Below are 54,661 nucleotides of genomic sequence, written 5' to 3' on the forward strand. Positions count from 1 at the left end.
ACGCCGAGGCGGCCGTCGCCGACCTGCCGGTCGCTGCGGAGGTAGTGCAAGTCGGATCGACGGCCCGCGGAACGTGGACCGCCGGCGACCGAGACGTGGACGTGTTCGTCTGTTTTCCACCGTCACTCGACCGCGAAGCGCTGGAGGAATACGGGCTGACGGTCGGGCACGAAGTCCTCCCCGATGGGCGCGAGGAGTACGCCGAACACCCCTACGTCGTCGGCGAGCGCGAGGGGTACGCCGTGGATCTGGTGCCCTGCTACGCGGTCGAGGACGCCACCGAGATCCAGTCCGCGGTCGACCGGACGCCGTTTCACACCAGATATCTGCAGGAGCGACTGGACGACGACGGCGCGGGCGAGGTGCGGGTGGCAAAGCAGTTCCTGAAGGGCATCGGTGTCTACGGGAGCGACCTCCGAACACGCGGGTTCTCGGGCTATCTGACGGAGCTGCTGGTACTCGAGTACGGCGGCTTCCGGGCGTTCGTCGAGGCAGTCGCGGACTGGTACCCGCCGGTTCGGCTGGACCCCGAGGACCACGGGAGCGAGACGTTCGACGACCCGCTGGTCGTCATCGACCCGACGGACCCGGAGCGCAACGTCGCGGCGGTGCTGTCCGCCACGAACGTCGCCAGGCTCCAGCACTACGCCCGGGACCTGCTCGCCGAACCACGGGCCTCGCTGTTCACCGAGGACGACCCTGAGCCGTTCGCAGCACCAGACATCGAAGCCGCTGTGTCACAGCGGGAAACGACGCCGATGGCGCTCCGCTTCGTCGCCCCGGACGTGGTCGACGACCAGCTCTGGCCCCAGCTCCGGAAATCCCTCGATGGGCTCTGCAGCGAACTCGACCGACTGGGGTTCGAGGTCCTGCGGTCGGCCGCGTTCGTCGAGGACGGCAGCGGAGACGACGGGGGCCGAGCCGTCGACAGTGCGAGAGCTACCGCCGGCGGCGACAGCGGATCACCAGCACAGCGGGACGCCGTCCTGCTGCTCGAATTTGCCGTCGCCGAGCGGCCGGCCGTCGAGCGCCACGAAGGGCCGCCGGTCCACGTCCGCGAGCACGCGAGCGGGTTCTTCGAGAAGTACGACGACGACCCCGAGGTGGCCGGCCCCTTCATCGACGGCGACCGCTACGTCGTCGAGCGGCCACGCGCGATCACCACAGCTACCGGGTTCCTGTCGAGCGATGCTGTCTTCGACGTGGGGCTGGGGCCACGGATCGAGTCGGCACTGGAGGACGGCTACGAGGTACTGGTCGGCACAGAGATTACAGCGCTTGCCGACGGTTTCGGCGTCGATCTGGCGGACTACTTCGAGCCGAAGCCCTGATCGGCGAGGTCATCGAGAACGTCGCGAGCGTCGTCGCTGACGTCGTCGTCCGGTTCCATCGGCTGGTAGCCGTCAAAGACTTCGTGAACGGTCGTAACCGAGTCTGAGAGGGTATCAAGTCCGTACCCGCCCTCGAGGATGATTCCAAGCGCCGCGTCACAGGCGTCTGTGAGCGAGCGCATGCGGTCCGTCATTGCGCCGTACCCTTCCGTCGAGACGCGCATCCGTGAAATCGGGTCGTGTTCGTGCGCGTCGAAGCCGGCGCTGATGAGCAACAGGTCGGGGTCGTAGTCCTCGATGGCCGGCGCGATGCACTCGTCGATCGCGGCGAGGTAGTCGGCGGTGTCAGCGCCGGGCTTGTACTTGACGTTGAGGTTCGTGCCGTCGGCGTTCCCCGTGCCGGTCTCCTCAATGTCGCCAGTGCCGGGGTAGAGGCCGTCCTCGTGTATCGAGGCGTAGAACACGTCGGAACGGTCGTAGAAGATGTCCTGTGTACCGTTCCCGTGGTGGACGTCCCAGTCGAAGATGGCGACGCGCTCGGCATCGGCTTCGAGGGCCGCCTGTGCCGCGACGGCCGCGTTGTTGATGAAACAGAAGCCCATGGCGTCGTCGCCCACAGCGTGATGGCCGGGCGGTCGGCCCAGAGAGAACGGTGTGTCGCGGCCGGCGTTGCCGTCAAGCGCGGCTTCCGCCGCCCAGACAGCGAGGCCGGCCGAGGCCAGCGCGGCGTCCCACGTCTCCTCGACCGCGACGGTGTCGGCGTCCCAGTTCCCGCCGCCGTCGTCACAGAACTCGCGGAACTCCTCGATGTAGTCGGTGTCGTGGACCTCGCGCACGAGGTCGATGTCGGCGTCGTCGGCGGTGACGTACTCGACACCGTGGTTCTCCTTGAGCGCGCGCCGTATCGCTCGAAGTCTGTCGGGACTCTCCGGATGTCGCGGCCCGGTGTCGTGGTCCAGACAGACCTCGCGGTAGCCGAAGTTCATTCAGTAGTACTGTTCGAGTTCGAAGTACGTTTCGACGTCAGCTGCCTTGATCGTCCGACGGTCAGCGTGACGAGCCAACGTGGCGGCCGCGGCGGCCGTGTCGTCGGCGTACGTTTCGAGGAGCGACGCGAGGGCGACGCGGGCGTCCATTGCGACGCGGTAGTCGTCGTCGATGTCGAGCCGTGCGATGCGGTCGACCGGCGCGACGGGGAGTTCGAGGCCGTCCTTCTCCGGGACCTGCTCGATGCCGAAATCGGCCGGCATCAGCGTCTTTCGGCCGTCCGTGGTGGCCTCGGTAGCTGCTGTGACGGCAAGCGAAGCGCCGTGGTCCTGTATTCGACGAGCCAGTTCCTCCGCAGCGTCGGCACTCACCCGGAGCCCGTCCGCGTTCCGCCGAATGACCGCATCCACCGGTGCGAACGGTAGCTCGACACTCATACCCAAACCCGGGAGTGTTGCGGTCTTAAGAGTTTCCGTAGCGTCGCTCGGCGACTCAGAACACGTCCTCAGCGTGAAGCCGGTCGTCGTGGAGTTCGCCACGGACCGTTATCTCCTGCCCTAACTGCACGCGCTCGCCGGTTTCGACGCTCATCGTCTGCTCGCCGTCGTCCAGCACCACGGGGTCGCCGGTCTGGACGACGGTGCCGGTGAACTCCACCTGCTGGCCGGCGCTCTGTGCGCCACCGTCCGGCGACGTGTCGCCGGTACCAGCACTGACTGCGGCCGCCCCGTCGCCGCTGTTGTCGGTATCAGCGTCGTCCGCACCGTCACCGAAGGAGGACAGGCCGGCGTGTTCGGCGTCGGTCGTCTCGGCGCTGGCTCCCCCACCTGCGCCACCAGTCGCCAGATCCGCGCCGTCGTCGAGCACGACGACCGTAGAGTTCCAGCTCGCCGAGGCCTCCTTGTCGTCCTGCCAGCCGTCCTGGATTTCGACATCCGCCGCGAGCACTTCGTCGCCCGGCGCGATGTCCTTGTCCGCCTTGTCGCCCCACAGCGCCACGCGGATGTCGCCCGTCGCGTCCTGGATGCGGACATTTCGGACCTGTCCCTCGCTGCCGTCGTCGCGGTCGAACGTCCGCTTGGGGTCGGCCGAGCGCACGACGCCAGCAATATCGGCTGTCTCTTCGAGTTCGACCTCCGCGATTGGGTCAGCGTCGGGCTCAAAGGCCACGTCGTCATCCACTTCGTCGACGGCCCCTTGGTCGCCGACGTGGAGTTCCAGCGAGCCGTCCCGCTCCCGGACGTAGCCATCGATTATCTCCACGGCCGCCCCCGCATCGAGTTCCTCGGCGCGGTCGGCTCGGTCGTCCCACAGCGTCACCCGGATACGCCCCGTCTCATCGCCGAGCGTGAGGTTCGAGACACGGCCCTCGCTGCCGTCATCCCGGTCGAACGTCCGGATGGTGTCGGTATCAAGCACGAGCCCGCGCAGCGTCACGTCGGACTGGCCCATCGTCAGCGCGTCGATGGACGAGCCAGCGCCCGGCTCCACGTCGATTGTGGCGTCGTCGTCCGGCTCCGCCTTGTCGACGGACACCTCCAGCCCATTGTAGCCGTCCTTCGGCCGACCCTTCACCCGGAGTACGTCGCCGACCTCCAGTTGCCCCTCGTCGATGTCGACGGCCTGGCCGTCCCAGAAGGCGAGCCTGAGGCTGCCGCTCTCGTCGGCCGCCTCGACGTTGATGACCCGGCCGTCCTCGTCCTCGTCGTCGCGTTCGAAGGTCTTCAGGTCGCCGATGGCCATCACCTTGGCGAGGAACTTCACCTCGTCCATCCCGGGTTCGATATCGGCGATGGCGTTGACCTCGTTCTCGTTGAGCTCGTGGGCCAACAGCATCGCGGCCGTCTCCTCGTCGGCGAGCCCGCCCATCTGCTCGACCTTCTCCTCGACGGCCTCGCGGAACTCCTCCTCGGGGACGTCCGTCTCTAGGTCCTCGTAAATGTCCTCTATCGCACCCATCTATCTATGGGACGCTGGGCTGGGGCGCGCTTAAGCGTTGTCGTTGGGCGAGCGAGCGGCCGTTGTCGGTCGATTTCGGTGGTCTCCCGTCCATTACTCGATGGTGGTCATGCGATGGGGTATAAACCCTCGTCCGCTGGCCCGACAGCGGGCACTGTTATGCCACCACGTTGAGAGAGTCGTGGGCAGCCGTTAGCGTGTCGCTGTTGTTACGGGGCTCTGGCCGTCGCCGGTGTCGTGAGACACAGACACCGTGCCGGGGAGCCCGTTCTCAAACGTCGCCGTCGCCCGGTAGTCGATCTCCATAATGGCTTGCGTACACACATCGCCAGCGTCCGGTTTATCCTTCGTCCCAACACTGATGCGAAGTTCATCGGCACTCGAATCGTACGTGACGTCTGTTAGGTCGGCCGTTTTGCACCCATCAGATCCCCAGATAGTGCCTTCGACGACGACTTGATCGCCGTCGAAAGCCACCGTTGCCGAACTTGTCTGTGACCCGGACTGTCGCTGGGTGACGCTGAATGTTGTCTCGTTCACACTCGGGGTTTCACTCGCGCCCTCTGTGGATGTTTCCCCGCTACCGGGCGCCCCACCAAAGCAGCCAGCGAGCGCTATCGAGCAACCGAGACCACCGTATCGTAGGAGTTGTCGCCGCTTCATATTCGCCCGAATGTAGGCCAGTTGAAAGATACTCCCGGTCGCTCAAATCAGCGTTGTAGCGAAGTGTGCCTACCCGTCGCGTGACGGCACGCGAACCGTCACCCTTTTTAGGTGCACCACCCTCTCTGGAAATGAGTCCGGATAGGGTAGTGGACTATCCTCTTGGCTTGCGGAGCCAGGGACCGGAGTTCAAATCTCCGTCCGGACGTTCATTCCATTCACGACCGGACGTGCTCCACGCTCGCGTGGAACTCCGTCCGGACGTTTCTACCGACGCAAACCGCCGAGCGACGGTAATAGGGTCTCGCTGTCGAAACTTTGCACAGATGGCGATGTGGTTTTCCGACCGCGAATACAACCCACCGTGTGCGCGACCATCTCCGTGCCGGCATCGCAGTGTACAACGAAGGTCGCTACCACGCCGCACACGACGCGTGGGAGGCGTACTGGCTGGACCTCGACGAAGGTGACGACGAGCGGTTTCTGCACGGTCTCATCCAGTTCACCGCGGTCGTCCACCACGCTAGCGAGGAGAACTGGTCGGGCGCGCAGGGACTGGCCGAGAGCGCGGTGGAGTACCTCGACGGCCTGCCCGACCCGTACCGCGGGGTGGCACTAGACAGGGTCTGGTCGTTCCTCGCGGCGACGGCGGCGGACCCACACCACGCAGCGGCGGACCCGCCAGTGGTGACCCACGACGCGAAGCGATTGGCTACGACACGCTTGATTTCGACGCTACCGCCATCGCTGCCGAAGTGCTGGCGGAGGCTGGCCGGTACGACGAGGAAGTCATCGACGACGCTGTTGACCGCGCGCGAGATGAACTCGACGGCGACGGCGGCTCGCAGTTCGTCGGAATGGTGTTCTCGTTCGTGCGCGAGCGCGACCAGCGCCCCGTCGTCTACCAGCGGCTCCGGGACCACGTCGAACTGGAACAGCAGAAAGACGACGACGTGCGGGGGCTGTTCGAGTAGCTCTGGCCGTTTGGCTGACTGGTTACCCATTTAATCAACACAACGTATTTTCCGGAAATCCGCACCGACTATGCCCGTGGCGGCCCAACCGACAGACGACCGAATGAGCGACTCGATTGAACGTCCGAGTCCCACAGACGCGGAGAGAGAGGCTGCCCCGGAGAGTGCTGTTCTCGACCGAATCAGGGGCTGTGTCGAGGACGTGAGTCTGGCGTTCGACCGGTGGGACGACGCTCACGTACGGGGGCCGGGGCTGTACGTCGTCATCGAGCGCGACCCGACGACGGCGTTTTCCGACCCGATGGGGTCGAACCGGTGGCCGGTCGAGGACTGCCCGAGCGTGTTCGACCAGTCCGGGGCGCTGTTCGAGGCGGCCCAGTCGGTTGCGGTTGCGTGTGACGGCGCAGTTGTCGTCCGCAGTGACGGCACAGTCAGACCATCGATGGTTCGGCTCACGCAGTTGACTGAAGCGGAGGCGGAAACTGTCGACCAGCTCCCGTATGCTGACTGGATGGGGACACGACACATGAGTGCGCTGGAGACCTCCACTCGGGACGCCGTGTTTGCAGTGGTGACGCTGAGCGAGGAGAACGGGCGGGTCACTGTCTTTCGAGACGGGACCTACGAGGACCGGCAGCGCGGCGTGCTCGGCGAGAAGTGGTAGCGGTCCGTGGTGTGCCCGCCACGGCTCCGGTTCGGCGACCTGAGCTTCGATACGGGCGTTTTTGCTGGGTTCGTGTCCCAACCCACGCACTTATGTCAACACTCCGAATAGATTGAGACATGAAGTCCCGCCTTATCCGTGCGTGGAGTCGTGCCAAGAACGCTGCCGCTTTCGCTGCCGTCGGTGCTGGAATCGGTGGGCTGTTCAGTAAAAGTGCGGCGAGTAGTGGTGCCGCGCTCGGTGCACTCGTCGGAGCCACGATCGGCGAGAAGCGAGCGAGCGTCGGCCCCATCTCGGAGAAGATAACAGACGAAGCGAGTGGGGTCGTTTCTTCGGACGAATAGAACCGGACTGGTGTCCGACAGAGCGACTGGACGATTCGAACCAGCCTGTTGCTCGGAGACGCTACCGTATTGGCGCAGACGGCAAAAGCTCACTGACGCCGGTAACGGCGCTACGGCTCCGGTTCGGCGACGCGTTCTTCGCCGTCGAAGTGCGCGGAGTTGTCCTGTGGGTCGTAGCCGAGTGCCTCTTTCGCGCGCTCGATGGAGTAGTACTTGCGGTCGTTATCGGAGATCCCGTAGACGATTTCGTACTCGTAGTCGGCCTGGAGCGCGCAGTCGTGGATGTGAGCACAGTCTCGGTAGGAGAGCCACATCGCCTGCCCGCGCTCGTAGTCTATCGGCGGGTGGCCCCGCGTGAGGTTGCCGATACGGATGTTGCAGACGGAGAGCCCGTACTGGTCGTGGTAGTAGCGGCCCAGCACCTCGCCGGTGGCTTTCGAGACGCCGTAGAGGTTTCCTGGGCGGGGGAGTTCCGTCCCGTCGAGGCGGTACTGGTCGTCCGGGCGGTACATCTCGGGCGTGCGCTCGTCCGTTTCGAAGGAGCCGACGGCGTGGTTCGAGGACGCGAAGACGAACTTCTCGACGCCCTCGTCGACGGCGGCCTCGTACATCTTCTGGGTGCCGTCGATGTTGTTTTCGAGGACGGAATCCCAGGGGGCTTCGGGCCGGGGGTCGCCGGCCAGGTGGATGACGGCGCTGACGCCGTCCATCGCCGCGGCCACGTCGCCCTCGCTGGACACGTCCCCGACGAGGTACTCGTGGTCGGGCTCCTCGGCGGGTGGGCTGTGGAACATGAGTTTCCACTCGTAGGCGTCCTCGAGGCCTTCGAGGATGGCCGCCCCGACAGCGCCGCCAGCGCCGGTGAGCAGAACCGGGTCGTCCATTCGTATGAGACGATACGTCGCACGCAATAGGTAGCTTGCGGTTCGCTTTTGTGTCGCCCAGCCGGACCGAGCGTATGGAACCCACAGCTCCGCAGGAGGCGTGTTTCGAAGCGGGCGTCAAGTTCGGGTCGTTGTATCACCAGTTCGCCGGTACCCCGATCAGCCCGGCCAGCGCCGACTCGCTCGCGGCGGCGATGGAGGAAGCCATCGAGAACCAGCCGTTCTGTGAGGCGGTCACCGTCAGCGTCCGAACAGAGGCGCTGGAAGACGCTATCGCCGAGGGCGGGGCGGACTACACCGAACTTACTGGGCGGTTCATCGACGTCGAGATGCGCATCGAATACGAGGGCGTCACGGTCGAGACAAGCATGGCGATGGAGGACGGCTACCCGCTGATGCAGGTCGACGCAGTGCAGGAGTGAATGACCAGACGGGAGCCTGAATCACTGACACAGGCCCGAAAATTTTACCAGAGCGGGCTGTGAGACTTCCGATATGGCCCTCCACGCAGTCGACGATATCGACGACGCAATCGACGCGACGAAGTCGTTCCTGTTCCCGTTCGAGAAGGGAACGTGGCTCCGAATGGCGTTCGTCGTGTTCTTCATCGGTGGCGGTGGTGTCGGACTGAACAACGTCCAGTCGTTCAGCAACTTCGGCGATTTCGGCGGGAACGGCGGTCCCAGCGGCCCGGGAAGCGAGTTTCAACTGGCCGCGCCGCTTGAAACTGTGATGTCCGTGCCCGGGAACCTCGCCTTGCAAGTCTCCGAGCCCGGCGTCCCGTCCGGCGCACCGGACGAACTACTCGCCGGGGCTGGGCTCCTTGTGCTCGCCGTCATCGGCCTGTTCATCCTGCTGGCATTCGCGTACGGCATCCTGAGTAACTTCATGGAGTTCGTGTTGACCCAGGCGCTCATCGACCGCGAGATACACGTCCGCCGATACTTCAGCGACCACGTCGGGAACGGAATACGGCTGTTCCTGTTCCGGCTTGTCCTCGGGGTTATCTGGCTCGGCGTCGCGCTCGTGATTGGTGCGGCCGTGTTCTTCCTGGCGCTCGGTGGCGAAGCCGCAAACGTCGGTACGTCGAGCGCCCTCGCGCTATCGGGACTGTTCATCGCCGTTTTCGCGGTGCTCGCGATAAGCTACGGTATCGTCTTCGGCTTCACCACGGTGTTTGTCGTCCCGCTGATGACGGCGGACGACGACGGCGTCCTCTCCGGGTGGTCGCGGCTCTGGGGGTCGATGAAAGGCCACCCCAAGCAGTACCTCGCCTACCTGTTTTTCTCCATCGTCCTCCAGATCGGTGTCGGTATCGTCAGCGCGATTCTCGGCATCATCGCATTTATCGTCGTTCTGATCCCGTTCGGGCTCGTTGCGTTTGCGCTGTATCTCGCGCTCCAGAATTCCGTCGGCGTGGTCCTGGCCGGGGTTGTCGGGCTGCTGGGGCTGCTGGTCCTGCTCGTTATCGGTGCGCTCATACAGGTCCCGCTGACGACGTTCCTGCGGTACTACGCGATGCTCGTGCTGGGTGACATCGACGCAGACATGGACCCGATTCCCGAGGTGCGCTCGGACATCCGGGCCGAGTAGCCACAACGGCTTTTCGGTTTCAGGAATTGCCGACCGGTCACGTCCTGCGGTTTCACTTTCACTTTCAGGCGGGCTTTTAATCCCTCACCGCCCCAACGTCTCCGTATGAGTCAGTCAAGTCTGGACGACGACGAACTGTTCGGAGAGGCGGCCAATGAAATGCGCACGGACGTCGAGGAGTCGCTCGCGGAGGCTCGCGACGCGCTCCCCGAGGCCGATTCGGTCTGGGACGTGGAGGCCGACAACACGCTCGGCGTTCTGAACTCGCTCAAAACGGCACTCGACGTGGGCGACGCCGAGGACCACCTCCGCGACGCGAAGAAGTGGTACACGATGGGCGAACGCGCGGACGCCTTCGAGGACGCCGACGACCTCGCCGAGGAAATCGAAACCATCGCCGACCTCATCGACGACGTCGACGACGCCCGCGAGCAGATCGGTGACCTCACCGCGACGATCCCACAGCTCCGAAGCACGCTCGAAGAGTTCGAGGGTGAAGACGGGGCGGACGCGGAGGCGGACGGCGACGCCGATGCGGAAGCCGAAGCCTGAGCGCAAGCTAGCCACGTTCCGGCGAATGCTCACCGCGTTCTCCGCCGGTCACCAGCGCATCGCTCGCGTCGTCCAGCGACTTTTGTCCCGCAAGTCCCGGTTTCGGTGAAATTGACTGCAGAAACAGGTCCGGCCGGTGCCTGGCAACCGGTGTGACATTCTATCCAAAGCCGTATTTACGGCCGGTCGAGCGCTTAAGTGTTCGTGGAGCAACAGTTCCGGCCACGCGATATGGACGACAGACTCACACGCCGAACGTTCGTCTGTGGCGTCTCGACTGCTGTAGCGACCGGTCTCGCGGGCTGTAGCGAGGACCAGTCGGGCGGCGGCGCGGTGACACCTACCCGGACAGACGGAACCGATAGCATGGCAACGGAGCCAGCGAACGGCGGGGACACCGACACCACAGAAGCGGAGACCGGGGCGTATCGGAACGGCGTCGGACAGAACGCCAGCGTCTCCGTTGCGGTCCCAAACGATACTGCGGCCCTTACCAGTCCGTCCGTACAGTGGCGGGCAACCGCCGACGGCGTTACCATCGAAGAAGCCGGGGAAGTGACCAGCGGGGCCGGGCACTACCACATCATCGTTGACGCCGACCCTGTAACGCCGGGCGAGACAATTCCGACGGACGACGCCCACATCCACTACGGGACCGGGCAGAAAGACGGCGTGCTGAAACTAGACCCCGGCGAGCACACGCTCCACCTCCAACTGGGGGACGGCGCACACACGGCGATGGCACTGACCGACAGCGTCGACGTGACCGTCAGCGACGAGGCCAGCCTCAGTGTCGAGACGAGCGTCGACGGGAGCGTCGTTGACTGGGAGGCCAGTGTCGAGAACTACACCATCGGACCCACCAGCGACGGTATCACGTCGAATACGGGCCATCTGCACGCGATCGTCAACACCGATCCGGTGCCGACCGGCGAGGTCATCCCAAACAATGCGCGACACGTCCACTACGGCGATGGCTCGACGAGCGGGAGCCTCGACCTCGCCGAGCAACTGGGCGATGCATACGAGGCCGGCGAGCACACAGTTCACTTCCAGATCGCGTCCGCAACACACCGTGCGACGACGCTCACCGCGTCGGAGACAGTGACGACGGAGTAGCTCGCAATCTCAGACAGGTCTTCGGCCTCAGACGATAGAGTCCGGGCGCGTCGAGAAGTAGTTGAACACCGCGCCGAGACCGATGCCGTAGACGACGTGAGCGATGAGCGTCAGCACCGCGTACAGCACCAGCGTGAGTCCGGACTGGTCGGTGTAGAAAGCGAGCACGAACCCGGTCCACATCGCGCCGCCGAAGAACGCGCCGCTGACGGGATCGGACTGGCCCGGGAGGTACGCTTTCAGCGAAGCGAACAGCAGCGGCCACGGGAACATCCCGCCGCCGAGGAAGATGAAGAAGCCGAACAGTACCTCCGGGACGTAGCCGGTCAGGCCCACGAGCTCGGTGAGGATTGCGAAGTCGTCGAGACTGAACGCGCCCAGTGACTGGGCGATGAGGAAGACGACGGACATCATCGCGGTCCCGACCAGCCCGCCGGCAGCACCGACGACACCGTCGGCGAGAATCCCGGCGAGGCTATCGAACTCCTCGACCTCTGTGAGGCCGTCGTCGTTGATAGGCGGGTCCTCGACGCCGGGTGACGTGTCTTCCATGGTGTGTTGTAACATGGCAGTAGATAAAAAAGTTCCCGCACACGTTAGGCCAGCGAAGGACATATGTCAGAAATCTGTCCGCAATACCTATTACAAGGTGGGAAGAATCATGAAGAAATGGCGGCATCCTTGATAACATACGCCATGGTTGTGTTCCCCTTGCACGGTGGCGACGTCAGGGCACCCAGTGCGGTGTTCGACCAGATCTTCGAGGTGTTCCTGCTGCTGGGAACAGCCGTCGGGGTGGTCGTCGTGGCGTACACGATGTACCACGCGCTCAAGTACCGCGACGACGGGGGCGGAACGGACCCGTACGCCGACAAGGTCGAACGGCCCGAAATGGGGGAGATGCCGACCGGCGGCGCGGGTGGCCGGAAGGTGTTCTACTCGTTCAGCATCAGCGCCATCATCGTCGTCTCGCTCATCGCCTGGACGTACTCGCAACTGCTGTACATCGAGCAGGGGCCCGATCTGGCTCAAGAGGAGGCGCTGGAAATTGACGTGGAGGGATACCGGTTCGGCTGGGACTTCGTGTACCCGAACGGGCACACGACCAACACGCTCTACGTGCCACAGGACCGGGTGGTCAGGTTACAGGTGACCTCGACGGACGTGTTCCACAACTTCGGGATACCGGAGTTGCGAGTCAAGACCGACGCCGTTCCGGGCCAGTACACGTCGGCCTGGTTCACGGCCAACGAGACGGGGACCTACGCCGCCAAGTGCTACGAGCTGTGTGGCAGCGGCCACTCGCTGATGACGACGGATGTGGTTGTGATGCCACAGGACGAGTACGAGGAGTGGTACGCGGAGACGAACGGGACGGCGGCGAGCGGCAACGAGACGGACCAGCGAATCGCGACTGAGGCGACCGCCCTCGGAGGTGCGCCCGCATGAGCCACGACCACGAACACGGATTGCCGCCCAAGTCGTCGGTCAGCCGGTGGTTCCTCACGACCAACCACAAGGACATCGGCGTGCTGTATCTCATCACCGCGCTGTTTTTCCTGATTTTCGGCGGCGTCCTCGCCCTGCTGTTCCGCCTCGAACTGATCTCCTCGGGCGCTGACCTGCTTGGGTCGATGGGGTACAACCAGGCGGTGTCGACCCACGGCCTGCTGATGGTGTTCTGGTTCATCTCGCCGTTCGCCTTCGGCTTCGCGAATTACGTCGTTCCACTGCAGATCGGCGCTGATGACCTCGCATTCCCGCGGTTGAACGCCCTATCCTATTGGCTGTATCTGTTCTCGGGCATCCTGATGGGCGTCTCGTTCTTCCAAGGTACCACCTTCGCGGGCGGCTGGACGATGTACGCCCCGCTGAACACGCCGGCGTACATCCCCGGCGAGGGCCTGGGCGCGACCTCGGTCGTGCTGGCACTCATCATGTTCACCGCCGCGGTGACGCTGGGGTCGGTGAACTTCCTGACGACGATGTACCGGATGCGCGCCGAGGGGCTCCGGATGCGGGACATCCCCATCTTCTCGCTGTCGATCAACCTCACTGTCTGGATGATGCTGTTCGCCTTCGCGGCGCTGCTGGCGGCGCTGATGATACTCGCCTCCGACCACGTCCTCGGAACGACCTACTTCCAGTACTCTATCGACGGGACGACGATGGCGACCGACGCGGACAACCCGGGTGCGTCGCTGCTGTGGGCGCACCTGTTCTGGTTCTTCGGCCATCCGGAGGTGTACATCGTCTTCTTCCCGGCGCTGGGCGTGATGGCCGAGTGCTTCCAGACCTTTACCGGCCGGCGGCTGGTCGGCCGCAAGTGGTTCATCATCTCGATGGTGCTGGTGGCGCTCCAGAGCTTCGTCGTCTGGATGCACCACATGTTCCTGACCGGCATCAACCTCCCAATCAAGACCATCTTCATGGCGACGACCATCGGCATCTCGCTACCCTTCGACCTGATGGTGTTCTCGCTCATCTACACGATGGCGAAAGGTCGGGTCCGGTTCACGACGCCGTTCCTGTTCTCGCTGGGCGCGCTCATCCTGTTCATCATCGGCGGCATCACCGGCGTCTTCCTCGGCGCAATCGTGCTGGACTACCAGTTCCGCGGGACGTACTGGGTCGTCGCGCATTTCCACTACGTGATGGTCGCGGGCGCGACGGCGCTGTTCGGCGGCCTCTACTACTGGTATCCCAAGATAACGGGGAAGATGTACAACGAGACGCTGGGGAAGATACAGTTCGGCGTCTACTTCCTCGGGTTCAATCTGCTGTACTTCCCGATGTTCATCGCCTGGGAGACGCCGCGGCGAGTGTTCGTCTACCCCGATGGCCTGCAGATCTGGCACACGATGGCCACTGTCGGCGGGTTCATTCTCGGCGCGAGCTTCCTCCTCATGTTCTACAACCTCTTTGTGAGCCTCTGGCGCGGGGAGGATGTCGGGCCGAACCCCTGGGAGTACGCCACCTCCGCCGAGTGGGCCGCCGCCTCGCCGCCGCCGCTCGAAAACTTCCCCGGTGTACCGAGCTACGCCACCGGGAAACTGGAGTTCCTCGACGAGGAGACGGTCGCCGAGCGGACCGAAAGCATGCCCGGAGCCGCGGCCCACGGCCACGCGGCGACCGACGGCGGGACCGCGACGGACGGCGGCGCGGTGACAGCGAGGGCCGCGGCGACGGCCACCGCGATGGAGCCGGCCCACGAGACCGCTGGCGAGGAACACGCCAGCCACGCCAGCTTCTGGCCGTTCCTCGTCAGCCTCGGCGGGTTCATCGCCTTTCTCGGGCTCTCGGGCGTGCGGACGGGGAGCGTGTTCTACCTGACCATGGCGGCCGTCGGTGGGGTGGCAACGCTCGGGTCGCTCGTCGGGATGACCCGCGAGCCGTTCCACGCGCCCGAGATGGCCATCGCCGAACGGTGGCCCTTCGAGCGCGTCGAGAAGATGAAACTCGGGATGTGGACGTTCCTCGCCAGCGACATCGTCCTGTTCGGGGCCTTCATCGGCTCGTATGCCTTCGTCCGGGTCGCGTACGGCTGGACGGCCTGGCACCACGACCTCATCCCGGCCGAACATGTGACGATGCCCGGCCTCATCAACACGTATCTGTTGCTCACGTCGAGTTTCCTCGTCGTGCTGGCGATGGTCGCCGCCGAACGGGAGAGCAAGCGCGGGACCGTCGCCGCACTCATGGGAACGTTCGCGCTCGGCGTGGGCTTCCTCATCAACAAGGGACTGGAGTGGCAGCACCTGTTCCACATCAGCACAGAGGCGTTCCCGAACGGGTGGAACCTCTCGACGAACATCGCGTCGTCGACGTTCTACCTGACGACGGGGCTCCATGGCGCGCACGTCACCATCGGGCTGGTTATCTGTGCGTACATGACCATCAGGGCCTGGAACGGGGCCTACCAGGGCGACGACAGGGCCATCGAGTACTTCGGACTGTACTGGCACTTCGTCGACATCGTCTGGCTGTTCCTGTTCCCGCTGTTTTACATCCTCTAGAACAATGGACTGGAAAGGCTACACCGTGATATACGTCGTGTTGTTCGTGTTCGCGACCGCACAGGCCGTCGTCGAGTTCGCCGGCCTCGTCGACAGCGCCTACTGGGCCGCCTTCGCGCTCATCATGGTGCTGTCGGTTATCAAGGCCGTCGGCGTCGCCGCGTACTACCAGCACCTCCGCTGGGAACCCCGCGCCGTCACGTACCTCGTGCTAGGCGGGACTGTTGCTGCGCTCGCGCTGACCGGGGCCGCCGCGTACTCGATACTGTGAGGGTCTCAGGCCCCGACAAGCTGGAAACCGACCGCGATGAGAAAGAGAACGCCCGCGACAGTCGCGGACTCGGCGACCGCTAGCGAGCGGGGATGTCCTCGTCGCGTCGCCGAGAGATACACCCCAAACAGCAGGTAGCCACAGAGGCCCGCCCCACCGACCACGGCGACCGCAAGCCCCGCTATCGACTGGGTCTCGACGGGGCCGGAGATAGACGCGACGACGCCGACGAGGAGGCCGACGACCAGCACCGCGAACGCGCCGACCCAGACCATCGGCTGGTCGGCATACGTCTCGAAGCGACTCTCGCGGTCACTGGTTGGAGACCGGCCGCTCGTTGACGACCCCGGGCTGTAGTGATACCACCCTCGCCCGCGGACCATCCATGTGACCACCGCCACCACTAACGCACCCATCAGTGCCATGCTAGCGAGGTACGTGGTTGACATGTGATAGCATTACAACACAATGCGTAATAATCGTTTGTGCCCGGCCGACGAGAAACCGGTGTTCTCGTCGCTGTTGTCGTCGGCAACCGCTGCTAACGGACAGATGTTGCTATTTGGCCAGCGGACGGTGTCTATCTTTTCACAGAAAGTCTATGCGTGTCTAAGAACAACTTGAATCTGTGCAATTCGCCCCGTTCGCCGGTGAACAGCCGTTTATGGGTGCTGCTTTCGCGCTTTCGGTCGCCATCATCCTTGGAAATCTGATCGCACTGGGCTACTGGGCCCGTGCGGAGGCCAGCGCACGTAACGGCTCAACTCTCTGGACGTTCCTGTTTCTGTATACGGGTTTTGGCCTGGTCTACTATGTCTGGGTCCGCTACGTCCGAAACGACTGGGAGCCGCGCACGGAGCCAGCCGACCGGCGTGAACGGGTGGTCACTGCCTACTCGCTGGCCGTCCTTCTGGCGTTCGTGGTCGGCGCGTTCGTCACACCGCCAGACCCGATGATGCAAGTTCTGGCTCTCCCGCCGCTGTTTGTGGTCTCGTTCGTCGTTTCGTATCTGTTTGTCACGCGAGGGTCGGTCGGCGATAGCGGCGGAACTGCTGCCTAAGCTGTGAGAGTGTGCTGTAGCCCATCGTATGGCCCAGCTGGCACTGTCAAGCTAAAGTGACAGGATAGAGGTTGAGTCTGGGAGGATACACCCTTCAGCGACCGGCTGTTTCAGCCCATTTTAGGTCTGGAGAAGCGGCTGTTAACAGAGCCAAACGGCTCAGACATGGCGTCCTCACCGCTTCAGTCGTCGGCAACTGCTGATAACTGACGGTTCGAACATTGCGTTCTCACCGTTTCAGTCATCAGCATCCGTCCGCGCCCGTCGCTGAATCGCACGCTCGACGAACTCTTCGGGGAGTTCGTCGATTTCGCCGGCCTGAACCGCCCAGAGGTTGGCGTAGAGGCCGTCCGCGGCGAGCAGGTCGTCGTGACTCCCCCGTTCGACGATACGGCCGTCCTCGACGACGAGAATCGTGTCGGCGTCTTTCACCGTCGAGAGACGGTGGGCGATGGCGAACGTGGTCCGGTCGGCGGTCAGGTCGTCAAGCGACCGCTGGATGAGCATCTCCGTCTCCGTGTCCACGTCGCTGGTCGCCTCGTCGAGGATGAGAATTTCGGGATCTTTCAGAATCGCCCGGGCGATAGCGATGCGCTGGCGCTGGCCGCCCGAGAGCTTGACGCCGCGCTCGCCGACCATCGTGTCGTAGCCGTCCGGGAGATTGCGGACGAACTGGTCGGCCTCGGCGGCTTTCGCGGCGGCGACGATTTCCTCGTCGGTGGCGTCGAACGTCCCGTAGGCAATGTTTTCGCGGACGGTGCCGTAGAACAGGAACGTCTCCTGACTGACGTAGCCGATGGCGCGACGGATGCTCTGTATCTGTACGTCCTGCACGTTCTGGCCGTCGATGCGAACCGTGCCGGAGTCAACGTCGTACATCCGGAGCAGGAGCTTCAGCACGGTTGATTTCCCCGCGCCGGTCGGGCCAACGAGGGCGACTGTCTCGCCGCCGTCGGCCTCGAATGAGATGTCCGAAAGCACCGGCTCGTCGTCGCCATCGTAGCTAAAGGCCACGTCCTCGTACGCGACGCGACCGTCGGTCACGGCAAGCGGCGGCGCGTCCTCGGCCTCTTCGAGGCGACCGGGCGTGTCCATCAACCCGAATACGCGCTCGGCGGAGGCGTAGGCCCGCTGGTACATATTGATGATTTGCCCGAACTGCGCCATCGGCCAGACGAACCGCTGCGTGTAGATGATAAAGGCGACAAACTGCCCGCGGGAGAGGCTCGCCGTCAGCGGCCCGGGTGCCTGCCCGGTGACCATCAGTCCGCCGACGATGAACGTGACGACGAAGCCGATGCCCGAGACGAGCCGGAGGCCAGGGAAGAAGGTGATACGCGTCTCGATGGCGTCCCAGTTGGCGTCGAGGTAGTCCTCAGAGGTGTCCTCGACTCGGTCGGCCTCGTACGGCTCGGTGTTGGCGGTCTTGATTATCTGGATGCCGCTGAGGTTGTTTTCCAGTCTGGAGTTGAGCTTGCCGACCGTCGACCGGACCTCGGCGTATTTCGGCTGGATAACGTCGATGAACCGCTTTGTAAACACGGCGATAATCGGGACGGGCAACAGCGCGACCAGCGCCAGTTGCCAGTTCATGTAGAACAGGTACGTGGCGATGCCGACGACCATGATTATCATCCGCGAAGCGGAGTTGAGGCCGTCGTTGAGGAACTTCTCCAGCCGGTTCACGTCGTTCGACAGCACCGACATCATCTCGCCGGTCTGCTTATCGGCGAAGAAGTCCATGTTCAGCCGCTGCATCGTCTCGTAGGTGTCGGTGCGGACGGCGTGTTGAACGTGCTGGGCGAACTTGTTCCAGCCCCAGTTCCGACTCCAGTGGAAGACGGCCCCGAGGCCGAACGAGGCGGCGATGATGCCGGCAGTGAGCCACAGCTGTGGCCCCTGCCCGTTGGGAATCCAGGCGTCGGGTATCAGGAAGAGGCCGTATTCGGCCTCCTGTAGGAAGATAGCGTCGATAGCCAGCGCCAAGAGGATCGGTGGCAGTAGGTCCAGCATCCGAGCGACAATAGAACTGCAGAGGCCGACGACGAACGCTCCCCAGTGGCCCTGTCCGTAACCGGTGAACAGTCGAAGCATCGGCCGGTCGACGCGTTCCCTGGCGTCTTCGAACACGTCGTCGTCCGAACCCGCGTCGAAATCCATTATCGAATTCAGGGGCTGAACCCGCAAAAGGCCGTCGGGCTACGTGGCTTCGGGCGGCAGTTCGACCCGATCGCCGACCGCAACGCCGGTCCGGTTTGTCCACCCGCGGTTCACTTCGAGGACGTACTTGCCCCGCCCCGCGTAGCCTGTCAGGCCGCTCTCGGAGGTCCCCTCCGGCGGGAGCGCCGCGTGGTGGATGGTCGTGATAGTGCCGTTGGCGTCGATGAAGATGATGTCAAGCGGGAACGACATGTTCCGCATGACGTAGGTGTACTGGCCCGCCTCGTCGTGGACGAACAGCATTCCTTCGTTTGGCCCAAGCGACTCGGTGTTGCTCAGGCCGACGTACCGCTGATCGAACGTCTGTGCGATGCGAACCTCGACCGTCCCCAGCGGTTCCCCAGCCTCTTGTTCACGGGCCGCGATGGTCGTCTCCGGCATCGAAGTATCCGTCGAAGGCTGTGTCGCGGTCGGTGTCGCCGCGTCCGAGGCTTCCCGAACCGTCACTGTGCCCTCCTCGTACTCGCCGGTCCCGAGTACCTCGATCCAGAGGCCAGTCTGGAGAACGACGGCAGCCGCGACGAGGAGGCCGACGAGTCCGAGAACAATCACAGCGGGGCGCTGCATACCCCGTGTGAGGGGCAGGCCGTGGGTAATACTGTCGGTGCCCACTGTCGACCGAGAGAGAAAGCGTTATTCCTGCCGATGGAAAACGGTGGCATACGGGTCCGTGGTCTAGTTGGTTATGACGTGGCCTTTACAAGGCCGAGGCCGGTGGTTCGAATCCGCCCGGACCCATCCTGCGACGAACGGACGTGAGGGGCGGATGGTCCCTGTGGATTCGATTCCTGCCAGTCGCGCGCAACGCAGTGAGCACGTCTGGCTTCGGTTCGAATCCGCCCGGACCCACTGAACTTCTCGCGGCGCTCACCTCCGAGCGCCGCATGTGTGATTCGGCCGGGCGGTTCGAATCAGGGAACGAAGCAGCGCGGAGTGACCGTGGTTCGAATCCGCCGGGAGAGCACTGCTCTCCCGAGCCCTCGTTCGCTTCGCTCACGAGGACGCCCGGACCCATCCTGCGACGAACGGACGTGAGGAGCGGATGGTCCCTGTGGATTCGATTCCTGCCAGTCGCGCACGATATCATGACCCAGGTACCAGAGCGTCTATCTCGATTGATAGTCGCCCGTAATCCATATATCCGGAGTGGTGGTAGTGCGTGGCATGATAGATGGCTCGACGTGTCCGGCCTGCAGCGGGCACGTCTCGACGACTAACGGCACCGAATACGAATGCGACGACTGTGGCGAGACGTTCGACAGCGCGGACCTGTTCCTCCCGTAATCGGCGGTCGAACCGCCCGGCCGACCCCACAGAACCTGCGCCCGCTTTCGAAATGCTTTTTTCTACCCTCATCATCGCTTGGAGTGCACGCCGCCTTAGCTCAGACTGGGAGAGCACTCGACTGAAGATCGAGCTGTCCCCGGTTCAAATCCGGGAGGCGGCACTTCTGTGGTTCTGACCGGTGAGCGGAGCGAACCGTCAGAATCCAGTGTGCGAACCGAGCGGATTTGAACGAGACGAGTCACAGCCCGCGCAGCGAAGCGAGCAGGAATGTCTCGGCGTAGTTCACAATTCGGGAGGCGGCATCCCGATTCTACGCGGTTTCCATTCGCGTAACTTTTATACTCGACTGAAGATCGAGCTGTCCCCGTCCCTGCGAGCGGGGAGCCGAGAGTTGCGTTACGACAGGCTGCCTGTAATCAAACACCGAGAGTACTAGATAGCGACTGAAGCGAGGGGTTACCCGTTGCCGACCTTCTCCGTGACGCGGAACCCTTCGGGTGGGTCGAGGATGCCGGCGACAGTACCCATCGAGTGGACGACAGTGATAAGCGGGGCAAGTGGGGCAGCCAGCAGCCACTCGGTTTTGTCCGGGCCGTAGTACTGAACGCCGCGAAGATACCAGAAGAACGTCAGCAGCCCAAGCGTAACCGAGGCAAGCGTAAACAGGCCACTAGAGCCAACGCCGACGCCGAGAACCGACAGCGGGACGACGATGAGCGTGACAATCGGTGAGAGCGCCCATGCGTAGTTCCGGACACGAGTGACTAGCTGGTAGCCCACAGGCAGATCTGTCGATGCTTCGAGGTTGCCGGCGGCCCAGCGGCGGCGTTGCTGAGTGATTTCGGTCAGCGACGGCGGAGCTTCGTTGCGGCAGGTGGCCGTCGCGAGCTCGAACGAGAAGTCCTCGAGTCGCTGGGCGGCCGCCCAGACGAACGCGGTGTCCTCGACGATAGTTTCGCGGTTCCAGGTCACGTCGTCCTCGACGGACTGCCTCACGGCGATGCCGCCGCCCCACGCGAACAGCGGGATCGAGAGGCGGGCGAAGGCGCGCTGTTCGACCTGGACGCCCATCCGATAGACGTCAGCGAGATAGGACAGTACCGACCCGGTGCGGCGGGGCTCCTCGCGGAGTTGGACGATATCCGCGTCCGGTAGCCCCTCGAAGGACTCGATGTGGCTGTCTTCGTCGAGATACAGCACGAACTCCCGGTCGTGGTCGAGCGTGCGACGGGCCCACTCGATGGCGCGACCCTTGCGGACGGCCGCACAGTCGAACCCGTCGGGGACGGCGTGGACGGTTGCGCCGTCGACGTCGATGTCCGTCTCGGCGATGACGCGGATGTCGTCGAAGGTCACGGGCAGTGAGTCCACGGTCGCCTGCACGACATCTGCGGCATCGACGGTGAGGATGCGGACCTGGATGTCGTCGCCACCGTGGACGGGCTCCGGCGGTTCATAGCCAGCACCGATGACGTAGGTGAGCACGAGCCAGATGAGCGCGGACGTGGCGAACAGGACCGTCGTTCCCCAAAGGAGGAGTTCGAACACGCTGTGCCAGTCGACGAGGCCGAGTGTCAGCGATGGCGTGAGGACGGCCACGGCCGTGAGGAGCAGGACCGCCCCGACTCCGGAGAGCGTGATGCGTTCGACTTTCATTGTGGTTCCATCCAGTGCCCCACGCCACTTCATGCAGGAACACCGTCAGCCCGTCTTACCGTCGTTTTTGGCCGAATTAAGCTGATTTACACGGGATTGAGGTCGGTTTGAATTGCGGCCGACCGCCGGAACAGGTAATTCCGTGGCGACAAGTAGCATGGGTATGACAGAGGAGCCAGCACACGAGCAGATGGAGCGCCATGCGACCCTGACAGACGAACTCGCGGCCCTCAGTGTGGAGCGGGACGCCGTCGCGGCGGCAGTGCAGGACCGGCTTGCCGACGCGGTTTCGGAGGCGATAGCAGAAGCGGGCGCGAACGTCGGGAATCTCGGGCAGTCCAAAGACGGTAAGCGGTTCCGGTTCGAGGCGCGACTCGACCGGGCGGCGCTGGTGGCGACGGTGACGGAAGCGCTGCCGGACGGATTCGTCGTCTCCCACGTCAACGAGGACGGGACGCTGAGCGTGGACTGGACCGGCGACAGCACCACGCCGTCGAAGCGTGAACATGGGGCCATCCTGAAGGCAATTATCGCAGAGGAAACAGAGACGGACAGCGACGGCTTCATTGAGTCTGTACCCAGCCGAGACCGCGTTCTGGCGCGGGCAGTGGAACTGGGCGTCGACGAGGGTGACGCGGCAGACCGCCTCAGTCGGCTGGCGACGCTGGATGTTGTCGATATCACCGACGAGGGGGTCTACCCCGACGAGAACTTCTCGCGGTACTAGCGCTTGGAACCGCCCGACAGCGGGCGTCGGTACGCAGGTAGACCGAGTGGCGCAACCGACGTTTATTACTTAGCCCGGCCAGAAATGTCACACAGAATGGCAGTACTATCGACAGAAGACGAGGGGAAGTTCCTCATGGACGCACAGGGAGAGCAGATCGGCATCGTGACCGAGGTCGACCCGAAGGGACAGGTCGCGTACGTCGAACCGGATCCGGACCTCACCGAGGCCTGGGTGCAGGGGCTCGGGTTCGGTGACGCCGACGAGGACGATATCGAGGTCGCCGCCGACGCCATCGGAACGATCACTGACAGCGAACTGCGCGTGACTGTCGACCTGTAGTCACGCTCCGGATTCGGGACGCTCGCCCACCACGAGCGTCCACCACTTGACGAACTGCGTCCGTTCGTAGAGGTTGAGCAGCCGCGCCGACGCGTCCGACTCGGAGATGCTCGCGAGCATCAACGGCGATCCGAGCGTCCGTTTCTCGGCGACTTCGAACGATTCGGATACGAGGTCGGTGACGGCGGTCTCCGAGAGGTGGCCGTAGATGTCGGTGTCTTCCTCCAGCAGCCCCAGCCGGAACGCGACACCCTTGGTGAGTCGCCGGTACAGCCCCGGCGTCCCTTCGAGCAGAGCGATACGGCCCGCAGGGCGGAGGACGCGGGCGGATTCGCGAATGATTTCCGGACGGTCCGCGGGCGGGACGTGGTGGAGGAACCGGCGGCCGATGAGAGCGTCGAAGGAATCGTCTGCGAACGGGAGCGCTCGGGCGTCACCAGCCAGCGCTGGCTTGCGGACGGTTTCAACGTTCGACGGCCAGCCTTCCAGTCCGACATCGGCGCGGGGATGCATATGCTGGCCGAACGCGAGTTCGAGCGTCCGGCCGGGCGGGAGCTGTTCGGCTAGTAGCTCGTCGTGTCGCTCGTAGATTCGGTGCAACAGCGGGTGTTTCCGGACGTTCCGCGGCCGCTCGACGATTGCGCCGTCCTGAACGTCCCAGGTCGCGTCGGACATATTACGGCCTCACAGCACGGAGACCCCGGCGGTCGCACGAAACTATAGAGGCGATAAGAGAGCAGCAGTAGCTGACTAATACCGGGATAGCAGGTTGTTAAGGGCGTTCTCACTGGGACAGTCGTGTAACGTCGGCAGACAACAACCGAAAAGCGAGTCTATTTGATTTCGATCCGGTTCGAGTCGTCGGCGTCGTCCGCGCGCGGCAGCGTTATTTCGAGAACGCCGTTGTGGTAGGTGGCGGTGATGTCGTCGTCCACGACCGGTTCGGGAACAGTGACCCGTTCGGCGACCCGTCGGCTGTGGCGGCGAGCGCCGTCGCTGGTCTCTTCAGCGACCGTGCTCTCGCCCTGGATGCTGAGGACGCCGTCCTCAAAGCGGACGACGAGGTCGTCGCGCTCGAAGCCCGGGAGGTCGACCATCACGGCGTATCCGTCGTCGGTCTCGTCGACGTGGAGGTTCGTGTCGATACCGGGCCGGCGGTGGCCGCTCCGGCGTACGTCCGTGGACGGTCGGTCGGCGCGGAGTCCCGGACTGTCGTCCATCCGGTGTCTCGAATCGTCACCCATCCGGCGGCCCAAACTGTCGTCTGTCCAGCGACTCTGGCTGTCGTCCATCATCGACCGTCGCGTCTGTGCGAAGAGTCGGAGCATCGTCTCGAACGGATCGTTGCTGTGTGTCATAATCACCTTATATAGGCTAGTACTGATATTAACAGTTGCGTAACATGTGCTATCACAGGGAGACAGAAGCGCGTGCCCCGGGCAGACGCTCGACCGGGTCAAAAGTGCCTCATGGGCTACCGTAGCGGAACTGTTTTGGCAGGCGTACAGCTAGAACAGCCAGAGCAAACCGCCGAGTACCCGGTCCGTCGGTGGCCGGGCGACTGGAAACGAGACACACCATGGCAACCGATTCCGGCACCCGGATAGATCCTTCGGCTGACGAGGTATCGAACTACGACTACCAGAACGACACCGTCGCCCGGTCGGGCCTCGTCGACGACCTGCGAGCGCGCATTGACGGCGAGGTGCGGTTCGACGAGTACTCGCGACAGTTGTACGCGACCGACGCCAGCCTCTACGAGGTGCTGCCTATCGGCGTCGTCTATCCGCGGTCGACCGATGACGTAGCCGCGGTCATGTCCTACTGTGCCCAGCGAGAGATTCCGGTCCTGCCCCGCGGCGGCGGGACGAGCCTTGCCGGCCAGACCGTCAACGAAGCCGTCGTGCTGGATTTCTCACGGTATATGAACGACCTCGTCGAGGCCCGGCCCGACGACCGGCGAGCGCGAGCCCAGCCGGGCATCAAGCTCGGCGACCTGAACGGGGAGCTGGCCGACCACGGGCTGAAGTTCGCGCCGGACCCCGCGTGGGGCGACAAGAGCGTGCTCGGCGGCGCTATCGGTAACAACTCCACCGGCGCACACTCCCTGCAGTACGGCAAGACCGACGCCTACATCGAAGAGTGCGAGGTCGTCCTCGCAGACGGCACCGTCACCACGTTCGGCGAGGTCACCCGCGAGGAACTGCGCGACCGAGCGGACCCCGACGGTGACCTCGAAGCCCGGATTTACGCCGAAATCGAGCGGATACTCGCCGAGGAAGGCAAAGAAATTACGAGCCACTACCCGGACCTGAAGCGCAACGTCTCGGGGTACAACCTCGACTGGGTCCTCGGAGATGCACAGGACGGGACTGTCAACGTCGCGTCGCTGCTGGCGGGCAGCGAGGGGACGCTTGCCATCGTCACCGAGGCCGAGGTGTCCCTGGAGCCGATTCCCGAGACCAAGTCGATGGCCCTGCTCGCCTACGAGGGGCTCATCGAGGCCATGGAAGACGTTTCGGACATCCTCGAACACGACCCGGCGGCCGTCGAGGTGCTCGACGACGTGCTCATCGACCTGGCCCGGGACACCGCCGAGTTCGAGGACGTGGTCGGCATGTTGCCCGAGGGGACTCGCACGGTCCTCATCGTGGAGTTCTACGCCGACGACGCGGAGAGCGGCCGGCGGAAGGTCGCCGACCTCCTGGCAGACCGAACGAACGGCGTCGATTCGATCGCTGCCCCAACAGATGGCCGGACCGTCGTCGACGCGCCGGTGCGGGCGTTCGACGCCATGGAGGCCCACGACGAGGCAAAACGCGAGAAGTTCTGGAAGATGCGCAAGTCCGGCCTCCCCATCCTGCTCTCGCGGACGACCGACGAGAAACACGGCTCGTTCATCGAGGACACCGCCATCCCGCCCGAGAACCTCCCGGAGTACGTCGCCGACTTCCAGGAGATTCTCGAAGAACACGACACCTTCGCCTCCTTCTACGCCCACGCCGGCCCCGGTGTGCTCCACATCCGCCCGCTCATCAACACAAAGACAGTCGAGGGCGTCGAGACCATGGAGTCCATCGCCGACGCAGTGACCGACCTCGTCGTGAAATACGGTGGGAGCGTCTCGGGCGAACACGGCGACGGCCGCGCCCGCACGCAGTGGAACGAGAAGCTCTACGGCGCGGACCTCTGGGAGACCTTCCAGGAACTCAAGTCGGTGTTCGACCCCGACTGGCTGCTCAACCCCGGGCAGGTCGTCGGTGTCGACGCGGGCGAGGTCGAGTCCGGCGCGATGCCCGAGCGGGCACGCACGGTCGACATGACCGAGAACCTCCGATTCGACCCGGCCTATGAGTTCGACGCCGGCTTCGACCCCGCGCTGGAGTGGGACAACGACAACGGGATGCAGGGGATGGTCGAACTCTGTCACGGCTGTGGCGGCTGTCGCGGCCCGCAGGAGACCACCGGCGGCGTGATGTGCCCGACCTATCGCGCATCCGAGGAGGAGATGACGACGACCCGGGGCCGCGCGAACATGCTCCGGCAGGCCATGAGCGGCGACCTGCCGGACGATCCCACCGACGAGGAGTTCATGCACGAGGTGCTGGACCTCTGTATCGGCTGCAAAGGGTGTGCGAAGGACTGCCCGAGCGAGGTCGACATGGCGAAGCTCAAAGCCGAGGTGACCCACGCCTACCACCAGGAACACGGCTCCAGCATCCGAGACAGAATCTTCGCCAACGTTGACGCACTGGCAGGTCTGGGCAGCGCCTTTGCGCCACTGTCGAACCTCGCGACGAAGGTGCCGGGCGCTCGAACGGTGCTGGAGAAGGCGGTCGGTATCGCCCCCGACCGCACGCTGCCGAGCTTCCAGCGCACGACGCTACAGGACTGGTTCGACGAGCGCGGTCCGCAAGTCCCGGCGGATGAAGCCGAGCGGCAAGCCCTGCTGTTCCCCGACACGTACACGAACTACAGCCACCCCGAGGTCGGGAAAGCCGCCGTCCGCGTCCTCGAAGCCGCGGGCGTCCACGTCGAGTTGGCCGACCAGACCGACAGCGGGCGACCGGCCCACTCGAAGGGCTTTCTGGACCAGTCCCGGGCGACTGCGCGGGACAACGTCGACGCGCTCGTGCCCGCCATCGAGGAGGGCTGGGACGTGGTGCTGGTCGAACCCTCTGATGCCGTGATGTTCCAGTCGGACTATCTGGACCTGCTCTCTGGCGAGGACGTGGCAACGCTCGCGGCCAACGCCTACGGCGTCTGTGAGTATCTCGACACCTTCCGGCTGGACCAGGGGGCCGACTGGGACGCCCCTGGTGAGACGCTGACCTACCACGGCCACTGCCACCAGAAGGCGACGAAGAAGGACCACCACGCCGTCGGCGTCCTCCGGCGGGCCGGCTATGACGTCGACCCGCTGGACTCGGGCTGCTGTGGCATGGCCGGCTCCTTCGGCTACGAGGCCGAGCACTTCTCGATGAGCAAGGCCATCGGCTCGATTCTGTTCGACCAGATTGGAGAGAGTCGCGGCAACACTGTGGTCGCGCCCGGCGCGTCCTGTCGCACGCAACTGGACGACTGGGACGAAAGCGACGGCGAACCGCCGCATCCGGTGGAGAAGCTCGACGCTGCCTTAGCCTGAGTCAATCTCGTCTGGCTGGCGAACCGCCTGTGCGATACCGACTGTCTGGCCGACCAGCGCAAGCCCGATGCCGGCAAGCAACGCGGTTTCCGCCGGCGGGAACAGCGCACTGGCGTAGACCGCCCCACCGAGAACGCTCAATACTGCTCCGGCCATGTACGCCCGCTGGCCTGCTGGAACGCGCTTGCCAGTGTGGTAGAGACCCACGCCCGGAACGACCATCCATCCCAGTATCGTCGTCGTCAGGAACGGGATCCGAAGCGGAGCGTAGAGCAAGCCGACGATGCCGCCGACGGTCAGGAGGAGGCCGACGAGGAGAATGTCGCGCCAGACCCGGAGGACGCCCGTCTCCATCTCGTCCCACGAAAGGACGGCGAACGCAGCGATGAGGACGGCAGCGACGACGTGAAACACCAGCACCGTCCGGTCAGTGACCACATCGAGATGAGCCAGCCCCACGAGCAGCCACGCGAGCGGGATGAGTACGGTCGGGCCCTGTGCGCGCAAGCGAGGGAACATACGCCTCACTGTGCCTCCCACAATCAAGAAACGTCGGTCGTGCGGACTGGTGTCATGCCCGCGGGAGTTCGACGACGAAGTGCGCGCCGTCTAGGGCGGTGTCGGGGAAGGGCGCGTCGGTTTTGCTGGCGGTGTCGGCGAGGGAGATATCGCCGCCGAAGCTCGTAACGAGTGTCTCGACGAGATGGAGCCCACCGCCGTGCGTGTCGCCCGCCCGCGGGTCGAAAACGCTGTCACGCCGGTCGTCGGGAATCCCCGGTCCGTCGTCGACGACGTGGGTCTCGACATCGTCGTCGGTCTCCCGGATCGCGACAAACACCGATGGCTGATGATATCTGTCTCCCGTCAACTCTGTCGTCTCCGCCCGCTGTGCCTCGCTCGGCAGCGCTGTTCCGTCCGTCGCGGTCCCCTCGGCGGAGAGTTCTGCTGCCGGCGTCCCGTGTTCGATAGCGTTCTCGATGAGGTTCCGGAGAACCGGGCGAGCGGCCTCGTTGGTGTATGCCATTGCGCTGTCCGGGGCTTGAAGTTCGATGGTGATGGGATGTGTTTGCTCGATTCGCTGTATCACCGCCTCGGCAATCCCGACGATGTCGGTCGGTTCGAATGCCGGGTCGGAACTGAGGGTCTCAACGACCGCCCCGGCGTTGTCGACCAAGCTATCGAGTTCGGTTACCTGCTCGTGGATCGCGTCCGCTGCCGTTTGAACCGTGTCCGAGTCGGCGTTCCGTCGAATGATCGTCGCGCGGCCATCAATAACGACGAGTCCGTTCGCGATATCGTGTCGAAACAGGTCGTTGACGAACGACAGCGTGTTCGCGGTTCGGGTCGCCCGACTGGCATCCTGACGGGCCCGAACCGCAAGCGTGCCCGCGATGAGTCCCGTGACAGCGCCCGTCTCCATCGCCAACAGGGTGACGAACACCGGTTCGGCGATTGTTCGACCCTCCATCATGCGGATAAAGACGCTCAAACCGATGATAGCCCCGACCGCAGCGCTGCCGACAACGCTCCAGACGAAGACGGTCCAGATCTGCGCACCCGGTGTCGACGACGAGACGAGGCGATAGCTGCCATACACTAGCACCAGCGGCAGTAGCCCGTCGAGGGCCAACGCGAGCGCAGGGCCGCCGACCTGTCCGATACGCTGTGTCTCGATACCGAGGTGCCAGACGATGGCCGCACCTGTGAACGCGAGTCCGAAGCCAGCAAGCAGCCACGGCGCAAGGCGGGCCCGGGCACCACGGTACATAATTATGACTTGTGCTCGAACGGCTAATTCCATTTGGTTAGTGATCCGGTAAGACCGAACGCGACGCCGTGGCGTCTATAGCCAGCCGGGAGAGCCGGCGGCGCATGTGCCATGACAGTATTACACACCCCCTAATCGCCAGACAGCGGTCGGATCTTTCTGTTTCCCACCAGAGCATCGTACCGACACTGTTATCCGTGGTGCTGGCATCTCTTTGGTTGCAATGGCGAAAGGAACGGTTGATTTCTTCAACGACACTGGCGGTTACGGTTTCATCGACACTGAGGACGCGGACGAGGACGTCTTCTTCCACATGGAAGACATCGGCGGCCCGGACCTCGAGGAAGGACAGGAGCTCGAATTTGACATCGAGCAGGCGGACAAGGGTCCGCGCGCCAACAACGTCACGAGGCTCTAACAATGGCGGAAGGCACTGTCGACTTCTTCAACGACACTGGTGGTTACGGCTTCATCGAAACCGACGATGCGGACGAAGACGTCTTCTTCCACATGGAAGACGTCGGCGGCCCTGACCTCGAAGAGGGGCAGGAAGTCGAGTTCGACATCGAGCAGGCGGACAAGGGTCCGCGTGCGACCAACCTCACGCGACTGTAAGACGGCTTCTGTCTACAGTCTAGCACTATAATCACTTGTCAGCGGTCGCGGTGTAGCGTACACGGCAGTGTCGCTGGCATGCACATAACCCACGACGAGCGACGGCGCTCGCCGGAACACGTCACGACGTGATCAGTGGCGACGCCGCCCGATAGACGATCTCCATCGGCAGCCCCGCCGCATCTCGCGGCGGCTCGGGCGGCAGCGTGTACAACTCCCTGTCGCCCGGCTGTGCTGTGTACGCGAGGGCGACGGCATCCAGTACATCGTCGACGGCCACTGCCGTGCCACCGGTCGCTTCGGCGGCTTTCTGGACCGTCGGGGCGGCGTCGCGGTCGTAATGTGCGAGAATCCGCATCCGCTCGGCATATCCCCCGGCGGTGCGCTTCGAGTAGCTAAGCGGCTCGCCGCCGAAGGCCCGAAAACAGACCTCTGGGTGGGATTCCCGAATGGCTGCGGCAGCCTCGGGCAGTTCCTGCAAGAGTTCATCGATCCGGGCGAGGCTGTCGCTACGTGCGAACGCCTGCTCAGAGAGTTCCTGTCCGGTCTTGCGCCTGTGGACGCGGTTGGCCGTCGAGTAGCGCTGTTTCCGGGTCGCTTCTCGTACCGGCGGCGTGCGAACTGCCGCGCTCCGCTCGCCGAGCACCGACCGGGCGAGTTCGTCACACCGGCGGTCCGGATCACCGGATTCCACGAGCCCAATCGGCACTCCGACCAGAATCAGCCGAGCGCGCTCCTCGTACGCTGACCAGCATTCGCCGATACTGTCGAACACCGACGCGTGGTCGAACCCGTCGCCGGTGAGCGCCACAGCGACCCAGGACTCGTCGCTCCGGTCGACACCGACGTACAGCGGTTCAGCCATTATCGATACTCGTTCGGATAGGCGCAAAAGTGTATCCCGAGGTGTTCGTTGTCCAACCGGTCCAGCGTCCGAGCTATCGGCCGCGGCGCAGACTGTTCCGGCGGCTGTTCGTTACGACTGCCCGAACTTCGTGAGTTCCTTGAGCGGTACTAGCCGGTGTTCCATCGCTGGCTTCGTGTAGCCGGCCGACTCCTCGGAGACACCGCTTGTGAACACCAGCATCTTCTGTTGGAGGACGTGCGGTACGCCGTCGTTGTCCCGGATGATGTCGACCGAGCGCCACGCTTCGTCTTCCATGCGTCAGAGTCACACACTGCTGCTACCTGTCTCTTTCCCCGTCAGGAGTCCGGCCCGACGAATATTGTCCGGAGCCGCGCACCGCAGTCCGGACAGCACAGCGTCTGCCAGCGGTCGTTGTCGAGGTCACCGAAGGTCGCCCGGCGGACCGCCTCGTCGACGGTGACCGACCGGCCGCAGGTGTCACACTCCTCAGCCATGCGTCAAGGTTGGCGGCCACGGACAGAACCCGCTCGCCCACAGGCATTTAGCCGGCGCAAGCGTGGGGCCGGATATGGACGGCTTCGTACTCGCTGCCGGCGAAGGGACGCGGATGCGACCGCTCACTGCAGACAAGCCGAAGGGACTGGTCGAGGTGGCCGGAAAGCCGCTGCTGACACACTGTTTCGACACGCTGCTGTCAGTCGGCGTCGACCGCCTGGTCGTCGTCATCGGCTACCGCGGCGACGACATCGTGGCACACTACGGAGAGCAGTATCGGGACACGCCGATAGCGTACGTCCGGCAGGACGAACAGTTAGGACTGGCGCACGCGCTCGAACAGGCCCGCACAGCCGTCGACGGGACCTTCGTCGTGCTGAACGGCGACAACGTTTGCCGGGCAAATCTCGACGGGGCCATCGAGCACCACCTCGAGACCGACGCCAGCGCGACGCTGCTCGTCGAGGACGTGTCGCGGGCCGAAGCCAAGACGACCGGTGTCGTCACGACGGACAACGGGGGACAGGTGACCGGCCTCGTCGAGAAGCCGTCGGACCCGGCGTCGACGCTGGTCACGCGGGGCTTTTTCGTGTTCGAGCCGGCCATCGGCCACGCCTGCGCGCTGACGCGACCTTCCGAGCGGGGCGAGTACGAACTCACCGACGCAATCGACCTGTTACTGAGCGCCGGCCACCGCGTCGAGGCGGTCGAACTGGAGGGCTGGTGTCACAACGTCAACGAACCGAGCGACGTCGACGCGGTCGAGGAACGGCTCGGCTGACGGCATCGACCGCTGACAGGCGATATGGGCACTGTACACGGCGACGGAACATCGAAGGAGCGTCACCCCAATACAGGGGTATGACAGCCGTTCGGTCGCTGGCGCTCGTCGCACTTGCCGCGGTCGTAGCACTGGCGGGCTGCGGTGCGTTTTTCGGCGGCGGCGACTCGACGGAGTCGAAAGCGACGATAACGCCCGCTGACGTGCCGACAGAGGACGCGAAAGCGGTAGAACCGGCAGCGGGCGGGCGGGAGTACTGGGGCAACGTCTCCGTCGACACCAACAGATCGGCGGTGACACAGCCGCGGGTCCTCGAACTGCGACCGAACTGCGAGCGCCCGCCGGGGCTCGTCGTCCACATCCAGGTGCTTGCACTGCAGAACAACGACCCGGCGACGAACGAGGGCATCAACACGACCTGGCAGTTCGCGTCCCCGTCGAACCGTGACCTGACGGGGCCGTACTCGAACTTCGTCCGAACCATTCGAAGTGGGTTCGAACCGCTGTTGAACGCGACCGGCGTGCGGTACGGACCGCTCGACCGCGACGGCGACACCGCGTCACAACCGGTGACGGTCGTCAATGGGAACGGGACGACGTCGAGCTACCGGTGGACGGTCAGAAAACAAGACGAAGCACCCTACGAGGGCTGCTGGATGACGGCCGGCGTCGCGCCAGCTTAGCCCTCCATCCCGCTGAAGGAGAGGCCGCCCTCGATGTAGCGCTGGGCGAACAGGTACGCCAGCATGATCGGCGAGGCGAAGGTGAGCGCGAACGCGGAGAAGCGCGCCCATGGGATGGAGTACTCGTCGACCATCGCGTACAGGCCGACCGGCAGCGTGTAGTTCTCCGTCCCCAGCAGCGTCTGGGCGACGACGAACTCTGTCCACCCGGTGAGGAAGACGAAGATGAACACCGTTGCCAGCCCGGCGGTCGACATCGGGATGATGACCTCGGTGACGACCCGCCACGGCGGCGCGCCGTCGACGACGGCGGCCTCCTCGTAGGAGACCGGGATGCCGTCCATGTAGGTCTTCAGCAGCCAGGTGTTGAACGGCACGGCGGTCGCCGCGTAGTACACCGCAAGCGCCAGTTTGCTGTCGTTGATGCCGAACTGGACGTACAGTGCGTACATCCCGATGAGCAGGGCAACGCCGAGACCGCCCCCGACCTGTGTCATCAGGACGTAGAGGAACAGGATCTTCCGGCGGAAGAGGAACTCCCGCCGCGAGAGGGCATAGGCCGCCGGAATGATGAGCGACATCGCGATCAGCACGGTGGGAATCGCCACCATGAGGCTGTTCCAGAGGAAGTGCTTGAACTCCGAGGGGCGGTCGACGCCGTAGTCGGAGGCGTCGAGAATCTCGATCCCCGGCGTCTGGAACACGAAAGCGAGGTCGGTGAACGGAATGGCGGCGGATATCGAGTACGACGGCACGATGAGGTCACCGATGACCCAGATGAACGGTTTGACCGTCGGATTAGTGGGAAACAGCGAGAAGCTCTCGGACGTGTACAGCGAGCTTCCGGAGCCGGAGAGGGCCGCCATCAGAATCCAGTAGATCGGGAAGAGCAGTGCCAGCACGACCAGCGTCGCGCCGATGGTCGAGAGAATGACCTTCAGGACTTCGGACGCGGGCAGTTCGCCCCGACGGACGGCCTGCACAGTGTAGGACCACTTGCGGACCGTCCGGCCGGGCATCGTCGCGAACGTCTTGATATCGTTGCCGAGCTTTCTGGCGATTGCACCGAGGAGCATTAGTCGTTCACCCCGTCGGCGAGTTTGCCTTTCTTGACGTTGAGCCACATGAACGCGCCGATGAAGGCGAGCGCGATGATGCTGATGGCCGCACCGCGACCGTACTGCTGGAACGACAGCGCCTCACGATAGCCGTAGACGACGATGAGTTCGTTCGCCCGTGCCGGGCCGCCCTGGTTGAACACGAACGGGATGAGGAACTGCTGGAACGAGGCCGCGGAGGTCAGAATAGACGCGAACAGCACGGGCCGTTTGATCGACGGCAGCGTGATATGAGCGAAGCGTGCGAGGAACCCCGCGCCGTCGACGACGGCCGCCTCGTGGAGTTCTTCGGGCACGTCCTGGAGTGCGCTGACGGTGATGATGACCATGAACGGGTACGCCAGCCACGCCTCCGTGACGTTGTACGCGACGAAGGCGGTCCAGCGGCCCGACAGCCACGCGACCGAACTCGCGCCGAACGCGGTCAGTAGCTGGTTCATCAGCCCGAACTCGGCGGAGCTGAAGATGCCGCGCCACACCGTGATGGTGAAAATCGGCGGCAGGCCCATCGGGAAGATGATGAGCGAGCGCAGGACGCGCTTGCCGCGGACGAGTTCACTGGTCACGATAAGCGCGATGGCCAGGCTCGCCCCGATTTTGAGCGTGACGCTCGTAGCGACGAACAGCCAGGTGACGCCGAAGGAGTTCCAGAACTGGCCGTCGGTCAGCACGTCGGCGTAGTTCTCCAGGCCGACGAACAGCGCGTCGCCGAACGTGAGCACGGCGACGACGCCCTCGCCGGCGAACAGGTTGGCCGGCTCTGCGTTCGTAAAGGAGATTCCCAGCAGGTAGAGGACCGGGAACAGCATGAACGCCGAGAAGACGAACAGCCCCGGGAGCACTAGCAGTAACGACGCGTCGTCCCGCGTCAGAAACGGGACCGACTCGATGCGGTCCGCCGCCCGTGAAACCGTACTCATGGGCGTTTCTCACTCCCAGTTGCTTCGGATTTCTTCGGCGGCGGTCGTCAGTGCGTCTTCGGCGCTCGCGTCGCCGTTGAACGCCTCGATGAGCGCGTTCTCCAGTGGCGACCACACCTTGTTCATGCGCGGGTCGGTCGGCATCGGGACCCCCTGGCTGACGGTCTGGGAGTACGTCTGGACGTGGTCGGGGAGTTCGTCGCTGCCGACGAGGCTGTCGAGCACCGGAATCGCGCCCTGCTCCTTAGCGAGTCGCGTGGCGTGGTCTTCGTTGGTGGCGAACCACTCGACGAAGTTCCGGGCGGCCGTGGCGTCGGCTCCGCCCTCGCTCATCGCGTCCGCGAAGTACCACATCGAGATGCCGGTGTACGGCGTCACCTCGCCGCCGTCGATGGCAGGGAACGTCGCCACCTCATAGTTCACGTCGCTCTGGTTCAGCGTCGCCAGATACCATGGCCCGTTGACGGCGAATGCGGCGTTCCCCTCCGAGAACGTCGCGGCCTGCGGTTCGTAGTTCGGGTCGTCGGGCATGTACGGACGGAGGGTGTCGAGGGCGAACTGGAGCCCCTCGATAGCTTCGTCGGCATCCAGCCCGAGCGCCGGGTCCTGCTCCGGGTCGAAGTAGTAGCCACCGAAGGCCTGTATCCACCCGCTCGTGAAGTACGGGTCAAACGGCGCGGCGAGGCCGTACTGGCTGCTGCTCGGGTCGTAGTACTCCTCCATCGCCGACACCATGTCGTCGATGGTCTCGGGCGCTTCGTCGACGATGTCCGCGTTGTAGATGAGCGTCACCGTCTCCGCCGAGTGCGGGAGGCCGACGACGGCGTCGTCGAACTGGACGGCCGAGGCGGCGGCGTCCGTGAACTGGTCGAGGCTCACGGAGAGTTCCTCGGACTGGTCGACGACGAACTCCCGCTGGTAGTAGTCGCCCACCCAGTCGTGTGCCCACTCGAAGATTTCCGGCCCCTGCCCGGCTGGAATCGCGCTCGTGGTCTTCTTTTCCATATTGGAGATGTCCGACCCGTCGACGCCGAACTCCGTCTCGCTCGCGAACGTCTCCATCGCGTCCTCGCGTGCGGGTATCTCCGAGTCCTGAAGCTGGTACCACGCCGTCGCGGTCCCGCCGGACTGTTGACTCCCGCCGCCTGACCCATCGCCCGAACCATCACCGGAAGCCGTTTCCCCCTCTGAGCCGCCACTGCCCTGCTCTTGCACACTACAGCCAGCCAAGGCCGTAGCCGCCCCGACACCGCCGATCCGTTTGAGCACCGTCCGTCGTTCCATTGTCATGGATAGATATGGGATGAAATAGTCCTTCATAACTTAAATCATTCGGAAATAGAAGGAGACAATGATGATAGATTTCGAGAAACGGCGCGAATTCGCCTCGCCGTGTGTCGGTTTCAACAGATCGGATAGAGGAGAATAAACGAAGTAATATCTTTTCTAAATTTCAACCAGAAGCGTAACACTCACAGTACCGACCCTGTACCGTAGGCGTATGCACCATCCAGGCCCGCCACGGTTCGCCACCGTCGGCGAATCGGTCGAACTGGCCCCGCGTCAGCCCGACCCCGGCATGGCTGCCGAGTGGCGGTTAGTCGAGCGGCCAGCGACGAGTACGGCAGCGCTCGGCGACGGCCCGGTCTGTCACCTCGAACCCGACGTGCCGGGCGTCTACCGAGCGGCGGTAACCGCACCGGACGGCACACACGAGCAAGTCGTCCGGGCGTTCCCGAGCATCACCGAGACGGCCCGGTTCAGCGTCACGGCGGAGGACTTCGACTGCGACGGCGGTACCGACGACCTCACCGTCGCCGACCGCGCCATCGTCATCGGGACGTTCAACGATTTCACGATGGGGACACACTGGGCCGAGCGCGACGGCGACGAATGGGTCATCGAAACCGACCTCCCACCGGGGACCCACCACGCGATCTTCAGTTTCGATGGCTCCTTCGAGTCGACCGCGACAGACGAGGTCACCGTCGAGGGACCGGGTCGCCCCCGGGTCGAACTCACCGGTGAGACGGTGAACGGAGACTTCGTCGTCTCGGCGGACGCCCGCGCGGCCCCGTCGGGGAGCGAACCGGAAGTCGAGTTCTATCTCGACGGCCGCGACGCGCTGGAAGAGTCGGCCGTGACCATCGACGGCGACGAACTCCGGGTGCCACACGAAGCCCTGCCGGAGATGGCCCGCGTTCACGCGGTTGCCGTCGCCGAGCGCCACAGCGTCGCGGACACGCTAGTCGTGGAACGCGACAGTGGAACCGGAAACGCGACCGCAGGCGGCACAGTGCCCGTCACACGGCCGGCCGACCCGCCGGCCTGGGCCGGCGACGCCACCATCTACGAGATATTCGTCCGGTCGTTTGCCGGCGAGACCGTCGACACGACCTTCGAAGCCATCGAGCGGCGGGTCCCCTACATCGAGTCGCTGGGCGTCGATGTGGTGTGGCTCACCCCTATTCAGGCGAGTCCGACCCGGCACGGTTACCATATCACGGACTTCTTCGACACCGCCACAGACCTGGGAACGCGCGACGAATTCGAATCGCTGGTCGACCGGCTCCACGACGCCGGGATTCGGGTCGTCTTCGACCTGGTAATAAACCACAGCTCGCGGGACCATCCGGCCTTCCAGCTCCACCGGGCCGGTGTCCCCGAGTACGCCGACTACTACGAGCGAATCCCGGCGTCACAGGACGTCTCCGATATCGACTGGGCGGGCGAGGACGCGCCGGGCTACTACTTCAACTGGACGCGAATCCCGAACCTCAACTACGACTCGCTCGCGGTGCGGCGCTGGATGCTCGACGTGGTAGACGAGTGGCGCGACGTGGTCGACGGGTTCCGCTGTGACGTTGCCTGGGGCGTGCCACACGGGTTCTGGAAGGAAGTCCGGGAGCGGGTGAAAGCCGACGACCCCGAGTTCCTGCTGCTCGACGAGACGGTCCCACGCGACGCCGCCTTCGCCGAAAACGAGTTCGACGTTCACTACGACACGGACCTGTTCGACACGCTCCGCGACATCGGGACCGGCGAGGAACCAGCGTCGGCGCTGTTCGAGGCGCTCGACGCGACGGCCGAGCACGGCTACCCCGACCGTACCGCCCACATGCGGTACGTCGACAACCACGACGAGGACCGCTATCTCGACGAGTGCGGAGCCGCGTCACTGCGGGCGGCCGTCGGGGCCACGTTCACGCTCCCCGGAACGCCGATGGTTTACGCCGGCCAGGAACGGGGCGTCGAACAACAGCGCGGGACGATGCGCTGGCACGACGGCGACAACGCACTGACCGACTTCCACCGGCGACTGGTGGCGCTGCGAGCGGACCACGGGGCACTGCGCGCGCCCGAGGTACACCCGGTTCCACACACCGTCGAAACGGGCGATCCGGACAGCGTCGTCGCGTACGAGCGCACCGACGGCGATGAAATGCTCGTGGTCGTTCTGCACTTCGGCGAGGGGACCGCGACAGTCTCGCTCGACACTCCAGTCGGGGACACCGACCTTCTCAGCGGCAACCCGGTCGGTAGCGGCGGGGCGGTCGAGGTCGGAGATGTCGTCGTGGTCCCGGCGGAGATCGACAGCTAAGCCGACTGGCCTCGCGGAGGTCCCAGTTCATCTGCGGCGACGCTAGAACTTCTATGAAAAATCCCATCAAACTTATTAGCGATGGGTGTGAGACTCTGTGTAATGGCGAGTCTCGAACTAGACGGTCTCCGGAAGGAGTTCGACGGTGGCTCCATCGTGGCGGTCGACGATGTCGACCTGTCCATCGACGACGGGGAGTTCGTAACGGTGGTCGGCCCGTCGGGGTGTGGGAAATCGACGACGCTACGGATGATTGCCGGGCTTGAGCGGCCGACGAGCGGTCGTATCCGCATCGGCGACGAGGACGTGACGGACGTTCACGCCCGCAAGCGCGACGTGGCGATGGTGTTCCAGAACTACGCGCTGTACCCACACAAGTCCATCCGGCAGAACATGGCCTTCGGCCTCCGGATGAGCACGGACCTCTCGAAGGAAGAACGGCAGGAGCGAGTCACTGAGACGGCGGAGATGATGGGCATCGGGAACCTGCTCGATGACACGCCGGACCAGCTCTCCGGCGGGCAGAAACAGCGGGTCGCGCTCGGGCGCGCCATCGTCCGGGAGCCGGACGTGTTCCTCTTCGACGAGCCACTCAGCAACCTCGATGCGAAGCTCCGGACGACGATGCGGACGGAGATCCAGCGCCTGCAGGAGGAACTCGGCATCACGGCCGTCTACGTCACCCACGACCAGGAAGAAGCAATGACGATGGGCGACCGCATCGTCATCCTCAACGACGGGGAACTCCAGCAGGCCGGTCGGCCGAAGACGGTGTACGAGAACCCGACGAACCAGTTCGTCGGCGGCTTCGTCGGTTCGCCCTCGATGAATTTCCTCGACGTGACCGCGGAGCCACTCGGCAGCGGCATCCGGCTCACTGGTGCTCACGACGACTTCTCCTACGACCTCACGGGCGGCCGTGCCAGTGCCTTCGGCGACATCGAAGGCGGTTCGTACGTGCTGGGTATCCGACCGGAACACGTCTCCGTCAGCGACGGCGGCGACCAGAACGCCGTTCCGGCGACGGTCGACGTGCTCGAACCCATCGGTAGCGACAACTACCTCTACCTCGATCTGGGCGAATCGAAAACCGGGTTCGAGGGCGACGGCGCACCGGATTTCATCGCCAGGGTAAGTACTGACGTGGAGCCGGCCATCGGCGACCGCGTGCAGGTGTCGTTCGACGAATCCGCCGTCCACCTGTTCGACCCGGAGACCGGCGAGACGGTTACGGCCGGCGAGGACGCGCCCGTCGCAGCACCGCAGTAGGACGATAGTCAGTGATCCGCGTCCGGGCGTAGTCACTGTTTTCGATCAGTTATAGAGTCCCTACGGCCATCTACTACGTTTGCGAGTGCGCGAGCAGCACGGTCCGTACAAAAAACCACTCGCGGGCACTCAGCGGCTCGGCAGTTCACTCGCGGGCGCTCAGCGGCTCGGCAGTGAGCGCCTCGGCGTCAGTGAGGTGGGCGACGGTTGCCAGCCGGAGCGCGTGGGGCCAGCCGAGCGGCGTACCACAGTCCGGCGTCCCGTCGTCGAACAGTTGCTCGGGGAGGTAGCCGCTGGACTGGACGAGCGAGCCACCGGGAAGGATCTCGTCCAGCAGGTCCCGGGACCGGGCGTAGGCCGCCGTCGCTCGGCTGTCGTCGGCGTCACGCAGGAGCGCACCCAGCTGGGCGGCACTGTTTGCGCCCCACGCCGTCGAGACGGTCCAGACTTTCTCGCGGTCCTGCGAGCCGCGCCGCCAGTCGTCGCCCTCGAAGCGGATGAGACCACGGATGTCGCCGGTGTCCCGTTCCAGCCCGTCGAGTGTCGTCTCGACGTGGGTGTAGAGCCGGTCACGGGTCGCCGCCGGCAGGTCGATGGCCTCGGCGGCGACGCGACAGGCGGCGGGGAGGGCCAGCGTCGCGGAGTCCAGTCGGTCGTCGATGGTCCCGTCGTGTTCGCGAAGGGCGTAGCGGTCACCGGTCCACAGCGCATCCAGGGCTGACAGCACTGTTTCGGCCTGTGAACGGGCGTGATCCCGGAGCGCGGCGGAGACGGGTGCGCGGGCGACGGCCGCGTAGGCGTGCAAGAAGGTCGCAGCGGTGTGCGTGAACCGCCCCTGCATGTTCTCCCAGGCGTTCTGGCAGGCGATGGGGAGGCCGTCGTCGGCCAGCGTGTCGTCGATGCTCTCGACGGCACGTCCGAGCGTGGCTTCGATGCACTCCGGGTCGGCCGGCTCGCCGGTCCGGAGATACGTCGCGAGGAAGGTGGTGACGCTTGCGGTCTGGTCGGCCTGGTAATCGGCGTCCGAACCGCTTTCGAGCCGGGCGTTCGCCCAGCCCGGCGCGAGCGTCTCGTCGCCGGGCCAGACACGGTGGGGCCAGCTCCCGTCCGGTTGCTGCGTGCGACAGTAGAACGCGGCGGAACGCTGGTGCCACGGCGATAATCCGAGGTCGAACGTCCCGTCAGCTTCGAGCAGGAACGCCGAAATTTCGGCGTCGTCGCGGAACCACGTATAGCCGTACCCGCCGGAGGTGACGTAGTACGGGTCGAAGTCCGGCGCGGCGATTCTGGCCCCGTTCGCAGCCGAAAGCAGCGAGAGGACCCGGAGGTCGGCGACGACACTCTCCCGGTTCGGCGTCTCTGCGGGCACGCTCCAGCGGCGCTGTGCCTGCCCTGCTTCGAGCAGTGTCTCCGAAGTGTAGTGGTCGCTCACCAGACGGTCGATGGTCGACAGCGCCGTATCGCGGTCGGTGTCGTCCGCGTCCGTCAGCAGCGTCGTCAGCGTGACGCCACCGTCGACGAACGGCGCGGACAGCAGGACGCCGCCAGTTAGCGTCGTGTCCTCGTACCGTCGCTCCCCGGTCGCCCGTGGGAACGAGACTGGGTCGTCGTCGACAAGTTCGGGGAACCGCTCGGGAATCTGGCCCTGAACGGCGTCGAGTTCGGTAGAGACGCCGACGAAGTCGTGTTCGGAGCGATGGTAGGCCTCGACGGTGTTGCCGTGCATCAGCAGGCTCTGTTGGCCGTCCCGTCCGTCGGGTGCGAAATCGACAAACGCCCGAAGCGATACGTCGGCGGGGACATCGCCGCGAAGTTCGAACCGGGTGACGTGGGCCTGCTCGATAGTGCAGTCCGTCTGGACGACGGCCCAGTCGCCGCAGTCGTGGATAGTCTCGACGACGCCAGCGTCACCACGATACCGCTGGTCGGCGTCGGCGTCGAACCACGTCGTCGAACCCGTGTCGATACCGAACCGCGAGCGGTCGATCCCCGTGAGCCCACACAGCGGATAGGAGTAGTCCCGCAGTGAGCCATCGCTGTCGACGTGCACCAACCGGCTGTCGAGTCCGGAGAAAGTGCCCGTCGTAGAGCGGAACTCGCCCGGGAACTGGTGGCGGCGGTCCCGGGTCCGCTTGAAGTCGTTAAGTGCCGTCCGGAGCGTCATTGGTGAGAGACACCACTGCGGGGGATATAAAATATGGTGTAATAGTTTTTCATTCTTGTGAGCTCGGTGTGGGCCAGTCGACGATACGGCCCATTGGGGCGGCTTCGGAGGCGTTGGCGGGCCACATAGCACCGAAACACAGTTATCCGCCGCCGTTACCAGATGTGAACAGATGGACGATTCGACTCTCAGGGACAGGCTGGGGCAACTGGGCCTGTCGGAGAAGGAAGTCGACACGTACCTGTCGATTCTCGGCAGCGGCGAGGCCACGGCCAGTGAAATCGCCGACGACACCGGGGTCTCCAAACGGTACGTCTACAGCATCAGCGAATCGCTCGAAGACCGTGGGTTCATCGAGGTCAACGACCACGTCGTGCCCACGACGATACGCGCTCGGCCGCCCGAGGAAGTCATCGACGCCCTGACCGACCGACTCGAAGAGATGAGCGGTGCGCTCGATTCCAGATACTCGGCGAGTGCGCGGGAACCACAGCAGTTCGACGTCATCAAGTCCCGGGTGACAGTCATCAAGCGACTCACGGAGTACATCAGAAACGCGGAACGGGAGATCATGCTGTCGGTTCCCAGCAGTACCTCCCGGAGATCTCGGAGGAACTGGTCGCAGCTGTCGACCGCGGCGTCCTCGTGATGCTGGTCGTCAGCAGCGCCGACGGCCTGGAACCGGACGACGTGCGCGGGCTGGCCTCCGTGGTCCGGTCCTGGAACCAGCCGATGCCGATAATGCTCACCGTCGACGCCCAGTTCGGCCTCGTCTCCCCGGCGGAGATGGTGACACGGACTAACTCCGACCAGCGGGCCATCGCCTTCGTCCAGCAACAGCTCGTCCCCGTGCTGTCAGGGTCGTTCCTCGGGAACTACTGGCTGATGGCCACCGAGGAGACCGTCACCGACCCGGCCCCGCTCCCAGCCACCTACCACGACTTCCGCCACGCCGTCCTCCAGGCGACGCTCCACCTGCGCGCCGGCCACGACATCCACGTCTCCGCCGAAGTACGGGCAGTACAGGCGGACGACGACACAACGACCATCGAAGGGACCGTCGTCGAGACGAAACAGGGCGTCGCCGAGCCACAGACCAACTCCTACCCCATCGAACACACGCTAGTCGTCGACGTCGGCGACCGGACTGTCTCGCTGGGCGGCTCCGGGTCGTTCATCGAAGATTACGAAACCGACGCGGTCACGCTCTCGCTGGCCGAGTGAGGAGAGCCGGTCCGACAGCGGGGCCGAAACGCCCGCTCAGTTACGCTGGCTCGGGTCCGGCCACCGGTAGATGACGTATGTTTCCGATTCCGGTTCGTCCGCTGGGTTCCAGACGAGTCGAAGCGTCGCGTCGCTCAGGTCCAGATGCTCCCCGCTCGTGATGCCGGCGAACTGTCCCTGATGTATCGTAATTTCTGTCCCCGACGTAATCCGCGTCGAGGCCTGTGCCTGTATCGGATCGGTGTCAAGCGTCACGTCGCTGCCGTCAGAACTCCTGGCATCGGAGACGACGACAGTGAGGTTGTCCCGGTAGACGGTTTCACCGCTGCTGAAGCTGAGGTTCAGATACTCCCCGTTGCCGGTGGTCCGCTCGCTGTAGTCGGCCACGATAGCGACCTGCGGTGCCTGCGTGGGTCGCTGCTCGCTGAAGCCGAGCGCGAACACACCGATGGTAGCAGCGAGAATTGCAGCAATTCCGACGAGGATAACGACACCGATGACTGGGCTCACGGCCCGACGTCGCCCGTCTACCCGACTCATTGAACACAGGTGAGAACTGGGTATATAAAAGGAACAGCGTCGACTCAGCGTTCGATATCCGGCCGCGAAACTGCCCGGTTACGCCGTCGGGAACAGCGTCTCGGGCAGGTCACCGGGGAGTTCGTCGCGGTCGTGGTCGGCCTCGAAGTCGGGGTCGGGTCCCATCGGGACGATTCGCTTCGGGCTCACGTCGGGGTGAGTGGTGTAGTAGTGCTCCGTGATGTGGTCCATGTTCACCGTCTCGGCGACGCCGGGGAGCTGGTAGAGGTCCCGGAGGTACGGCCAGAGGTTGTCGTACTCGCGGATGAGCTTGTGGTTGCACATGAAGTGGGTGTGGTACACTTCGTCGAAGCGCACGAGCGTCGTGAACAGACAGATGTCCGCCTCGGTCAGGCGGTCGCCGGCGAGGAAGCGCTGGTCTTCGAGGACGCTGTCCCAGTGGTCCAGCGCGTCGAACAGTTCCTCGACGGCCTCGTCGTAGGCCGACTGGCTGTTCGCGAAGCCACAGCGGTAGACGCCGTTGTTGATGGGCTCGTAGATGTCGTCGATGATCCGGTCGACCTCGTCCTGATAGCCTTCGGGGTAGAGGTCGACGTCGTTGTCGGCCACGTCGTCGAACTCAGTGTCGAGCATCCGAAGGATCTCCTCGGACTCGTTGTTGACGATGGTCTCTTCCTGTTTGTCCCACAGCACCGGCACCGTCACGCGGCAGGTCGCGTCGTTGTCGGCCGCGACGTAGACCTCGCGGAGGTAGTCCGATCCGTTGACCGTATCCGGCGTGCAGCCGTCCTTGTCGGGCGTGAACTGCCAGCCGTCCTCGCCGCGGAACGGGTCGACGTAGTCGACGGTGATGGCGTCTTCGAGTCCTAGCAGTTTCCGAGCGACCAGAATCCGGTGGGCCCACGGACAGGCGCGGCAGGCGTACAGGTGATACCGGCCCGCCTCGGGCTGGAACCGCGCGTCGGGGTCGTCCTCGACCCGGTCTCGGAAGGTGGTGTCCTGCCGGTCGAAAGCCCCGTCCTCGTCTGTCGTTTCGTACGCGTCAGTCCGCCACTCGCCGTCGACGAGCATATTCATGGTAACAATCGTACGCGCGCGAGTGGTAAAAGAGCGCGGTGACAGCGGTGTTACCGGACCAACACCGATGTTCCCGATGGTACCGAGAGCAGGGACTCCAGCAACGGTCAGTCCGGGGCCGCTGGCGGTCGCGCGCCAGTGTATGGGACACCACGGCACGCCGCCGGGCGGGTTCGAAGCCCTTATTGGGCCGCTCGGCGACGTATTCTCCAAGAGTACCTATGTCGGACAAACCCGCCTCAATGTACCGGGACATCGACAAGCCCGCGTACACCCGACGCGAATACATCACAGGCATTCCCGGGTCGAAGATCGCACAGCACAAGATGGGCCGCAAGCAGAAGGACGCCGACGACTACCCCGTCCAGATCAGCCTCATCGTCGAGGAGACCGTCCAGCTCCGTCACGGTTCGCTGGAGGCCTCCCGCCTGTCGGCCAACCGCCACATGATCAAGGAGCTCGGCGAAGAGGGTGACTACAAGATGACCCTCCGGAAGTTCCCCCACCAGGTCCTGCGCGAGAACAAGCAGGCGACCGGTGCTGGGGCCGACCGTGTCTCTGACGGGATGCGCGCCGCCTTCGGGAAGATCGTCGGCACCGCCGCCCGCGTCCAAGCCGGCGAACAGCTGTTCACCGCTTACGTCAACGTCGAGGACGCAGAGCACGTCAAGGAAGCGTTCCGCCGCGCATACAACAAGATCACGCCCTCTTGCCGCATCAAGGTCGAACGCGGCGAAGAGAAGCTGATCGCGTAAATCGGTCAACAACGTCTTTTGACCGTTCGCAGAACACGGCGAAGACCTGCTGGTCGCGTAAGTCAAACAGTGTTCGCTCGCCGTTCGCAGGGCGAGACGTCCGCAACTCGTCGCCCTTTGCCTCGTTCTCCGTGCCGCTCCGTAGAATACTGAGTCGTATCTCAATCGCGAACCCATACACTCGGAGCGTGCTTCTTGCTCTATGGTACCAGCACCCATAATGTTCTTGCACCCGTTCCACGTACCACCAGTATGGTACTCAGAGTCATACTCCTGGCCCTTGGCGTCATCGAACTGCTCCGCCCCCGGAAGGTCGTTGACTTCTGGATGGGGCTGGCGGCGACGAACGGTGACGAGATAGACATGCGCCCATGGGTGTACAGCGCCGCCCGCGTCGAGGGTGTCCTCCTCATACTGTGGGTACTCCGACGAAGTCGTAGCGGCGGGTGACTCAGCAGAACGGCCCGCCACACCACACGGGTGACCGGCGCTGCTAGCGGGTGCCCGCTACGTATCGCCGGACAGTCGGACCGTCAACACCGGCGCGTCCGCCGTCCGAACAACTTTCTCGGTGACGCTCCCCAGCAGAAACCGATCCAGACCGCTCCGCCCGTGGGTTCCCATAACGATCATATCGACACCCGCCGTCTCGGCGTAGTCGGTAATCTCCTCATAGGGGTCGCCCATTCGGTGCTCGGCAACAACGGCCGCGCCGTGGGCGGCGATATCGTCGATAGTCTCGTCGATGACCTGCTCGGTCTGTTCCTGCAGCGATTCGATGGTCGTTGCTTCTGCCGCGGCGCTCCCGAGATACGTCGAATCGACGACAGAGAGCACGTGAATCGTCGCGTCGTGCGTCGCTGCCAGTTCGAGCGCGTGTGCGAGCGCCTCGTCTGCGCCGTCACTCCCATCTGTCGGAAAGAGGATATCATCGTACACGCGTGGCCTATTCTCCCCAACATACTTAATATTTGTCTGACAATTTTGAAGATAGTTGCGTATTCATCCACCCTACCCGCTATTCTGTGGATTGTGGCGGTCGGAACGAGGCGCGCGACAGGGCCTCGACTGTGTGGCTGCGAGCGTATTTTATCTCTCCACGACAACTGCAAGCTATGTACAGGCTGGCCGTCGCCACGAACGCCGAGACCTTCGAGCGGATGCAGGGGCCGCTGGCGGTCCGTGACATCGAGGTGGGCCACGTCGAGACGGCCGAGCGGACACTGGCGCTCGACGAGAGTCCCTTCGACGAGTACGACGTGGGCTTCGTCTACCCCTCCCGAATCATGGAGGGAGCGGTCGCCGACGCCATGCTGGACGTGCCATGGGTCAACGACCGCGAGGCTATCCTCCGCTCGCGGAACAAGGCCGACGTGCTGGCGCGTCTCGGCCGTGCGGACGTCCCCGTTCCCGAGACCGTCGTCGTGTCGAACCCGGCGAGCGAGGCCGAACTGACGGCGGCCTTTGAGCGATTCGACCCACCCGTGGTCGTGAAGCCGAACTCGACGACCCGCGGCGTCGGCGTGGCCAAGGCTCACGATCTGGATTCGTTTCTCGGCATCGTCGACTACCTCGATCTGGTCCACGACTACCGCGCGGTCGGCGATCAGTCGTTTCTCGTTCAGGAGTACGTCGCCGACGCCGCCGACTACCGCGTGATGGTCGTCGACGGCGAGTACGTCGGCGCAGTGGAGCGCCGCCTCCCCGACGCGAGCCGCGCGCAGGGCCGGTGGAAACACAACGTCCACCGCGGGGCCGAAGCCGAAGGGCAGGAACTGCCAGCGGCGCTACGGGAACTGGCCGAAGACGCGGCCGACGAACTGGAGATTCCGTACCTCGGCGTCGACCTGCTGGTGACCGAGGACCGCGCAGTCGTCAACGAGACGAACGCCCGCCCGACAATCGACTCGGCGACGAAGTACGAGGACGGCTTCTGGGACGACCTGGCGGCGTTGATACGGCAAACGGCTGAGCAGTAGCGAAGCAAGCGCACTGGAGTGGCGCGCGGAAAATCAGAACCGTGTGCCGGGCGTGCTACAGTTCGATGTCCGCGGAGTCCTCTTCGGGGTCGAAGGTGACTTCGAGGATGCCGTTGTTGTACGTCGCGGCGGCTGAGTGTTCGTCGACGCGGGTCGGCAGGGTCAGTCGTTCGTGGTACTCGCGCTCCGGACTTTCGGCGTTGATCGTGAGGACAGTGCCGTCGCACTTGAGGTCGATTGCGTCCTTGTCGACGCCCGGAACGTCGGCGACGACCCGGATCTCCTCGTCGGTTTCGTGAACGTCGACGTGGAGGTCGGCCCCACCGCCACCGGTGTCCCGGTCGATGTGGACGTCGCCTTCGGCCCCCATCATCTCGTCCATCATCCGCTCTATTTCCCGGAAGAACTCGTCGAACGGGTCGTCACTGTCATCGCGTCTCATTCCTACCAATCAGTACGTCCGTCCGTTTCAAAAGCCTTCGGACGAATATAGTACCTGTTACCAGACGCCGTCGAGGGGTACTCTCACACGAACGGCCACCTTCACTATTAATCATTCGCGCTCGAACGCGCATAAACAAACACAAATTTACAACAAATCCGAAAACACTTTACACTGACCGACTGCCTCTCTAGACACCAATGAGTGAGCCAGTCCGCGTCGGCCTCAACGGCTTCGGCCGTATCGGCCGCAACGTATTCCGCGCATCGTTACACAACGACAACGTCGAAGTCGTCGGTATCAACGATGTGATGGACGACTCGGAAATCGACTACTTCGCCCAGTACGACACCGTCATGGGTGAACTCGAAGGGGCCAGCGTCGACGACGGCGTCCTCACGGTCGAGGGGACCGACTTCGAAGCAGGCATCTTCCACGAAACAGATCCCACACAGCTCCCGTGGGACGACCTCGATGTCGACGTGGCCTTCGAGGCGACCGGCATCTTCCGCACCAAGGAGGACGCGAGCCAGCACCTCGACGCCGGGGCCGACAAGGTCCTCATCTCCGCGCCGCCGAAGGGCGACGAGCCGGTCAAGCAGCTCGTCTACGGCGTCAACCACGACGAGTACGACGGCGAGGATGTCGTCTCGAACGCCTCCTGTACGACCAACTCCATCACGCCGGTCGCGAAGGTCCTCGACGAGGAGTTCGGCATCAACGCCGGCCAGCTGACGACGGTCCACGCCTACACCGGCTCGCAGAACCTGATGGACGGCCCGAACGGCAAGCCCCGCCGTCGCCGCGCGGCTGCCGAGAACATCATCCCGACCTCGACCGGTGCCGCGCAGGCGACCACCGAGGTCCTGCCCGAGCTTGAAGGCAAACTCGACGGGATGGCTATCCGCGTCCCGGTGCCGAACGGCTCCATCACCGAGTTCGTTGTCGACCTCGACGACGACGTGACGGAGAGCGATGTCAACGCCGCCTTCGAGGAGGCCGCTGCCGGCGAACTCGAAGGCGTGCTGGGCGTCACGAGCGACGACGTCGTCTCCTCGGACATCCTCGGGGACCCGTACTCCACGCAGGTCGACCTGCAGTCGACGAACGTCTCTCCGGGATGACGAAGATTCTCACCTGGTACGACAACGAGTACGGCTTCTCGAACCGGATGCTCGACGTGGCCGAGTACATCACTGAGTAAACGCAGAAACGATTTGCGGCGTCAGGAAGGTTTATAATTATTGTTCACTAAAGATGTTGCACACATAGAGTCCGAACCGGTGTTTGCCCACTGGTCGACTCTGTGTGTCAGCACAGACAGTTGTGCCCCCAGTCGGCATCCTGTGACCCGGTGCCGGCTGTGTGCGACAACGGTGTCCCCATCCCGACTCCCACCCCACCCTCACTCCCACCCCTCTCCCCATTTCTACGCTGGTAGCCAGTGCAAACAACGACGGTAGCTCCCGACAAGCCGCCCACTGTTCGGACTCGGAAACCGTTAAGCGGTCGGCAGGTTTCCTCCCGAGTGATGACCTTCCAGACGCTCGACGACCTCGACGACGGACAGCGCGTCCTCGTTCGCCTCGACCTCAATTCACCGGTGGAGGACGGCACGGTACAGGACAACCGACGGTTCGACCGCCACGCGGAGACGATCAGCGAACTCGTCGACCGCGGGTTCGAGGTCGCGGTGCTGGCCCACCAGGGCCGTCCGGGCCGTGACGACTTTGTTTCGCTCGAACAACACGCCGACATCCTCGCGGATCACATCGACCACGACGTGGACTTCGTCGACGAGACCTATGGCCCACAGGCCATTCACGACATCGCGGCCCTCGACGGCGGCGACGTACTCGTTCTAGAGAACACCCGGATGTGTGACGACGAACTGCCCGAGGAGGACCCCGAAATCAAGTCACAGACGGAGTTCGTCCAGACGCTCAAAGACGAATTCGACGCCTACATCAACGACGCGTACTCGGCGGCCCACCGCTCGCACGCCTCACTGGTGGGCTTCCCGCTGGTCATGGACGCCTACGCCGGCCGTGTCATGGAAACCGAGTACGAGGCCAACACCGCTATCGCCGAAAAGGAGTTTGACGGGCAGGTGACGATGGTCGTCGGCGGGACGAAGGCCACGGACGTCATCGACGTCATGACCCACCTCGACGAGAAGGTCGACGACTTCCTGCTGGGCGGCATCGCCGGAGAACTGTTCCTCCGAGCCGCTGGCTACCCGGTCGGCTACGACATCGATGACGCGAACCTCTACGACGAGCAGTGGGAGCAAAACAGCGAGAAGATCGAGTCCATGCTCGAAGACCACCGCGACCAGATCACGCTCGCGGTCGACCTGGCCTACGAGGACGAGAACGGCGACCGCGCCGAGCAGGCCGTCGACGACATCGAGGAAAAGAGCGTCTCCTACCTCGACGTCGGGAGCGAGACCGTCATGGAGTACTCGCCGATCATCCGGGACTCCGAGGCCGTTTTCGTGAAGGGCGCACTGGGGATGTTCGAGGACGAGCGGTTCTCGGTCGGCACCGCCGGCGTGCTCGAAGCCATCGCCGACACCGACTGCTTCTCCGTCGTCGGCGGCGGCGACACCTCACGAGCTATCGAGATGTACGGGATGGAAGAAGACGAGTTCGGCCACGTCTCTATCGCGGGCGGGGCCTACATCCGGGCGCTGACCGGCGCGGAACTGGTCGGCGTCGAAGCGCTACAGCGTTAACTGCGGCCTTTCGTCTCCGCGTGTCGCAGGTCCCAGTCTTCGATTAGTTCGTCGGGCACCTCGACGATTCGCCCGGTTTCGGTCGGTTCCGTCCGTGCGTGACGGCCAGTCCAGTCGTGGTCAGCGTCGGGCGTAGCTGCCATACACCGCGCTACCAGCGGCGAGGATAAATTCCTTCCGCCAATACATTGTAAGTAATTACTCGGTTCCGAGTCTATATTACGTCTCCGGGAAGCCAAGTGCTTTCCGCCAGCCGTGCTGTATCTGGGGTATGTTCACCGGAATCGTCGAGACGACCGGCGAGGTGCAGGCGGTTATTGACGACGAGGGCGGGCGTCGGATGCGGATCGGCGCGCCGTTCGAGGGACTCGACCACGGCCAGTCGATCAGCGTCAGCGGCGTCTGTCTCACCGTCGAGAAGGCGGCCGACGGTGAGTGGTTCGAGGTGTTTCTCGCCCAGGAGACACTCGCCCGGACGTTCTTCGATGACCTCGACGGCGGTGACCGGGTGAACCTTGAGCGGGCGATGCCGGCCGACGGCCGGTTCGACGGCCACATCGTGCAGGGCCACGTCGACACGACGGCCGAGATCGTCGGTATCGAACAGGAGGGCGAGGACTGGACGTTCACGTTCTCCCTGCCCGAGGCCCATCAGGACTATCTGGTTCAGAAAGGGTCGATAACGGTCGACGGCATCAGCCTGACCGTCGCCGACCGTCGCTCCGAGGAGTTCGACGTGGCGATCATTCCGACGACGTACGCCGAGACGACGCTGTCGGAGAAGTCGGTCGGCGATCCAGTCCACTTAGAGGTCGACGTGGTCGCGAAATACGTCGAGCAGTTGGTCTAAGGGTCGAACTCGGTCTGTTCCGGGCGAAGCGCAGTCTCGTCCGGGTCCTCGTGAGCGCGCCTGTAGGCCCGCCGGTAGGCGTGAACCTTCTTCAGCAACAGCAGGCCGAAAAACGAGTCGTACACGATGACGAAGCCGAAGAACGCGACGAGGAAGTTGACGTTGTAGATGCCCGCCAGGATAGCTGTCACCGGGCCGGCCAGCGTGTTGTAGACGGCGTGGATGAGCGAAGCGATGAGCAGTCCCTTCAGCACGATTGGGCCGGCGTCGTCGGGGTTGAACTTCGCCAGACCGAGGTAGTAGCCGGCGAAGGCCGAGTAGATGACGTGGCCCGGCCCCGCGAGCGCTCTGATCGCGGTGATGTCGCTGCTCGCGGCGAGTAACTCGACCGTCCCGCCGACCATCTCCGCGTTCTGTGTGATGTACAGTGCGTTTTCGATAGTGGCAAAGCCGAGACCGGCGACAGCACCGTACACCGCACCGTCGACGACGGCGTCGAAGCGGTTGTCACGGAAGGCGTACAGGCGTACCGCCAGCAGTTTCACGGTCTCCTCGACGGGACCGACGATGAGGAAGAAGACGAACACCTGACCGAGGAACGGCACGAGCCCGAACCCGGAGCCGATTGCCTGAACCGGCTCGCCGAGGAACCCGTTGAGAATACCGGCAAAGCCGGCAAACAACACTCCGAGCAAGAACGTTCCCACGAGCAGCGTCAGTGGTTCCTCCGTAGTCACATCAGCGTAGTAGATGTAGGCCGCGAGTCCGAGCGCCGGCACGGCAGAGAGGATGGCCATCCCGGCAAACAGCGGCTGGTCGCTGAGCGCGCCGAGGCTCCCGAACGCGACCTGCAGGAGGAGGATCAGAATGGCTGCAAGGATGACCAGATACCGCAGCGTCCGTATTCCGATGTGGTAGAGCCAGTGGGCGAACCGGTCCAGCCTCGACCGGGGCTCCCAAGTCGATATCTCATAGAGGTCTGCCGACCCGTCCGCGTTTACCTCGACCGGGTCCTGCCGTCGCTTTCCCATGTGCCACGTCTACAGGCCGCCTCACCTAACCGTTTGGTTCGACTATATCCGAACGGACACTGAGCGGCGTCGTAGACGACGCCGGAGGAGTCAAAGACGGCCCTGCTACCGGATCTTTGCAGGAGACGAGAGGCTTTTCGCACAGGCACACTAACGGGGACGTATGACGCTACGCGCGGGTGTACTCGCGGTTCAGGGCGATGTCTCTGAACACGGAGACGCGATCAGGCGGGCGGCAGCGGCCCACGACCAGACGGCGGAGGTCGTCGAGATACGCGAGTCCGGGGTCGTCCCCGACTGCGATGTGCTGTTGCTACCGGGCGGGGAATCGACCACGATATCGCGGCTCATCCACCGGGAGGGCATCGCCGACGAAATCGAGGCCCACGTCGACGCCGGCAAGCCGGTGCTGGCGACGTGTGCCGGGCTCATCGTCAGCGCGAGCGACGCACAGGACGACCGCGTCGACACGCTGAACGTCATCGACGTCTCCGTCGAGCGCAACGCGTTCGGGCGACAGAAGGACAGCTTCGAAGCCCCACTGGCGGTCGAGGGTCTTGACGACCCGTTCCCGGCGGTGTTCATCCGCGCACCGGTCATCGACTACGTCGGCACGGACGTCGAAGTGCTGGCGACGTGGGACGACCACCCAGTCGCGGTCCGTGAGGGACCGGTCGTCGGCACGTCGTTCCACCCCGAACTGACCGAAGACCCGCGCATCCACGACCTGGCCTTTTTCGACTCGGTGGAGTCGTAGCGACGGCCTGAAGGCCCCGCTGACCGAACGGCGGCTATGAGCGACGACACCGGCGACGTTATCGACGAACTGTTCGCTGTCATCGAGGACCGCAAGGCGAACCTTCCCGAGGACTCCTACACGGCGTCGCTGTTCACCCACGAGAAGGGCGAAAATGCCGTGCTAGAGAAGTTGGGCGAGGAGACGACGGAGCTGATTCTGGCGGCCAAAGACGACGATACCGAAGAGCTCGCCCACGAATCGGCCGATATCGTCTATCACCTGCTCGTTCTGCTGTCGATGAAAGACATGGACGTCGACGATTTGCGTGCAGAACTGGCCAAGCGGCGGTAAGGCGACCCGTCACCAGGTGAGGGGCGCGATAGATTGACACTGACACAGTTCATATCAGGAGGCATGGGCCATGTGGCGTCGGGCATTACAGTCCTCTGTGTCGATGACGAACCGTCGTACGCAGACCTGATCGCGACACATCTCGAACGCAACGACGAGGCGATCGACGCCACCGGAGTCACGAGCGCTACGGACGGACTATCGTATCTGGATGCGCACGACGTGGACTGCATCGTCAGCGACTACGATATGCCCGGCATCGACGGGCTGGAGTTTCTGGAGGCGGTCCGTGCCAGAGACCCGGATATGCCGTTCCTGTTATTTACCAGTCAGGGGAGCGAGTCGCTCGCAAGCGAGGCAGTCACGGCCGGCGTCACCGATTACATTCAAAAAGTGCAGGGGTCCCAGCAGTACGCCGTGCTCGCGCAGCGGATCCGAAACACAGTCGAGCGAGTCAGAGCGAAAGCAACGGCCGATACCGCACAGGAACGGACGAAACGGATTCTCGACGCAACGAGCGATGCGGCCCTCATCAGCGTCGCCGACACCGTCGTGTACGCGAACCCGGCGGCGATGGAGTTTTTCGGCGCAGCAGACAGCGGCGACCTCTGTGGCCGGCCACTGACCGACCTCGTCGAACCGACAACGGACGGCGGGACCGAGACCGTTGAACGCGTCGTCGAGAACGGCCAGACGGCCGGCCAAGTCAGCCGGACGATACGGACCCTCGCTGGCAACAGCGTGCAGGCCAGCGTCACGGCGTGTGACGTGACCTGGGACGGCGAAGACGGCACAGTGTCGGTCATCAGCGACCGGGGCGATACGGACGAGCGCGAACAGCGGCTCGAAGCGCTGCACGAGGCCACCCGGCAGTTGATGGCCGCCGAAGTCCACAACGAAGTTGCCGGGATCGGCGTCAACGCGGCCGCGGAGATTATCGGGCTCGACGCGAATGCTGTCCACCTCCTCAACGACGACGGGGAGTTAGAACCCGTCGCCGCGACCGCATCGGCTCGAGAGTTGGTCGGTGATATCCCGACGTTCGGGCCGGGCGACAGCATCGCCTGGCGGGTGTACGAGCGTGGCGAAGCGACCGCAGTCCCCGACGTGCGGCTGGAAGAGGACGTGCAGAACCCCGAGACACCGATACGCAGCGAACTGTATCTGCCGCTGGGGGAACACGGCATTCTCATCGCCGCATCGACGACCGTCGATGCATTCGACGAGGCAGACATCGTCGCTGGGCGGGTCCTCGCGGCGAACATGGAGGCGGCTCTCGCCGCCGTCGAGCGCGACAGACAGCTCCGTGACCGTGAGCAGGAACTATCGACGCAAAACGACCGTCTGGAACAGTTCGCGA

General features: G+C 64.2%; 55 protein-coding genes, 3 tRNA genes and 3 pseudogenes (1 of these 61 cut by a window edge). 34 read left to right on the top strand and 27 right to left on the bottom strand.

The window, feature by feature from the left end:
* Window positions 1-1,331: CCA tRNA nucleotidyltransferase (gene cca / locus GJ630_RS05780; protein WP_191449537.1), on the top strand; the 1,331-nt coding region annotated here is incomplete at its 5' end.
* Here cca and GJ630_RS05785 read toward each other — a convergent pair.
* The 4 genes from GJ630_RS05785 to GJ630_RS05800 all read right to left on the bottom strand — a co-directional run bounded on the left by GJ630_RS05785 (window position 1,310) and on the right by GJ630_RS05800 (window position 4,817).
* On the bottom strand, window positions 1,310-2,317 hold the full coding sequence (locus GJ630_RS05785) for a histone deacetylase (protein ID WP_050037129.1): 1,008 nt from the start codon (window positions 2,315-2,317) through the stop codon (window positions 1,310-1,312). The genes cca and GJ630_RS05785 overlap by 22 nt on opposite strands.
* Window positions 2,318-2,755 (bottom strand): histone, encoded by a 438-nt coding sequence (locus tag GJ630_RS05790; protein WP_005537260.1) that lies wholly within the window; start codon window positions 2,753-2,755, stop codon window positions 2,318-2,320.
* Window positions 2,756-2,810: 55 nt separating this feature from the next.
* Complete coding sequence (locus GJ630_RS05795; protein ID WP_014041405.1) at window positions 2,811-4,277, bottom strand: single-stranded DNA binding protein; 1,467 nt, start codon at window positions 4,275-4,277, stop codon at window positions 2,811-2,813.
* 192 nt (window positions 4,278-4,469) lie between these two features.
* On the bottom strand, window positions 4,470-4,817 hold the full coding sequence (locus tag GJ630_RS05800; RefSeq protein ID WP_023843424.1) for a hypothetical protein: 348 nt from the start codon (window positions 4,815-4,817) through the stop codon (window positions 4,470-4,472).
* 258 nt (window positions 4,818-5,075) lie between these two features.
* Here GJ630_RS05800 and GJ630_RS05805 point away from each other — a divergent pair.
* The 4 genes and pseudogenes from GJ630_RS05805 to GJ630_RS05820 all read left to right on the top strand — a co-directional run bounded on the left by GJ630_RS05805 (window position 5,076) and on the right by GJ630_RS05820 (window position 6,922).
* A tRNA-Arg gene (locus GJ630_RS05805) sits at window positions 5,076-5,148 on the top strand.
* 158 nt (window positions 5,149-5,306) lie between these two features.
* A pseudogene (locus GJ630_RS05810) lies at window positions 5,307-5,914 on the top strand (DUF309 domain-containing protein).
* Window positions 5,915-6,017: 103 nt separating this feature from the next.
* Window positions 6,018-6,578, top strand: a complete 561-nt coding sequence (locus GJ630_RS05815) for a diadenylate cyclase (protein WP_186764057.1) — start codon at window positions 6,018-6,020, stop codon at window positions 6,576-6,578.
* Between the two features lie 119 nt (window positions 6,579-6,697).
* Complete coding sequence (locus GJ630_RS05820) at window positions 6,698-6,922, top strand: hypothetical protein (protein WP_129755641.1); 225 nt, start codon at window positions 6,698-6,700, stop codon at window positions 6,920-6,922.
* A gap of 110 nt (window positions 6,923-7,032) precedes the next feature.
* On the opposite strand, the gene azf is transcribed toward GJ630_RS05820, so the two are convergent.
* The gene (gene azf, locus GJ630_RS05825) at window positions 7,033-7,806 is read right to left on the bottom strand and encodes an NAD-dependent glucose-6-phosphate dehydrogenase Azf (RefSeq protein ID WP_014041409.1); all 774 of its coding nucleotides are present in this window, start codon (window positions 7,804-7,806) and stop codon (window positions 7,033-7,035) included.
* A gap of 74 nt (window positions 7,807-7,880) precedes the next feature.
* Here azf and GJ630_RS05830 point away from each other — a divergent pair, with 74 nt between their 5' ends.
* The 4 genes from GJ630_RS05830 to GJ630_RS05845 all read left to right on the top strand — a co-directional run bounded on the left by GJ630_RS05830 (window position 7,881) and on the right by GJ630_RS05845 (window position 11,070).
* Window positions 7,881-8,228 (top strand): dihydroneopterin aldolase family protein, encoded by a 348-nt coding sequence (locus GJ630_RS05830; RefSeq protein ID WP_008307666.1) that lies wholly within the window; start codon window positions 7,881-7,883, stop codon window positions 8,226-8,228.
* Between the two features lie 73 nt (window positions 8,229-8,301).
* Window positions 8,302-9,399, top strand: a complete 1,098-nt coding sequence (locus GJ630_RS05835) for a hypothetical protein (protein ID WP_191449538.1) — start codon at window positions 8,302-8,304, stop codon at window positions 9,397-9,399.
* A 105-nt stretch (window positions 9,400-9,504) separates the two neighbouring features.
* Window positions 9,505-9,951, top strand: coding sequence for a DUF5790 family protein (locus GJ630_RS05840; protein ID WP_014041411.1), 447 nt, complete (start codon window positions 9,505-9,507; stop codon window positions 9,949-9,951).
* Window positions 9,952-10,182: 231 nt separating this feature from the next.
* Window positions 10,183-11,070 (top strand): DUF4399 domain-containing protein, encoded by an 888-nt coding sequence (locus tag GJ630_RS05845; RefSeq protein ID WP_191449539.1) that lies wholly within the window; start codon window positions 10,183-10,185, stop codon window positions 11,068-11,070.
* A gap of 27 nt (window positions 11,071-11,097) precedes the next feature.
* On the opposite strand, the gene GJ630_RS05850 is transcribed toward GJ630_RS05845, so the two are convergent.
* Window positions 11,098-11,622, bottom strand: coding sequence for a DUF6789 family protein (locus tag GJ630_RS05850; RefSeq protein WP_014041413.1), 525 nt, complete (start codon window positions 11,620-11,622; stop codon window positions 11,098-11,100).
* A 144-nt stretch (window positions 11,623-11,766) separates the two neighbouring features.
* Here GJ630_RS05850 and coxB point away from each other — a divergent pair, with 144 nt between their 5' ends.
* From coxB to GJ630_RS05865, 3 genes are read left to right on the top strand one after another with little or no spacing between them, the layout of a single operon-like run.
* The gene (gene coxB / locus GJ630_RS05855) at window positions 11,767-12,519 is read left to right on the top strand and encodes a cytochrome c oxidase subunit II (protein WP_014041414.1); all 753 of its coding nucleotides are present in this window, start codon (window positions 11,767-11,769) and stop codon (window positions 12,517-12,519) included.
* Window positions 12,516-15,086, top strand: coding sequence for a cbb3-type cytochrome c oxidase subunit I (locus GJ630_RS05860; protein ID WP_191449540.1), 2,571 nt, complete (start codon window positions 12,516-12,518; stop codon window positions 15,084-15,086). Before coxB ends, GJ630_RS05860 begins: the two co-directional genes overlap by 4 nt.
* A 4-nt stretch (window positions 15,087-15,090) precedes the next feature.
* A complete protein-coding gene (locus GJ630_RS05865; RefSeq protein ID WP_014041416.1) occupies window positions 15,091-15,357 on the top strand; it encodes a cytochrome C oxidase subunit IV family protein in 267 nt (88 codons plus the stop codon).
* Between the two features lie 5 nt (window positions 15,358-15,362).
* Here the strand turns inward: GJ630_RS05865 and GJ630_RS05870 are convergent, their stop codons facing one another.
* Window positions 15,363-15,806 carry a hypothetical protein gene (locus tag GJ630_RS05870; RefSeq protein ID WP_049919114.1) on the bottom strand — a complete coding sequence of 148 codons (444 nt, stop codon included), beginning with the start codon at window positions 15,804-15,806 and terminating at the stop codon, window positions 15,363-15,365.
* Window positions 15,807-15,985: 179 nt separating this feature from the next.
* Between GJ630_RS05870 and GJ630_RS05875 the strand changes: the two genes are divergently transcribed.
* On the top strand, window positions 15,986-16,417 hold the full coding sequence (locus tag GJ630_RS05875) for a hypothetical protein (RefSeq protein WP_225306785.1): 432 nt from the start codon (window positions 15,986-15,988) through the stop codon (window positions 16,415-16,417).
* A 237-nt stretch (window positions 16,418-16,654) separates the two neighbouring features.
* On the opposite strand, the gene GJ630_RS05880 is transcribed toward GJ630_RS05875, so the two are convergent.
* Together GJ630_RS05880 and GJ630_RS05885 are read right to left on the bottom strand one after the other, a co-directional pair.
* The gene (locus GJ630_RS05880) at window positions 16,655-18,577 is read right to left on the bottom strand and encodes an ABC transporter ATP-binding protein (RefSeq protein WP_191449541.1); all 1,923 of its coding nucleotides are present in this window, start codon (window positions 18,575-18,577) and stop codon (window positions 16,655-16,657) included.
* A gap of 39 nt (window positions 18,578-18,616) precedes the next feature.
* Window positions 18,617-19,204 (bottom strand): DUF192 domain-containing protein, encoded by a 588-nt coding sequence (locus GJ630_RS05885; RefSeq protein ID WP_191449542.1) that lies wholly within the window; start codon window positions 19,202-19,204, stop codon window positions 18,617-18,619.
* Between the two features lie 97 nt (window positions 19,205-19,301).
* On the opposite strand from GJ630_RS05885, the gene GJ630_RS05890 reads away from it, so the two are divergent.
* A tRNA-Val gene (locus GJ630_RS05890) sits at window positions 19,302-19,375 on the top strand.
* Window positions 19,376-20,010: 635 nt separating this feature from the next.
* Window positions 20,011-20,084 (top strand) — tRNA-Phe (locus tag GJ630_RS05895).
* 296 nt (window positions 20,085-20,380) lie between these two features.
* On the opposite strand, the gene GJ630_RS05900 is transcribed toward GJ630_RS05895, so the two are convergent.
* Window positions 20,381-21,580 (bottom strand): glycosyltransferase family 2 protein, encoded by a 1,200-nt coding sequence (locus GJ630_RS05900; protein ID WP_191449543.1) that lies wholly within the window; start codon window positions 21,578-21,580, stop codon window positions 20,381-20,383.
* 157 nt (window positions 21,581-21,737) lie between these two features.
* On the opposite strand from GJ630_RS05900, the gene GJ630_RS05905 reads away from it, so the two are divergent.
* Both GJ630_RS05905 and GJ630_RS05910 read left to right on the top strand, forming a co-directional pair.
* The gene (locus GJ630_RS05905) at window positions 21,738-22,307 is read left to right on the top strand and encodes a hypothetical protein (protein ID WP_151145171.1); all 570 of its coding nucleotides are present in this window, start codon (window positions 21,738-21,740) and stop codon (window positions 22,305-22,307) included.
* Between the two features lie 96 nt (window positions 22,308-22,403).
* Entirely contained in the window at window positions 22,404-22,649 is a 246-nt protein-coding gene (locus GJ630_RS05910; RefSeq protein ID WP_014041423.1) for a hypothetical protein, read from the top strand.
* Here GJ630_RS05910 and GJ630_RS05915 read toward each other — a convergent pair whose 3' ends face one another.
* Together GJ630_RS05915 and GJ630_RS05920 are read right to left on the bottom strand one after the other, a co-directional pair.
* On the bottom strand, window positions 22,650-23,324 hold the full coding sequence (locus GJ630_RS05915; RefSeq protein WP_014041424.1) for a class I SAM-dependent methyltransferase: 675 nt from the start codon (window positions 23,322-23,324) through the stop codon (window positions 22,650-22,652).
* Between the two features lie 158 nt (window positions 23,325-23,482).
* The gene (locus GJ630_RS05920; RefSeq protein WP_191449544.1) at window positions 23,483-24,007 is read right to left on the bottom strand and encodes an Hsp20/alpha crystallin family protein; all 525 of its coding nucleotides are present in this window, start codon (window positions 24,005-24,007) and stop codon (window positions 23,483-23,485) included.
* A gap of 221 nt (window positions 24,008-24,228) precedes the next feature.
* Here GJ630_RS05920 and GJ630_RS05925 point away from each other — a divergent pair, with 221 nt between their 5' ends.
* Window positions 24,229-27,294 (top strand): FAD-binding and (Fe-S)-binding domain-containing protein, encoded by a 3,066-nt coding sequence (locus tag GJ630_RS05925; protein WP_191449545.1) that lies wholly within the window; start codon window positions 24,229-24,231, stop codon window positions 27,292-27,294.
* Here GJ630_RS05925 and GJ630_RS05930 read toward each other — a convergent pair.
* Both GJ630_RS05930 and GJ630_RS05935 read right to left on the bottom strand, forming a co-directional pair.
* Complete coding sequence (locus GJ630_RS05930; RefSeq protein WP_014041427.1) at window positions 27,286-27,813, bottom strand: hypothetical protein; 528 nt, start codon at window positions 27,811-27,813, stop codon at window positions 27,286-27,288. The genes GJ630_RS05925 and GJ630_RS05930 overlap by 9 nt on opposite strands.
* Before the next feature lie 52 nt (window positions 27,814-27,865).
* Window positions 27,866-29,062 (bottom strand): ATP-binding protein, encoded by a 1,197-nt coding sequence (locus GJ630_RS05935; protein ID WP_252718727.1) that lies wholly within the window; start codon window positions 29,060-29,062, stop codon window positions 27,866-27,868.
* Between the two features lie 223 nt (window positions 29,063-29,285).
* Between GJ630_RS05935 and GJ630_RS05940 the strand changes: the two genes are divergently transcribed.
* Window positions 29,286-29,480 carry a cold-shock protein gene (locus GJ630_RS05940; protein WP_004515390.1) on the top strand — a complete coding sequence of 65 codons (195 nt, stop codon included), beginning with the start codon at window positions 29,286-29,288 and terminating at the stop codon, window positions 29,478-29,480.
* Between the two features lie 2 nt (window positions 29,481-29,482).
* Window positions 29,483-29,677, top strand: a complete 195-nt coding sequence (locus tag GJ630_RS05945) for a cold-shock protein (protein ID WP_004515391.1) — start codon at window positions 29,483-29,485, stop codon at window positions 29,675-29,677.
* Window positions 29,678-29,798: 121 nt separating this feature from the next.
* Here GJ630_RS05945 and GJ630_RS05950 read toward each other — a convergent pair whose 3' ends face one another.
* From GJ630_RS05950 to GJ630_RS19460, 3 genes are all read right to left on the bottom strand, one after another.
* Entirely contained in the window at window positions 29,799-30,542 is a 744-nt protein-coding gene (locus GJ630_RS05950) for a DUF429 domain-containing protein (RefSeq protein ID WP_014041429.1), read from the bottom strand.
* 111 nt (window positions 30,543-30,653) lie between these two features.
* Window positions 30,654-30,839 (bottom strand): hypothetical protein, encoded by a 186-nt coding sequence (locus tag GJ630_RS05955; protein ID WP_005537226.1) that lies wholly within the window; start codon window positions 30,837-30,839, stop codon window positions 30,654-30,656.
* Between the two features lie 41 nt (window positions 30,840-30,880).
* A complete protein-coding gene (locus GJ630_RS19460; protein ID WP_014041430.1) occupies window positions 30,881-31,039 on the bottom strand; it encodes a hypothetical protein in 159 nt (52 codons plus the stop codon).
* Window positions 31,040-31,113: 74 nt separating this feature from the next.
* Here GJ630_RS19460 and GJ630_RS05960 point away from each other — a divergent pair, with 74 nt between their 5' ends.
* Window positions 31,114-31,821, top strand: a complete 708-nt coding sequence (locus GJ630_RS05960; protein WP_064288664.1) for a nucleotidyltransferase family protein — start codon at window positions 31,114-31,116, stop codon at window positions 31,819-31,821.
* Between the two features lie 80 nt (window positions 31,822-31,901).
* A complete protein-coding gene (locus GJ630_RS05965) occupies window positions 31,902-32,504 on the top strand; it encodes a DUF4864 domain-containing protein (protein ID WP_064288663.1) in 603 nt (200 codons plus the stop codon).
* Here the strand turns inward: GJ630_RS05965 and GJ630_RS05970 are convergent.
* Genes GJ630_RS05970 through GJ630_RS05980 form a run of 3 tightly spaced genes read right to left on the bottom strand, consistent with a single transcriptional unit; the run spans window position 32,501 to window position 35,832 of the window.
* The gene (locus tag GJ630_RS05970; RefSeq protein ID WP_064288662.1) at window positions 32,501-33,580 is read right to left on the bottom strand and encodes a sugar ABC transporter permease; all 1,080 of its coding nucleotides are present in this window, start codon (window positions 33,578-33,580) and stop codon (window positions 32,501-32,503) included. The genes GJ630_RS05965 and GJ630_RS05970 overlap by 4 nt on opposite strands.
* A complete protein-coding gene (locus GJ630_RS05975; protein ID WP_014041434.1) occupies window positions 33,580-34,542 on the bottom strand; it encodes a carbohydrate ABC transporter permease in 963 nt (320 codons plus the stop codon). Before GJ630_RS05975 ends, GJ630_RS05970 begins: the two co-directional genes overlap by 1 nt.
* Window positions 34,543-34,551: 9 nt before the next feature.
* A complete protein-coding gene (locus GJ630_RS05980; RefSeq protein WP_196219999.1) occupies window positions 34,552-35,832 on the bottom strand; it encodes an extracellular solute-binding protein in 1,281 nt (426 codons plus the stop codon).
* A gap of 211 nt (window positions 35,833-36,043) precedes the next feature.
* Between GJ630_RS05980 and GJ630_RS05985 the strand changes: the two genes are divergently transcribed.
* Entirely contained in the window at window positions 36,044-38,143 is a 2,100-nt protein-coding gene (locus tag GJ630_RS05985; RefSeq protein ID WP_191449547.1) for an alpha-amylase family glycosyl hydrolase, read from the top strand.
* Window positions 38,144-38,245: 102 nt separating this feature from the next.
* Window positions 38,246-39,412: an ABC transporter ATP-binding protein gene (locus tag GJ630_RS05990; RefSeq protein ID WP_014041437.1), complete on the top strand. Its 1,167-nt coding sequence runs from the start codon at window positions 38,246-38,248 to the stop codon at window positions 39,410-39,412.
* A 145-nt stretch (window positions 39,413-39,557) separates the two neighbouring features.
* Here GJ630_RS05990 and GJ630_RS05995 read toward each other — a convergent pair whose 3' ends face one another.
* Window positions 39,558-41,576, bottom strand: coding sequence for a glycoside hydrolase family 15 protein (locus tag GJ630_RS05995; RefSeq protein ID WP_191449548.1), 2,019 nt, complete (start codon window positions 41,574-41,576; stop codon window positions 39,558-39,560).
* Window positions 41,577-41,748: 172 nt separating this feature from the next.
* Between GJ630_RS05995 and GJ630_RS06000 the strand changes: the two are divergent.
* Window positions 41,749-42,800: pseudogene (locus tag GJ630_RS06000) on the top strand (TrmB family transcriptional regulator).
* A 36-nt stretch (window positions 42,801-42,836) separates the two neighbouring features.
* Here GJ630_RS06000 and GJ630_RS06005 read toward each other — a convergent pair.
* Together GJ630_RS06005 and GJ630_RS06010 are read right to left on the bottom strand one after the other, a co-directional pair.
* Entirely contained in the window at window positions 42,837-43,310 is a 474-nt protein-coding gene (locus GJ630_RS06005; RefSeq protein WP_014041440.1) for a type IV pilin, read from the bottom strand.
* Between the two features lie 108 nt (window positions 43,311-43,418).
* Window positions 43,419-44,417 carry a glutathione S-transferase family protein gene (locus GJ630_RS06010; RefSeq protein WP_014041441.1) on the bottom strand — a complete coding sequence of 333 codons (999 nt, stop codon included), beginning with the start codon at window positions 44,415-44,417 and terminating at the stop codon, window positions 43,419-43,421.
* A 221-nt stretch (window positions 44,418-44,638) separates the two neighbouring features.
* Here GJ630_RS06010 and GJ630_RS06015 point away from each other — a divergent pair, with 221 nt between their 5' ends.
* A complete protein-coding gene (locus GJ630_RS06015; protein ID WP_023843429.1) occupies window positions 44,639-45,172 on the top strand; it encodes a 50S ribosomal protein L16 in 534 nt (177 codons plus the stop codon).
* A 252-nt stretch (window positions 45,173-45,424) separates the two neighbouring features.
* Entirely contained in the window at window positions 45,425-45,622 is a 198-nt protein-coding gene (locus tag GJ630_RS06020; protein ID WP_050007327.1) for a hypothetical protein, read from the top strand.
* Between the two features lie 57 nt (window positions 45,623-45,679).
* Here GJ630_RS06020 and GJ630_RS06025 read toward each other — a convergent pair whose 3' ends face one another.
* A complete protein-coding gene (locus GJ630_RS06025; RefSeq protein ID WP_371727069.1) occupies window positions 45,680-46,111 on the bottom strand; it encodes a universal stress protein in 432 nt (143 codons plus the stop codon).
* 176 nt (window positions 46,112-46,287) lie between these two features.
* On the opposite strand from GJ630_RS06025, the gene GJ630_RS06030 reads away from it, so the two are divergent.
* Entirely contained in the window at window positions 46,288-47,151 is an 864-nt protein-coding gene (locus GJ630_RS06030) for a RimK family alpha-L-glutamate ligase (protein WP_191449549.1), read from the top strand.
* A 55-nt stretch (window positions 47,152-47,206) separates the two neighbouring features.
* Here the strand turns inward: GJ630_RS06030 and GJ630_RS06035 are convergent, their stop codons facing one another.
* Complete coding sequence (locus GJ630_RS06035; RefSeq protein WP_004590910.1) at window positions 47,207-47,593, bottom strand: Hsp20/alpha crystallin family protein; 387 nt, start codon at window positions 47,591-47,593, stop codon at window positions 47,207-47,209.
* Between the two features lie 200 nt (window positions 47,594-47,793).
* Here GJ630_RS06035 and gap point away from each other — a divergent pair.
* Window positions 47,794-48,797: pseudogene (gene gap / locus GJ630_RS06040) on the top strand (type I glyceraldehyde-3-phosphate dehydrogenase).
* Between the two features lie 327 nt (window positions 48,798-49,124).
* A complete protein-coding gene (locus GJ630_RS06045; RefSeq protein WP_050037149.1) occupies window positions 49,125-50,330 on the top strand; it encodes a phosphoglycerate kinase in 1,206 nt (401 codons plus the stop codon).
* Here GJ630_RS06045 and GJ630_RS19465 read toward each other — a convergent pair.
* The gene (locus GJ630_RS19465) at window positions 50,327-50,473 is read right to left on the bottom strand and encodes a hypothetical protein (RefSeq protein ID WP_008307600.1); all 147 of its coding nucleotides are present in this window, start codon (window positions 50,471-50,473) and stop codon (window positions 50,327-50,329) included. The genes GJ630_RS06045 and GJ630_RS19465 overlap by 4 nt on opposite strands.
* Before the next feature lie 128 nt (window positions 50,474-50,601).
* On the opposite strand from GJ630_RS19465, the gene GJ630_RS06050 reads away from it, so the two are divergent.
* The gene (locus GJ630_RS06050) at window positions 50,602-51,180 is read left to right on the top strand and encodes a riboflavin synthase (RefSeq protein WP_014041448.1); all 579 of its coding nucleotides are present in this window, start codon (window positions 50,602-50,604) and stop codon (window positions 51,178-51,180) included.
* On the opposite strand, the gene GJ630_RS06055 is transcribed toward GJ630_RS06050, so the two are convergent.
* Window positions 51,177-52,211: a PrsW family glutamic-type intramembrane protease gene (locus tag GJ630_RS06055; protein WP_050007329.1), complete on the bottom strand. Its 1,035-nt coding sequence runs from the start codon at window positions 52,209-52,211 to the stop codon at window positions 51,177-51,179. The genes GJ630_RS06050 and GJ630_RS06055 overlap by 4 nt on opposite strands.
* A gap of 163 nt (window positions 52,212-52,374) precedes the next feature.
* On the opposite strand from GJ630_RS06055, the gene pdxT reads away from it, so the two are divergent.
* The 3 genes from pdxT to GJ630_RS06070 form a co-directional block, all read left to right on the top strand.
* Window positions 52,375-52,968 (top strand): pyridoxal 5'-phosphate synthase glutaminase subunit PdxT, encoded by a 594-nt coding sequence (pdxT, locus tag GJ630_RS06060; protein WP_050037150.1) that lies wholly within the window; start codon window positions 52,375-52,377, stop codon window positions 52,966-52,968.
* A gap of 36 nt (window positions 52,969-53,004) precedes the next feature.
* On the top strand, window positions 53,005-53,301 hold the full coding sequence (gene hisE / locus GJ630_RS06065; protein ID WP_014041451.1) for a phosphoribosyl-ATP diphosphatase: 297 nt from the start codon (window positions 53,005-53,007) through the stop codon (window positions 53,299-53,301).
* A gap of 63 nt (window positions 53,302-53,364) precedes the next feature.
* Window positions 53,365-54,661, top strand: the 5' portion of a protein-coding gene (locus GJ630_RS06070) for a response regulator (protein ID WP_064288657.1). The gene runs 644 nt beyond the window's last position; the window shows 1,297 of its 1,941 coding nt (coding positions 1-1,297); its start codon is at window positions 53,365-53,367; its stop codon lies off the right edge, out of view.

Origin of the sequence: Haloarcula sp. CBA1122 (assembly GCF_009741785.1) — an archaeon.
Classification (GTDB): Archaea; Halobacteriota; Halobacteria; order Halobacteriales; family Haloarculaceae; genus Haloarcula; species Haloarcula hispanica.

Excerpts from the sequence above, each read along its gene's own strand:
- GJ630_RS05850 (WP_014041413.1), bottom strand. The coding sequence starts at position 11,622 with ATGGAAGACACGTCACCCGGCGTCGAGGACCCGCCTATCAACGACGAC.
- GJ630_RS05935 (WP_252718727.1), bottom strand. The coding sequence starts at position 29,062 with ATGTACCGTGGTGCCCGGGCCCGCCTTGCGCCGTGGCTGCTTGCTGGC.
- pdxT (WP_050037150.1), top strand. The coding sequence starts at position 52,375 with ATGACGCTACGCGCGGGTGTACTCGCGGTTCAGGGCGATGTCTCTGAA.
- GJ630_RS05925 (WP_191449545.1), top strand. The coding sequence starts at position 24,229 with ATGGCAACCGATTCCGGCACCCGGATAGATCCTTCGGCTGACGAGGTA.
- GJ630_RS05900 (WP_191449543.1), bottom strand. The coding sequence starts at position 21,580 with ATGAAAGTCGAACGCATCACGCTCTCCGGAGTCGGGGCGGTCCTGCTC.
- GJ630_RS05930 (WP_014041427.1), bottom strand. The coding sequence starts at position 27,813 with ATGTTCCCTCGCTTGCGCGCACAGGGCCCGACCGTACTCATCCCGCTC.
- azf (WP_014041409.1), bottom strand. The coding sequence starts at position 7,806 with ATGGACGACCCGGTTCTGCTCACCGGCGCTGGCGGCGCTGTCGGGGCG.
- GJ630_RS05845 (WP_191449539.1), top strand. The coding sequence starts at position 10,183 with ATGGACGACAGACTCACACGCCGAACGTTCGTCTGTGGCGTCTCGACT.
- GJ630_RS19465 (WP_008307600.1), bottom strand. The coding sequence starts at position 50,473 with ATGGCAGCTACGCCCGACGCTGACCACGACTGGACTGGCCGTCACGCA.
- GJ630_RS05950 (WP_014041429.1), bottom strand. The coding sequence starts at position 30,542 with ATGGCTGAACCGCTGTACGTCGGTGTCGACCGGAGCGACGAGTCCTGG.
- GJ630_RS05955 (WP_005537226.1), bottom strand. The coding sequence starts at position 30,839 with ATGGAAGACGAAGCGTGGCGCTCGGTCGACATCATCCGGGACAACGAC.
- GJ630_RS05970 (WP_064288662.1), bottom strand. The coding sequence starts at position 33,580 with ATGCTCCTCGGTGCAATCGCCAGAAAGCTCGGCAACGATATCAAGACG.
- GJ630_RS06035 (WP_004590910.1), bottom strand. The coding sequence starts at position 47,593 with ATGAGACGCGATGACAGTGACGACCCGTTCGACGAGTTCTTCCGGGAA.
- GJ630_RS05790 (WP_005537260.1), bottom strand. The coding sequence starts at position 2,755 with ATGAGTGTCGAGCTACCGTTCGCACCGGTGGATGCGGTCATTCGGCGG.
- GJ630_RS05985 (WP_191449547.1), top strand. The coding sequence starts at position 36,044 with ATGCACCATCCAGGCCCGCCACGGTTCGCCACCGTCGGCGAATCGGTC.
- GJ630_RS05820 (WP_129755641.1), top strand. The coding sequence starts at position 6,698 with ATGAAGTCCCGCCTTATCCGTGCGTGGAGTCGTGCCAAGAACGCTGCC.
- GJ630_RS05815 (WP_186764057.1), top strand. The coding sequence starts at position 6,018 with ATGAGCGACTCGATTGAACGTCCGAGTCCCACAGACGCGGAGAGAGAG.
- GJ630_RS06010 (WP_014041441.1), bottom strand. The coding sequence starts at position 44,417 with ATGAATATGCTCGTCGACGGCGAGTGGCGGACTGACGCGTACGAAACG.
- GJ630_RS05905 (WP_151145171.1), top strand. The coding sequence starts at position 21,738 with ATGGGTATGACAGAGGAGCCAGCACACGAGCAGATGGAGCGCCATGCG.
- GJ630_RS05865 (WP_014041416.1), top strand. The coding sequence starts at position 15,091 with ATGGACTGGAAAGGCTACACCGTGATATACGTCGTGTTGTTCGTGTTC.
- coxB (WP_014041414.1), top strand. The coding sequence starts at position 11,767 with ATGGTTGTGTTCCCCTTGCACGGTGGCGACGTCAGGGCACCCAGTGCG.
- GJ630_RS05830 (WP_008307666.1), top strand. The coding sequence starts at position 7,881 with ATGGAACCCACAGCTCCGCAGGAGGCGTGTTTCGAAGCGGGCGTCAAG.
- GJ630_RS05945 (WP_004515391.1), top strand. The coding sequence starts at position 29,483 with ATGGCGGAAGGCACTGTCGACTTCTTCAACGACACTGGTGGTTACGGC.
- GJ630_RS05965 (WP_064288663.1), top strand. The coding sequence starts at position 31,902 with ATGACAGCCGTTCGGTCGCTGGCGCTCGTCGCACTTGCCGCGGTCGTA.
- GJ630_RS05880 (WP_191449541.1), bottom strand. The coding sequence starts at position 18,577 with ATGGATTTCGACGCGGGTTCGGACGACGACGTGTTCGAAGACGCCAGG.
- GJ630_RS05915 (WP_014041424.1), bottom strand. The coding sequence starts at position 23,324 with ATGTCCGACGCGACCTGGGACGTTCAGGACGGCGCAATCGTCGAGCGG.
- GJ630_RS06055 (WP_050007329.1), bottom strand. The coding sequence starts at position 52,211 with ATGGGAAAGCGACGGCAGGACCCGGTCGAGGTAAACGCGGACGGGTCG.
- GJ630_RS05835 (WP_191449538.1), top strand. The coding sequence starts at position 8,302 with ATGGCCCTCCACGCAGTCGACGATATCGACGACGCAATCGACGCGACG.
- GJ630_RS05795 (WP_014041405.1), bottom strand. The coding sequence starts at position 4,277 with ATGGGTGCGATAGAGGACATTTACGAGGACCTAGAGACGGACGTCCCC.
- GJ630_RS06050 (WP_014041448.1), top strand. The coding sequence starts at position 50,602 with ATGTTCACCGGAATCGTCGAGACGACCGGCGAGGTGCAGGCGGTTATT.
- GJ630_RS05980 (WP_196219999.1), bottom strand. The coding sequence starts at position 35,832 with ATGACAATGGAACGACGGACGGTGCTCAAACGGATCGGCGGTGTCGGG.
- GJ630_RS05990 (WP_014041437.1), top strand. The coding sequence starts at position 38,246 with ATGGCGAGTCTCGAACTAGACGGTCTCCGGAAGGAGTTCGACGGTGGC.
- GJ630_RS05785 (WP_050037129.1), bottom strand. The coding sequence starts at position 2,317 with ATGAACTTCGGCTACCGCGAGGTCTGTCTGGACCACGACACCGGGCCG.
- GJ630_RS06015 (WP_023843429.1), top strand. The coding sequence starts at position 44,639 with ATGTCGGACAAACCCGCCTCAATGTACCGGGACATCGACAAGCCCGCG.
- GJ630_RS05840 (WP_014041411.1), top strand. The coding sequence starts at position 9,505 with ATGAGTCAGTCAAGTCTGGACGACGACGAACTGTTCGGAGAGGCGGCC.
- hisE (WP_014041451.1), top strand. The coding sequence starts at position 53,005 with ATGAGCGACGACACCGGCGACGTTATCGACGAACTGTTCGCTGTCATC.
- GJ630_RS05940 (WP_004515390.1), top strand. The coding sequence starts at position 29,286 with ATGGCGAAAGGAACGGTTGATTTCTTCAACGACACTGGCGGTTACGGT.
- GJ630_RS05975 (WP_014041434.1), bottom strand. The coding sequence starts at position 34,542 with ATGAGTACGGTTTCACGGGCGGCGGACCGCATCGAGTCGGTCCCGTTT.
- GJ630_RS05960 (WP_064288664.1), top strand. The coding sequence starts at position 31,114 with ATGGACGGCTTCGTACTCGCTGCCGGCGAAGGGACGCGGATGCGACCG.
- GJ630_RS06045 (WP_050037149.1), top strand. The coding sequence starts at position 49,125 with ATGACCTTCCAGACGCTCGACGACCTCGACGACGGACAGCGCGTCCTC.
- GJ630_RS06020 (WP_050007327.1), top strand. The coding sequence starts at position 45,425 with ATGGTACTCAGAGTCATACTCCTGGCCCTTGGCGTCATCGAACTGCTC.
- GJ630_RS05885 (WP_191449542.1), bottom strand. The coding sequence starts at position 19,204 with ATGCAGCGCCCCGCTGTGATTGTTCTCGGACTCGTCGGCCTCCTCGTC.
- GJ630_RS19460 (WP_014041430.1), bottom strand. The coding sequence starts at position 31,039 with ATGGCTGAGGAGTGTGACACCTGCGGCCGGTCGGTCACCGTCGACGAG.
- GJ630_RS05995 (WP_191449548.1), bottom strand. The coding sequence starts at position 41,576 with ATGACGCTCCGGACGGCACTTAACGACTTCAAGCGGACCCGGGACCGC.
- GJ630_RS05910 (WP_014041423.1), top strand. The coding sequence starts at position 22,404 with ATGGCAGTACTATCGACAGAAGACGAGGGGAAGTTCCTCATGGACGCA.
- GJ630_RS05870 (WP_049919114.1), bottom strand. The coding sequence starts at position 15,806 with ATGTCAACCACGTACCTCGCTAGCATGGCACTGATGGGTGCGTTAGTG.
- GJ630_RS06030 (WP_191449549.1), top strand. The coding sequence starts at position 46,288 with ATGTACAGGCTGGCCGTCGCCACGAACGCCGAGACCTTCGAGCGGATG.
- GJ630_RS05860 (WP_191449540.1), top strand. The coding sequence starts at position 12,516 with ATGAGCCACGACCACGAACACGGATTGCCGCCCAAGTCGTCGGTCAGC.
- GJ630_RS05920 (WP_191449544.1), bottom strand. The coding sequence starts at position 24,007 with ATGACACACAGCAACGATCCGTTCGAGACGATGCTCCGACTCTTCGCA.